This window comes from Butyrivibrio sp. NC2002 (genome assembly GCF_000702265.1).
Taxonomy (GTDB): Bacteria; Bacillota; Clostridia; order Lachnospirales; family Lachnospiraceae; genus Butyrivibrio.
In genome coordinates, this window is sequence record NZ_KL370882.1 from 57,672 (window position 1) to 115,342 (window position 57,671).

General features: G+C 39.8%; 59 protein-coding genes (2 of these 59 cut by a window edge). 22 read left to right on the forward strand and 37 right to left on the reverse strand.

Going from position 1 to position 57,671, the window contains the following annotated elements; translation table 11 throughout:
* Positions 1-1,265, forward strand: partial view of an EAL domain-containing protein gene (locus T543_RS14220; protein WP_035769745.1) — the 3' portion only. Its footprint begins 511 nt before the window's first position; the window shows 1,265 of its 1,776 coding nt (coding positions 512-1,776); the start codon falls outside the window, past its left edge; the stop codon is at positions 1,263-1,265.
* Between the two features lie 60 nt (positions 1,266-1,325).
* Here the strand turns inward: T543_RS14220 and T543_RS14225 are convergent, their stop codons facing one another.
* The gene (locus tag T543_RS14225; RefSeq protein WP_155843306.1) at positions 1,326-2,204 is read right to left on the reverse strand and encodes a tetratricopeptide repeat protein; all 879 of its coding nucleotides are present in this window, start codon (positions 2,202-2,204) and stop codon (positions 1,326-1,328) included.
* Between the two features lie 144 nt (positions 2,205-2,348).
* Between T543_RS14225 and T543_RS14230 the strand changes: the two genes are divergently transcribed.
* The 14 genes from T543_RS14230 to T543_RS16685 all read left to right on the forward strand — a co-directional run bounded on the left by T543_RS14230 (position 2,349) and on the right by T543_RS16685 (position 15,267).
* The gene (locus T543_RS14230; RefSeq protein ID WP_035769748.1) at positions 2,349-2,912 is read left to right on the forward strand and encodes a hypothetical protein; all 564 of its coding nucleotides are present in this window, start codon (positions 2,349-2,351) and stop codon (positions 2,910-2,912) included.
* Between the two features lie 9 nt (positions 2,913-2,921).
* A complete protein-coding gene (locus T543_RS14235; protein WP_035769749.1) occupies positions 2,922-4,556 on the forward strand; it encodes an L-aspartate oxidase in 1,635 nt (544 codons plus the stop codon).
* A complete protein-coding gene (locus T543_RS14240) occupies positions 4,546-5,220 on the forward strand; it encodes a 2Fe-2S iron-sulfur cluster-binding protein (protein ID WP_051638806.1) in 675 nt (224 codons plus the stop codon). The genes T543_RS14235 and T543_RS14240 overlap by 11 nt, the downstream gene beginning before the upstream one ends.
* Before the next feature lie 153 nt (positions 5,221-5,373).
* Entirely contained in the window at positions 5,374-6,411 is a 1,038-nt protein-coding gene (locus tag T543_RS14245; RefSeq protein WP_051638807.1) for a DUF3089 domain-containing protein, read from the forward strand.
* Between the two features lie 117 nt (positions 6,412-6,528).
* Entirely contained in the window at positions 6,529-7,035 is a 507-nt protein-coding gene (locus T543_RS14250; protein WP_330370011.1) for a TetR/AcrR family transcriptional regulator C-terminal domain-containing protein, read from the forward strand.
* A gap of 204 nt (positions 7,036-7,239) precedes the next feature.
* On the forward strand, positions 7,240-8,388 hold the full coding sequence (gene fucO / locus T543_RS14255) for a lactaldehyde reductase (protein ID WP_035769750.1): 1,149 nt from the start codon (positions 7,240-7,242) through the stop codon (positions 8,386-8,388).
* A gap of 641 nt (positions 8,389-9,029) precedes the next feature.
* A complete protein-coding gene (locus T543_RS14260) occupies positions 9,030-9,515 on the forward strand; it encodes an NUDIX hydrolase (protein ID WP_035769959.1) in 486 nt (161 codons plus the stop codon).
* Positions 9,516-9,620: 105 nt separating this feature from the next.
* On the forward strand, positions 9,621-10,358 hold the full coding sequence (locus tag T543_RS14265; protein ID WP_051638808.1) for a sensor histidine kinase: 738 nt from the start codon (positions 9,621-9,623) through the stop codon (positions 10,356-10,358).
* A complete protein-coding gene (locus T543_RS14270; protein WP_081830098.1) occupies positions 10,358-10,843 on the forward strand; it encodes an NfeD family protein in 486 nt (161 codons plus the stop codon). Before T543_RS14265 ends, T543_RS14270 begins: the two co-directional genes overlap by 1 nt.
* 1 nt (position 10,844) lies before the next feature.
* On the forward strand, positions 10,845-11,810 hold the full coding sequence (gene floA / locus T543_RS14275; protein ID WP_035769752.1) for a flotillin-like protein FloA: 966 nt from the start codon (positions 10,845-10,847) through the stop codon (positions 11,808-11,810).
* A 23-nt stretch (positions 11,811-11,833) separates the two neighbouring features.
* Positions 11,834-12,568 carry a LytR/AlgR family response regulator transcription factor gene (locus tag T543_RS14280; RefSeq protein WP_035769753.1) on the forward strand — a complete coding sequence of 245 codons (735 nt, stop codon included), beginning with the start codon at positions 11,834-11,836 and terminating at the stop codon, positions 12,566-12,568.
* Positions 12,569-12,830: 262 nt separating this feature from the next.
* The gene (locus T543_RS14285; protein WP_197023978.1) at positions 12,831-13,082 is read left to right on the forward strand and encodes a DUF6110 family protein; all 252 of its coding nucleotides are present in this window, start codon (positions 12,831-12,833) and stop codon (positions 13,080-13,082) included.
* Between the two features lie 6 nt (positions 13,083-13,088).
* A complete protein-coding gene (locus T543_RS14290) occupies positions 13,089-15,185 on the forward strand; it encodes a heavy metal translocating P-type ATPase (RefSeq protein ID WP_035769754.1) in 2,097 nt (698 codons plus the stop codon).
* A 1-nt stretch (position 15,186) separates the two neighbouring features.
* Positions 15,187-15,267, forward strand: a complete 81-nt coding sequence (locus tag T543_RS16685; RefSeq protein ID WP_442856100.1) for a hypothetical protein — start codon at positions 15,187-15,189, stop codon at positions 15,265-15,267.
* A gap of 64 nt (positions 15,268-15,331) precedes the next feature.
* Here the strand turns inward: T543_RS16685 and T543_RS14295 are convergent, their stop codons facing one another.
* On the reverse strand, positions 15,332-16,408 hold the full coding sequence (locus tag T543_RS14295) for a tyrosine-type recombinase/integrase (RefSeq protein WP_035769755.1): 1,077 nt from the start codon (positions 16,406-16,408) through the stop codon (positions 15,332-15,334).
* 447 nt (positions 16,409-16,855) lie between these two features.
* The gene (locus T543_RS14300; RefSeq protein ID WP_051638809.1) at positions 16,856-17,056 is read right to left on the reverse strand and encodes a hypothetical protein; all 201 of its coding nucleotides are present in this window, start codon (positions 17,054-17,056) and stop codon (positions 16,856-16,858) included.
* Positions 17,057-17,187: 131 nt separating this feature from the next.
* On the opposite strand from T543_RS14300, the gene T543_RS14305 reads away from it, so the two are divergent.
* Positions 17,188-17,571: a hypothetical protein gene (locus T543_RS14305; protein ID WP_035769757.1), complete on the forward strand. Its 384-nt coding sequence runs from the start codon at positions 17,188-17,190 to the stop codon at positions 17,569-17,571.
* 38 nt (positions 17,572-17,609) lie between these two features.
* Here T543_RS14305 and T543_RS14310 read toward each other — a convergent pair whose 3' ends face one another.
* The 6 genes from T543_RS14310 to T543_RS14330 form a co-directional block, all read right to left on the reverse strand.
* Positions 17,610-18,323 carry a leucine-rich repeat protein gene (locus T543_RS14310; RefSeq protein ID WP_035769759.1) on the reverse strand — a complete coding sequence of 238 codons (714 nt, stop codon included), beginning with the start codon at positions 18,321-18,323 and terminating at the stop codon, positions 17,610-17,612.
* Entirely contained in the window at positions 18,320-19,018 is a 699-nt protein-coding gene (locus T543_RS14315) for a leucine-rich repeat protein (RefSeq protein ID WP_035769760.1), read from the reverse strand. The genes T543_RS14310 and T543_RS14315 overlap by 4 nt, the downstream gene beginning before the upstream one ends.
* The gene (locus T543_RS15455; RefSeq protein WP_051638810.1) at positions 19,015-19,617 is read right to left on the reverse strand and encodes a VanZ family protein; all 603 of its coding nucleotides are present in this window, start codon (positions 19,615-19,617) and stop codon (positions 19,015-19,017) included. The genes T543_RS14315 and T543_RS15455 overlap by 4 nt, the downstream gene beginning before the upstream one ends.
* Complete coding sequence (locus T543_RS15955) at positions 19,614-19,781, reverse strand: hypothetical protein (protein WP_155843308.1); 168 nt, start codon at positions 19,779-19,781, stop codon at positions 19,614-19,616. Before T543_RS15955 ends, T543_RS15455 begins: the two co-directional genes overlap by 4 nt.
* Positions 19,782-20,160: 379 nt before the next feature.
* A complete protein-coding gene (locus T543_RS14325) occupies positions 20,161-20,637 on the reverse strand; it encodes a GNAT family N-acetyltransferase (RefSeq protein WP_035769767.1) in 477 nt (158 codons plus the stop codon).
* A 13-nt stretch (positions 20,638-20,650) separates the two neighbouring features.
* A complete protein-coding gene (locus T543_RS14330; RefSeq protein ID WP_051638811.1) occupies positions 20,651-21,151 on the reverse strand; it encodes a GNAT family N-acetyltransferase in 501 nt (166 codons plus the stop codon).
* A 213-nt stretch (positions 21,152-21,364) separates the two neighbouring features.
* Here T543_RS14330 and T543_RS14335 point away from each other — a divergent pair, with 213 nt between their 5' ends.
* On the forward strand, positions 21,365-22,501 hold the full coding sequence (locus T543_RS14335; RefSeq protein ID WP_035769768.1) for an MATE family efflux transporter: 1,137 nt from the start codon (positions 21,365-21,367) through the stop codon (positions 22,499-22,501).
* A gap of 139 nt (positions 22,502-22,640) precedes the next feature.
* On the opposite strand, the gene T543_RS14340 is transcribed toward T543_RS14335, so the two are convergent.
* From T543_RS14340 to T543_RS14405, 17 genes are all read right to left on the reverse strand, one after another.
* The gene (locus T543_RS14340; protein ID WP_035769968.1) at positions 22,641-23,186 is read right to left on the reverse strand and encodes a type III toxin-antitoxin system ToxN/AbiQ family toxin; all 546 of its coding nucleotides are present in this window, start codon (positions 23,184-23,186) and stop codon (positions 22,641-22,643) included.
* A gap of 406 nt (positions 23,187-23,592) precedes the next feature.
* Positions 23,593-24,255, reverse strand: coding sequence for a hypothetical protein (locus tag T543_RS14345; protein WP_035769771.1), 663 nt, complete (start codon positions 24,253-24,255; stop codon positions 23,593-23,595).
* Between the two features lie 21 nt (positions 24,256-24,276).
* On the reverse strand, positions 24,277-24,945 hold the full coding sequence (locus tag T543_RS14350; protein ID WP_155843310.1) for a hypothetical protein: 669 nt from the start codon (positions 24,943-24,945) through the stop codon (positions 24,277-24,279).
* A 16-nt stretch (positions 24,946-24,961) separates the two neighbouring features.
* The gene (locus tag T543_RS14355) at positions 24,962-25,903 is read right to left on the reverse strand and encodes a C39 family peptidase (RefSeq protein WP_051638812.1); all 942 of its coding nucleotides are present in this window, start codon (positions 25,901-25,903) and stop codon (positions 24,962-24,964) included.
* Between the two features lie 339 nt (positions 25,904-26,242).
* Positions 26,243-26,710 carry a hypothetical protein gene (locus T543_RS14360; protein ID WP_051638813.1) on the reverse strand — a complete coding sequence of 156 codons (468 nt, stop codon included), beginning with the start codon at positions 26,708-26,710 and terminating at the stop codon, positions 26,243-26,245.
* The gene (locus T543_RS15460; RefSeq protein WP_051638814.1) at positions 26,697-27,218 is read right to left on the reverse strand and encodes a helix-turn-helix domain-containing protein; all 522 of its coding nucleotides are present in this window, start codon (positions 27,216-27,218) and stop codon (positions 26,697-26,699) included. Before T543_RS15460 ends, T543_RS14360 begins: the two co-directional genes overlap by 14 nt.
* 409 nt (positions 27,219-27,627) lie before the next feature.
* Positions 27,628-28,512 carry a helix-turn-helix domain-containing protein gene (locus T543_RS15465; protein ID WP_051638815.1) on the reverse strand — a complete coding sequence of 295 codons (885 nt, stop codon included), beginning with the start codon at positions 28,510-28,512 and terminating at the stop codon, positions 27,628-27,630.
* 109 nt (positions 28,513-28,621) lie between these two features.
* Positions 28,622-29,068, reverse strand: coding sequence for a hypothetical protein (locus T543_RS14375; RefSeq protein WP_035769777.1), 447 nt, complete (start codon positions 29,066-29,068; stop codon positions 28,622-28,624).
* Positions 29,069-29,277: 209 nt separating this feature from the next.
* A complete protein-coding gene (locus tag T543_RS16690) occupies positions 29,278-29,412 on the reverse strand; it encodes a hypothetical protein (protein ID WP_081830099.1) in 135 nt (44 codons plus the stop codon).
* Positions 29,413-29,422: 10 nt separating this feature from the next.
* Positions 29,423-29,596: a hypothetical protein gene (locus tag T543_RS15960; RefSeq protein ID WP_155843312.1), complete on the reverse strand. Its 174-nt coding sequence runs from the start codon at positions 29,594-29,596 to the stop codon at positions 29,423-29,425.
* A 292-nt stretch (positions 29,597-29,888) separates the two neighbouring features.
* Positions 29,889-31,313 (reverse strand): ATP-binding protein, encoded by a 1,425-nt coding sequence (locus T543_RS14380; RefSeq protein ID WP_035769780.1) that lies wholly within the window; start codon positions 31,311-31,313, stop codon positions 29,889-29,891.
* Between the two features lie 91 nt (positions 31,314-31,404).
* Entirely contained in the window at positions 31,405-31,638 is a 234-nt protein-coding gene (locus T543_RS14385; RefSeq protein ID WP_155843314.1) for a hypothetical protein, read from the reverse strand.
* Positions 31,638-32,180, reverse strand: coding sequence for a GNAT family N-acetyltransferase (locus T543_RS14390; RefSeq protein WP_035769786.1), 543 nt, complete (start codon positions 32,178-32,180; stop codon positions 31,638-31,640). Before T543_RS14390 ends, T543_RS14385 begins: the two co-directional genes overlap by 1 nt.
* Positions 32,181-32,724: 544 nt before the next feature.
* The gene (locus T543_RS15965; RefSeq protein WP_155843316.1) at positions 32,725-32,901 is read right to left on the reverse strand and encodes a hypothetical protein; all 177 of its coding nucleotides are present in this window, start codon (positions 32,899-32,901) and stop codon (positions 32,725-32,727) included.
* A gap of 27 nt (positions 32,902-32,928) precedes the next feature.
* Positions 32,929-33,354, reverse strand: coding sequence for a DUF1284 domain-containing protein (locus T543_RS14395; protein ID WP_051638816.1), 426 nt, complete (start codon positions 33,352-33,354; stop codon positions 32,929-32,931).
* Positions 33,355-33,418: 64 nt separating this feature from the next.
* Positions 33,419-33,925, reverse strand: a complete 507-nt coding sequence (locus tag T543_RS14400) for a pyridoxamine 5'-phosphate oxidase family protein (RefSeq protein WP_051638817.1) — start codon at positions 33,923-33,925, stop codon at positions 33,419-33,421.
* A gap of 12 nt (positions 33,926-33,937) precedes the next feature.
* Positions 33,938-34,489, reverse strand: a complete 552-nt coding sequence (locus T543_RS14405) for a hypothetical protein (RefSeq protein WP_035769789.1) — start codon at positions 34,487-34,489, stop codon at positions 33,938-33,940.
* A 347-nt stretch (positions 34,490-34,836) separates the two neighbouring features.
* On the opposite strand from T543_RS14405, the gene T543_RS14410 reads away from it, so the two are divergent.
* The 3 genes from T543_RS14410 (at position 34,837) to T543_RS14420 (ending at position 39,132) form a co-directional block, all read left to right on the forward strand.
* The gene (locus tag T543_RS14410) at positions 34,837-36,768 is read left to right on the forward strand and encodes an EAL domain-containing protein (RefSeq protein WP_035769792.1); all 1,932 of its coding nucleotides are present in this window, start codon (positions 34,837-34,839) and stop codon (positions 36,766-36,768) included.
* A 116-nt stretch (positions 36,769-36,884) separates the two neighbouring features.
* Complete coding sequence (locus tag T543_RS14415; RefSeq protein ID WP_197023979.1) at positions 36,885-38,189, forward strand: GGDEF domain-containing protein; 1,305 nt, start codon at positions 36,885-36,887, stop codon at positions 38,187-38,189.
* Positions 38,190-38,262: 73 nt separating this feature from the next.
* Positions 38,263-39,132, forward strand: a complete 870-nt coding sequence (locus tag T543_RS14420) for a sensor domain-containing diguanylate cyclase (protein WP_035769796.1) — start codon at positions 38,263-38,265, stop codon at positions 39,130-39,132.
* Positions 39,133-39,360: 228 nt separating this feature from the next.
* Here T543_RS14420 and T543_RS14425 read toward each other — a convergent pair whose 3' ends face one another.
* From T543_RS14425 to T543_RS14440, 4 genes are read right to left on the reverse strand one after another with little or no spacing between them, the layout of a single operon-like run.
* The gene (locus tag T543_RS14425) at positions 39,361-40,245 is read right to left on the reverse strand and encodes a carbohydrate ABC transporter permease (RefSeq protein ID WP_035769798.1); all 885 of its coding nucleotides are present in this window, start codon (positions 40,243-40,245) and stop codon (positions 39,361-39,363) included.
* Positions 40,245-41,192 (reverse strand): ABC transporter permease, encoded by a 948-nt coding sequence (locus T543_RS14430; RefSeq protein ID WP_035769800.1) that lies wholly within the window; start codon positions 41,190-41,192, stop codon positions 40,245-40,247. Before T543_RS14430 ends, T543_RS14425 begins: the two co-directional genes overlap by 1 nt.
* A 14-nt stretch (positions 41,193-41,206) precedes the next feature.
* Complete coding sequence (locus T543_RS14435; RefSeq protein ID WP_035769802.1) at positions 41,207-42,790, reverse strand: ABC transporter substrate-binding protein; 1,584 nt, start codon at positions 42,788-42,790, stop codon at positions 41,207-41,209.
* A 40-nt stretch (positions 42,791-42,830) separates the two neighbouring features.
* Entirely contained in the window at positions 42,831-44,546 is a 1,716-nt protein-coding gene (locus tag T543_RS14440; RefSeq protein WP_035769804.1) for an MATE family efflux transporter, read from the reverse strand.
* A gap of 155 nt (positions 44,547-44,701) precedes the next feature.
* Between T543_RS14440 and T543_RS14445 the strand changes: the two genes are divergently transcribed.
* Positions 44,702-46,105 carry a carbon starvation CstA family protein gene (locus tag T543_RS14445; RefSeq protein ID WP_035769806.1) on the forward strand — a complete coding sequence of 468 codons (1,404 nt, stop codon included), beginning with the start codon at positions 44,702-44,704 and terminating at the stop codon, positions 46,103-46,105.
* A gap of 111 nt (positions 46,106-46,216) precedes the next feature.
* On the opposite strand, the gene T543_RS14450 is transcribed toward T543_RS14445, so the two are convergent.
* The 4 genes from T543_RS14450 to T543_RS14465 form a co-directional block, all read right to left on the reverse strand.
* A complete protein-coding gene (locus T543_RS14450; RefSeq protein ID WP_035769809.1) occupies positions 46,217-48,466 on the reverse strand; it encodes an alpha-galactosidase in 2,250 nt (749 codons plus the stop codon).
* Between the two features lies 1 nt (position 48,467).
* Positions 48,468-49,310, reverse strand: a complete 843-nt coding sequence (locus tag T543_RS14455) for a carbohydrate ABC transporter permease (protein WP_035769811.1) — start codon at positions 49,308-49,310, stop codon at positions 48,468-48,470.
* A gap of 14 nt (positions 49,311-49,324) precedes the next feature.
* The gene (locus T543_RS14460; protein WP_035769813.1) at positions 49,325-50,215 is read right to left on the reverse strand and encodes a carbohydrate ABC transporter permease; all 891 of its coding nucleotides are present in this window, start codon (positions 50,213-50,215) and stop codon (positions 49,325-49,327) included.
* Positions 50,216-50,315: 100 nt separating this feature from the next.
* Positions 50,316-51,713 (reverse strand): ABC transporter substrate-binding protein, encoded by a 1,398-nt coding sequence (locus tag T543_RS14465; protein ID WP_035769815.1) that lies wholly within the window; start codon positions 51,711-51,713, stop codon positions 50,316-50,318.
* Between the two features lie 133 nt (positions 51,714-51,846).
* Here T543_RS14465 and T543_RS14470 point away from each other — a divergent pair, with 133 nt between their 5' ends.
* Positions 51,847-52,695 carry an AraC family transcriptional regulator gene (locus T543_RS14470; RefSeq protein ID WP_035769818.1) on the forward strand — a complete coding sequence of 283 codons (849 nt, stop codon included), beginning with the start codon at positions 51,847-51,849 and terminating at the stop codon, positions 52,693-52,695.
* A 75-nt stretch (positions 52,696-52,770) separates the two neighbouring features.
* On the opposite strand, the gene T543_RS14475 is transcribed toward T543_RS14470, so the two are convergent.
* The 3 genes from T543_RS14475 to T543_RS14485 all read right to left on the reverse strand — a co-directional run.
* Entirely contained in the window at positions 52,771-54,915 is a 2,145-nt protein-coding gene (locus T543_RS14475) for an ATP-dependent helicase (protein ID WP_035769820.1), read from the reverse strand.
* 32 nt (positions 54,916-54,947) lie between these two features.
* Positions 54,948-56,321, reverse strand: coding sequence for a Na+/H+ antiporter NhaC family protein (locus T543_RS14480; RefSeq protein ID WP_081830101.1), 1,374 nt, complete (start codon positions 56,319-56,321; stop codon positions 54,948-54,950).
* A 263-nt stretch (positions 56,322-56,584) separates the two neighbouring features.
* Positions 56,585-57,671: the 3' portion of a hypothetical protein gene (locus T543_RS14485; protein WP_035769822.1), read on the reverse strand. The gene runs 1,160 nt beyond the window's last position; 1,087 of the gene's 2,247 nt are visible here — the last part of the coding sequence; the start codon falls outside the window, past its right edge; its stop codon occupies positions 56,585-56,587.

The following is a 57,671-nucleotide window of genomic DNA, read 5'->3' on the forward strand; positions in this document are numbered from 1 at the left end:
AGGAAATCATCGCAAGAGGCCATAAGCCTGTAGTCCTATATATCGATATTGATTCCATACAGTCTTATAACAGAAAATATGGACTGGAAAAAGGCGATGAACTACTGATACTACTTGCCAATATTCTTGCACGGGAGTTTACTAAGGGGACAGTTGCGCGCATAGTCTCTGATCATTTTGTTGTTATTGATGAATATCATGGCGAAGAAGAAATGATCAGCAGAATTGAAATGGTCAATTCAGAAATCAAGGTAAGAGCCTATGGCACGACAACAGGCTTGAACGTAGGAATATATGTGGGCAACAAAAATGTTACATATACGGAATCCATTGATCATGCTATCAGAGCCAATAAACTTGTTGGTGCTGACCTGAAAAAATTCTATAGATTTTACTCCGAGGAAGACGATACTTTATACAATCATCAAAGGTACATAATTGAAAACTTTGATAAAGCAATGGAAAACGGCTGGATAAAGGTATTTTACCAATGCTTTTTACGTATTGAAACCGGCAACGGAATGGGATTTGAAGCCCTGGCCAGATGGATGGATCCTAAGCATGGACAGGTAAATCCGGATGATTTCATGCCCGCTCTTGAAAAGTATCATCTTATGCATGAATTGGATCTATATTTATTTGAAGAGGTATGTAAAGAAATAAAAATCCGCTATGACGAGGGGCTTCCGCTCTTACCTGTTTCCATCAATTTTTCAAGGCAGGATTTTGACTATATTGATGTTATAGGCGAACTAAACAGAATCTATGATAAATACGATATCAGTCAATATGGTATCGATAAGAGTTATTTCATCATAGAGATCACAGAACAGGGGCTGGTGACAGCTACAGATAAATTCTATGAGCAGCTTGCGAAGATACGCGAAAATGGCTACAAACTATGGGTTGATGATTTCGGATGCGGATACTCATCTCTTAGTGTTTTCAGCAATTTTGATATAGATCTTATAAAATTTGACATGGATCTTTTGCTAAATCTTGACTCACATAACGGAGCTAACAGGATTGTGATAAAAGCATTGATCGATGTTGCGCACCAACTGGGCATTCACACCCTTTGCGAGGGAATGGAAACAGAAGAGCAGCGGCAGTTCCTACTTAGCGTCGGCTGTGAACTCGGTCAGGGTTACTGTTACCATAGACCGGAGAGCCTTGAAACTATTTTGGACAGGTTTCATAAAAATATTCCTATTCCCAAATGGGAGTCTGAAGACGAAAGGAATGAGCGCGAAAAGAACTATTGATGGCCCTAGGGGACGGGGTTTGTGGACCATTTTCTGAAAATGGTCCACAAACCCCGTCCCCTAGGCAAGCTTCTTTTCAAGCTCTGCAAGCTTTTCTGTAGCATCTTCGATAAAGGAGAGTTTGCCTCCGATATTTACAGCTACTTTGAATCTGTAAACGGCCTCGACGTAGTTGCCTGTTTCGTACGCAATTAGTCCGAGATTATAGTTGTTTACGGCTTTCATTACTCCTGTAAGAGTGGGAACATCAATATACTTATCTATGAGTGCTTTTGCTTCATCGTAGTTTTTTTCATCGATCGCTATTACGCTTTTTATGTGGTCAATTGTCATGTTAAGCCTTGAACCGCGCTTTTTTCCTGATTCTTTTATAGCTTCCAGACGTGATAAATATCTTACTGACTCCTCATTATTTTTTACATTATGATAATAACTTACTAGTCCGCCCAGGATAACTACATCATTGCAATTATCGATATTATCCGGAACCAGTTCACGGTAGATGTTCCATGCGCCTTCATAATCACCAAATGCTGCATAAGCTCCTGCAATATGGCACTTTTGGCGCTTGTTTCTGCGACCGAAACGTATTTTTTTGCAAACTATGTTTTCAGCTTCGATATATTTTTCCGGATCACATTGATTAAGGTATATTCCTGCGAACGAGCCACGCTGTACGATCAACGCAGTGATAGCGATAATAACGCACAGGATAAATAAAATAGCAGTTGTAATGACCTGCCCCCTTGAAAGACCCTCATAAATCCTGACACTATCCTCATCACCAAAATAGAGCGGCAATATATAGAGATATGCAGATATATGAACCGCACCGATTGCTATGAGCGCAAGTATGTACACGAGAAACAGCTTTCTCCTTGACCTGATGAAGTGTTTAGCACACTCATTAGCTGTCATGTCGCAACATTGTTTTTTCATTATATAGTCCCCTTTTCCCTTTTTTCATACGTATAACGAAAGATAGTATATCACATAAATGGCCATCGGTAGTAAAATGGTAGTATAACTGAAGATAAATAAGAGGAAAGTATTGGCAGTACACAAATTGATGGAGGGCCAAAAATGATACTGAAAAAGACTAATGCAGTTCTGGGGATATTGTCGTCAATCGCCGTGGTGGTGCATATGGTATACAATTGCTTTTCCTATCTTACGTTCTATTACAATCCAACGTTAAAGCTTGCCACTTCTCTGCCGCTTATGGTGCTGGTGTGCGCCCATGCAATCTGTGGCATGTGCTCCGTCTTTCTGCTTGGTGACGGTACAAGGCTTGACCTGTATCCACAAAAAAACAGAAAGACCATAATTCAGCGCATTTCAGCGGCTCTGATTTTTCCTCTTCTAATCGTTCATCTAAAGACATTTGAAGCCTTGAAAAGCTGCGCAGAAAACAGCATTTGGATTGGCTTTGCCATGCTGCTGGTACTGCAGCTTCTTTTTTACGTGGTCATCACGGTTCACACGTCCATCTCTTTTTCCAAAGCATTAATAACACTTGGACTTCTTGTTGATGAAAAGAAGGTCAAACTCACGGACAAAATAGTATGGTGCATGATGACTATTTTGCTGCTAATTACTTCCTTTGCGGTTGTAAAAGGGCAGTTGTCAATGTTTGTACATATTTGAGGTCGGCACATGAAGGAAATATTGATAATTGGAAATGGTATATCTGGAATGATGTGCGCCATTCGCTGCGCAGAATCGGGCATGAAGGTTAAGCTGATTGCCCCCGGTCCCTCGGAGCAGTCCCAGTCTGTCATGGCTGCAGGCGGGATAAATGCAGTTACCGAAAGGCATGAAGAGGGTGACAGCGTGCAGTGCCATATTGAAGATACCCTTAAGGGCGGCGCTTACCTTGCAGGCAGCAATGCTGTCAGCGGGCTTTGCTCAGATGCAAAAGAGGTCATTCATTATCTGGAGCGGATCGGAACGGTGTTCTCTGTGGATGAACATGACCATCCGTTGCTTAGGGCTTTTGGCGGGCAGACCTACAAGAGAACCCATTACTGCGGATCTTCTACAGGTAAGCACATCGTCTCGGCTCTGGTCATGGAAGTCCGTAGGTTCGAGGCTGCAGGCCTTATAACCCGAATATTGAGACATCATTTTTACTCGGCACTGATAAATGACAGCCGCTGTTACGGCGCCCTTCTTTATGACGAAGATGCAAGAGTGCTAGTGCCTGTATATTCAGATGCCCTTGTGATGGCATCCGGCGGGCAGAACAGCCTTTTTGGCAAGACCACCGGGTCAAGCCGCTGTGACGGATATGCAGCGGGACGCCTTTTCATGCAGGGAGCAGCTCTGAAGAATCTCGAATTTATTCAGTTCCATCCGACTACGCTGGAAACGCCACAAAAGAGAATGCTGATTTCAGAGGCAGTCCGTGGCGAGGGCGGAAGGCTTTTTTACTTAGATGGTGACCAAAAGGTCTTTTTCATGGAGGATAAGTACGGACCCAAGGGGAATCTGATGACTAGAGATCTCATCTCGAGGGAGATCATGGCTACCGGCAAAGATGTGTTCCTGGATATCTCATTTATGGACAAGAAGCTGATCGATTCAAGGCTTCCGGAGGTTCGTGATATCTGTGCCAAGTACAGCGGAATCGATATATCAAAAAAGCCGATTCCTGTGGCACCTTCTGTTCATTATTTCATGGGCGGACTGGCTGTGCACAAGGATCACGCAACGAATATCCCGGGGCTGTATGCTGTGGGCGAATGCGCATCCATCTATCATGGTGCAAACAGACTTGGAGGCAATTCGCTACTGTCGGCCATGTACAGCGGCAAGGTTGCGGCAGAGAGTATTTCCGGAGAAAATGCCGGGCGGGAGAGTGCTGATTTTGAGAGCTATATTCTCTCAGAGCAGAAAAAATTCAAAAAGATGCTTGAAGCCGATAGCCCATTTGCTGCAATGCACATCCGTGACTTGCTTGCCGGCACTATGCGTGAACACATGAGCATTGTCCGTTCTGCAGATTCTCTTTCCAAAGGCATGGAGGACGTACGCTACTATCTGTCAGTTGCTGACCGCATACATTATGATTCGAGTGTTTCTGCATACACCAATTACAGCCTGAATGGAATCCTGACCTTGGCTCTTGCTTCGCTAACCTGTGCCGAGGCGCGCAGGGAAAGCCGCGGCGCGCACTACCGAAGCGACTATCCTACATCTCTTGAAGAGTTCAGGGCTGCTACGATCATTACTTATAATGAAGGAAACATGAAAGTAACCTTTGACAGGGAGAATGCCTATGAAGATTAGAATATTGCGCCAAAAATTCCCTGATTCCGAGCCCTATTGGGAGTCCTTTAACTACGATGGAACTAGGGAAATATCCGTTGCCGGAATGATGGATGAGCTCAATTTCGGCGACGACATCATAAATGATCTTGGGGAAAAAACAGATCGTATCGGGTGGGAGAATTCCTGCTTACAGGGTATGTGCGGTGCTTGCGCCATGGTGATAAATGAGATTCCTGCACTTGCCTGCGAGACATTCCTCAAAAATCTCAAAGGGGATGAAGTGATACTCCGCCCCTTAAGGAAGTTCCCCGTAATCCACGACCTGATAGTGGACAGAAGCGTGATCCACGAAACACTAAAGAGTACCAACGTGTATATCGGTGAATACAATCCCAAAGAAAAAGAAGACCACGAGCACCAATACACTGTGGCGAACTGCTTAAAGTGCGGTCTCTGTCTGGAAGTATGCCCTAACTATACAAATGGGAAGTCTTTTTACGGCGCTGTCTATGCCAATGACTGTTATCTTGTAAAAGCTCGGAACAAGGAAAAATCCAAGGATATCCGCAGCTCTTACGCTGAGCATTTTGGAAACACCTGCTCAAAGGCACTTTCCTGCATGGATGTATGCCCCATGCACATTCCGACGCTCTCGTCCATGGGAAAGATGAACCGGAGATGAAGTTAGCTGGTCCCCAGGGACGGGGTTAGTGGACCATTTTTCAGAAAATGGTCCACTAACCCCGTCCCTGGGGACCACCACCCTCTAGTATATGGTAAAATGTATTATGTTGATATCGCAAATGCGACTTTGAAAAATGAGGAGGGCTTCTAAATGAAGAGATGGATTTCGTTTTTTCTAATGACAGTGATGTTGATGGTATTTTCATTTTCCGCGGGGATAAAGGTACATGCGGAAAGGGTGATTCCATTTACAAGTTCTTTGGATTATTCATTGCCGGGAAACTGGCTCTATGACGGAGCATATCCGGAAAATGATGTCGACGTATTCATTGTTGCGCCGACTGTAGATGTAAAAAGTGACAGCAATTCTGCTATAACAGAGGATTATAAAATGAGGTTCAGATATGCAATGAACCAGCAGCAGGCTATCTATGCTCAAACAGCCAGGATATTTGCCCCTTATTACAGGCAGGCATCGATAAAGGTTTATGAAATGGAGGATCCTGTAGCAAAAGAACAGGCCATGAGTAACGCTTACATGGATGTTTCCGCAGCATTTAAGTATTATATTGAGCACAAAAATAACGGAAGACCTCTTATACTGGCAGGTTTTTCACAGGGAGCTGATATGTGCTACAGACTCATGGAAGAATATTACGGAGGAGACAGCGACAGGGCGGTAGCATTAAGAGAAAATCTGATAGCTGTTTATGCGATCGGATGGAGTATGACAGAGGATATGCTCGCAAAATATCCTCAGATCGTTCCTGCAACAGGTGAGACCGACACAGGTGTTGTAATAAGTTTTGACTGTGAAGATGGAACTGTAACAGATTCGATCATTACGCCTGCCGGAGTAAAGGCTATTTCCATAAATCCTCTTAACTGGAGAACAGATAGCGTGGTCGCTTCCAAATCCTTAAATAAAGGAACAGTAACTCAGGACAGCAAGACAGGTGCAATCACATCTGTAACCGCAGGAAAATACGGCGCTTATATCGATCCTGAAAGAGGAAGCCTCATTGTTACAGGTATTGATACAGATGAATATCCTCCGATTCTCGATGTATTTCCGGTTGGAAGCTTCCACATCTACGACAATTTCCTGTACTTTGTAAACCTTCAAGAAAATGTTCAGAAACGAACAGATGCCTTCTTGCAGAAAAAAGCTGCAAAAGATGCAGCATGAACAGCATAAGACTTTTTTACCAGACCATACAGCGCAAAAAACCAGGAGCAACTAAATAGTGAAGAATTCAGAAACGGCAAATCACAGTAAATACAAACTTGCAGAAGCTATAAAAGAATGCATGAAACTACTTCAGTTGAAAATATAACAGTTAAGCAGATCGTTACTGAGTGTGGTTTTTCAAGGCAGACTTTTTATCGGAACTTCATAGACAAATATGACCTGATAAACTGGTACTTTGACAGACTTCTTGAGGAGTCTTTTCGGGAGATGGGAACCGGGAAGACTCTTTGTGAAGGCCTTGTCAAAAAGTTTCAATATATTAAACAGGAGCGGTTATTCTTCACTGCGGCATTTAGAGTTGATGAGCAAAATAACCTTAAAGACCATGATTTTTACATGATCTATGAATTTTATTGTGGCTTGATACGTGAAAAAACCGGAGAGCTTCCGGAGAGAAATATAAGAAAACTTCTGGAAATGTATTGTCAGGCTTCAATATATATGACTGTAAAATGGGTCCTCGGGGGCATGAAAGAACCCGAAGAAGAACTGATGACTCTCATGATAGATGCGATGCCATCGCACCTTGAAAAACTTTTTAAGGAAATATGCATACTATGAAATCTTTCCGGCAAAAATATGCCGTAAAGATTTTTTTGCCGATACAGCATAATGGAACATTTTAGATAATGTGTAACTTATTTTTATTCTGCTAAAATGCTAAGCTTATTAAGGATTTAGATTATCCGTGTAACAACTAATTAGTTCTTGAGTACGGGAAACGTTACTCGGAATATAAAAAGTTTTTTGGGAGGTTTAAGCATTATGGCAAACAGAATTTCTCTTAATGGCACATCATATCATGGTGCCGGTGCGATCAAGGAAGTTGTAAATGAGATCAACGCTCGCGGTTTCAAGAAAGCATTTGTTGCTTCTGATCCGGATCTTATTAAATTTGGAGTTACAGCTAAGGTAACAGATCTTCTTGATGAAGCAAAATTTCCTTATGAAATATATTCAGATATTAAGCCCAATCCGACTATAGAAAATGTTAAAAATGGTGTTGAAGCCTTCAAGAAGTCAGGTGCAGACTGCATTGTGGCTATTGGTGGAGGATCTTCAATGGACACATCAAAAGCAATCGGCATCATTATCACAAACCCTGAATTTGAGGATGTTCGTTCACTTGAAGGTGTTGCTCCTACCAAGAATCCGTGTGTTCCAATCATTGCAGTTCCCACAACAGCAGGTACTGCAGCTGAGGTAACAATTAACTACGTAATTACTGATGTGGAAAAAGAGAGAAAGTTTGTATGCGTAGATACAAACGATATGCCTATTGTTGCAGTAGTTGATCCGGAGATGATGTCATCTATGCCTAAGGGTCTTACAGCTGCTACAGGTATGGATGCTCTTACACATGCTATCGAAGGTTATACAACCAGAGCTGCATGGGAGATGACAGATATGTTCCACCTTGAAGCTATTAAGCTCATCTCAAAGCATCTTCGCGGAGCAGTAGAGAACACCAAGGAAGGCCGCGAAGGAATGGCACTTGGTCAGTATATCGCCGGAATGGGATTCTCCAATGTTGGCCTTGGTATCGACCATGCTATGGCACATACACTTTCTGCTCACTATGATACTCCTCATGGTGTTGCCTGCGCTATGTTCCTTCCTATTTCCATGGAATTCAACCGTGAATACACAGGTGAGCGCTTAAGAGAAGTAGCAAGAGCAATGGGTGTTGAAGGTGTAGATAACATGACTCAGGACGAATACAGAGATGCTGCAATTAATGCAGTTAAAAAGCTTTCCGAGGATGTTGGTATTCCGAAGACACTCGACAAGATCAAGGAAGAGGATCTTGATGTATTAGCTACAGATGCTCTTAATGATGCATGCTATCCCGGCAATCCGAGAGAAGCAACAAAAGAGCAGGTTATTGAAATGTTCAGAATGCTGATGGCTTAAAACAGTTTTCTTTGGTACCTGAGGGGGAGAATTAGTGTACCATTTTACTTTGGCACCTGTGGGTCGGAGTTAGTGTACCATTATGTGATACATGTCGCAAAATGGTCCACAAACCCCGTCCCCCAGGTGCCATTCTTTTCAAAGTTCATTTTGAAATGGCTGTTCTTTCTGGGACAGCTTGATAATTCCTAAAAATATAGGTGAGAAGACGGCTTACGTGACCATTGGCTTTTTTTAGCTGATACTCGCGTAGTGACAAGTATGATAATAATGGCGTCTACGTGAGAGATTACTCTAAACTATTGTGTGTCACGTAGAAACAGGCATTTTTTTGGAAAAAATACCTGAGGAGAGCTCTGATAACAGGGGTGTATCACGTAGAGTGCCAGAATATCATTGCGATACTACGTGATTACAGTCAAAAGATAAAGCAGGGTCACGTAGAACTGAAAAAGGAGTTTGGTGATGCAGGATTACAAGGAAAAAACTCGTTACACCGATTATTGAACCTCTGGAAATGTATGTTGATAATTTAGTCTTCTCAACATGCCATCAGTTCTAATATAATAAAGGCTATGATTGAAGAATATCTAGTTTAGCAGGTCGAAGTAGTTTATAAAACAAAAAAGTAGGTGATGATTGTGGAACATAATTGTGGGTTTACAGAGGAAAACCACTGGTTTAGATATCGTGCAGCGGCAATAATAGTTGAAGATGGCTATGTATTATTTGCTGGTAATGAGAAGGATGATTACTATTATTCAATCGGCGGTGCCGTTCATATGGGAGAAACCGCTGAGGATGCAGTAAAAAGAGAGGTGTTTGAAGAAACAGGCATTCGTTATGAAATAGATCATCTTGCAGTTATTCATGAAAATTTTTTTAATGAAAATATGGGAGCATTAAAGGGCATGGATTGTCATGAGATAGCATTCTATTATGTGATGAAGCCCAGAGGGACAAGGCAGCTAAACAGTGACAGTTATACCCAGGGTGTTAGGGAGAGCATGCATTGGCTTCCTATATCTGAACTGGATAAATACAAAGCATTTCCGACTTTTATGAAAGAGTATTTGCAATCAAATCATGATGGGATAGAACATATCGTGTCAGACGAGAGAATATAAATTGATGAATGTCATTTCAGTCTGTTTTTTGTATATTTGAGAAGATATGGATTGATGGAAAATCTGGTGATGCTAACATGAGTGTATAGAAAAACGGAGGCGGTTGTGAGAGATACACATTTATATCTTATCTTAAGTGTCACATTGGCAATAATACTCATAGGCTGCATTGGCGTTCTGATAAGGAACTATATGAAGCTGATAGCCAGGAACGATGCTCTTCACGAAAGCATCGACAACCTGTGCAAGCTGAATGACAAACTCAGAATGGACAGACATGACTACCTTAACCATCTTCAGATTGTGTATGGTCTGATGGAGCTTGAGGAATATGATGAGATGAACGCATACCTCAGGAAGTTTTACAAGGAGCTGCTAAAGACAGGAAAAGCTGTAAAGACGTCTAAGCCTGCGATAAATGCGCTCTTGGCGGCCAAGTTGGCGGAAGCAGAAGCAAAGGAAATTGAGTTTTTGATTGAAGTTAAATCCGATCTCAAAAAGCTTGGCATAGAAGATTGGGAGCTGTGTAAGGTTCTTTCCAATCTGATAGACAATGCGGTTAAGGCACTTGAAGACTATGACGGTGAGGAAAAGAAACTAAGAGTGAACATTACAGAGACTCCCGAGAGGTACATCTTCAGTGTGGAGGATAATGGTCCAAAGATTCCTGAGAGCATAAGAGAGAATATTTTTAAAAGGGGTTTCTCCACTAGGAAGGAAGAGGGCCATGGAATGGGGCTCGCAATCGTATCCGAAATTTTGAATAAGAGCGGTGGAGACATTGAGCTATCGTCAGATGACGAAGAGACGGTCTTTACAGTAAGCTTTGGAAAAGGAGAATAATGATGGGAGCAGTTCAGATATTGGGAGTGATAGTCCTGATAATAGGAATACTTCTGATAGGCGTCGAGTTCTATATGCCCGGCTTCGGATTTCCCGGGATAGCCGGTATCATTTTTACCGCTGCTGGTATATTCCTAACCGGAAGAAATGTTCAGGAACGAGTGATCGTGGGCGTTATCGCTATTGTTATCATTGCGGTTATGTTGGTGATAAGCATCGTGATATTCAGTTCAAAAAAGATAAAATCGCCCATCAAGCTTGATGAGGATCTGCAGGGCAAGAACCTGTTTATTGATGCGAGGGACATGGAATACCTTATCGGGAAAAGAGGTATCGCCATAACAGATTTAAAGCCTGCCGGAAAGGGAGAATTTGACGGTGTTAAGTTTGATATCCTTTCTAAAAATTATTATATAAAAAAGGATTCACCCCTTGTAATTACAGAAGTAAAAAACAACAGAATAATGGTTGAGGAGGAGAAATAAAATGATGACACCTATAATAATTGCGGCAATTGTAATCATATTAGTAGTTGCATTCTTTGCGATAATCCCGGTAGGAATGTGGATATCGGCAGTAGCCAGCGGAGTAAAGATAAGTATCTTTTCTCTTGTCGGTATGAAGCTTCGAAGGGTTAGACCTGCCAAGATAGTAAGCCCTCTTATCAAAGCAACAAAGGCTGGCATCGATGTGACAACCAATCAGCTGGAAGCGCATTATCTTGCAGGCGGAAATGTAGACAGTGTAGTAAATGCACTTATAGCGGCAGAGAGGGCCAGCATGAATCTTTCCTTTGAGCAGGCATCGGCAATCGATCTTGCAGGACGTGATGTGTTTGAAGCTGTTACTATGAGCGTAACTCCCAAGGTTATTGAGACGCCTCAGATCTCAGCAGTTGCCAAAGACGGCATAGAGCTTCTTGTTAAGGCACGCGTTACTGTCAGAACCAACATCGACCAGCTTATCGGAGGCGCCGGAGAGGCAACGGTTCTTGCAAGAGTCGGCGAAGGTATCGTAACTACTGTTGGCTCGGCTACAACGCACAGTAGTGTTCTTGAAAATCCCGATGACATCTCAAAGGTTGTTCTTGAAAAGGGGCTTGATTCAGGAACAGCATATGAGATCATGTCAATTGATATAGCAGATATCGACATTGGCAGAAATATCGGTGCTAACCTGCAGAGCCTTCAGGCAGAGGCCAACACCAAGATTGCTCAGGCCAAGGCAGAGGAGAGAAGAGCAATGGCAGTAGCCCTTGAGCAGGAGATGAAGGCAGAGGTTGTTAAGGCAGAAGCAGATATTCCAAGAGCCATGGCAGAAGCTTTAAGATCAGGAAACCTTGGAGTGCTTGATTATTACAATCTTAAGAACGTTCAGGCAGATACCAAGATGAAAAACGACATCGGCAACAGTATTGCTGAATATGTTGACACCAGGAAGGACAAGAATTAAACGCATATTGAAGGGGAGAAGAAATGATAAGAGTAATGATAGTTGAGGATGAACAGAAGATCAGGGACATCTTGAAAAAGATGATTGAGAAGACTTCCGACTGTGAAGTTGTGTCCTCTTGCGGGAATTTTGCTGCGGCTATCAGCGACTTTATCAAATTTCGCCCCGATGTTGTTTTTATGGATATTGATCTTTCCGGCGAAAGCGGTCTTGACTGTGCCAAGGCCATTACCGAGGTGGACCCTAAGGTTAAGATTGTTTTTGCAACAGCCCACAGCGAGTATATGGCTAATGCCTTTGAAATCTACGCTTTTGACTATCTTGTCAAACCCTTCGATCTCGAGAGGATAGGTAAGACCCTTAGCAGGATGAAGAGTATGATGCCAGCAAAAGAAATTGATCCTGCCGGGGCAAAAAATGAAGCGGGCTATGAAAAGCTGGTTATTCGTGGCAAGGAAGAGATAAACCTCATAGATACTAAGGATATCATAATGATAGAGCGTACCGATGGCATCTGCAGAATAGTGACTAGGGACGAGATCTTCCTTACATCTGCGTCTCTATCCTCTATCCAAGATAAGCTTGACCCTGACAAATTTATGAGGTGTCACAAGTCATATATCATAAGAGTAGAAGCGGTCAAAAAGCTTGAAGTATATGGCAGGTGGACATATACAGTAACTCTTAAAGGCACCGATGAAACCGCGCTTATGACATGGGAAAAATATAATGAAATGAAGCAAAGGCTTGTGTTTTAGGGATATCTTTTCAAGGGATGAGAGATAGTGATCGGAGGAAATGAATGTCAGAAGGCAGAGATATCAAAGAGTGCTTTGACTATCTGAAGGAACAACGGATAACGGTAATGCTGAGAATAGCTTTTTGAGAAAATTTATCAATTACACTATATTCTGGTATTTATCAGATTGTGATAAACTAAAGAAGCAAACAAATGTGGGAGGATTCTGCATTTGTTTGTTTTGCATTAAGACAAAAAATATTGAACAGGAGATGATTATTATGAAGAATTGGCATCATTGTGTTTGGTTTTTGGGTGGAGTCCTTTTTGGAACAGCCGGTGTAAAGGTGCTTTCAAGTAAAGATGCAAAGAAATGTTATACACATACTACTGCTGCTGTACTCAGGGCAAAAGACTGTGTGATGGACACTGCAAACAAGGTCCATGAGAACTGTGACGACATCCTTGCAGAAGCAAAAGAAATCAATGCTGAGCGTAAGTCAAAGGAAGACGAGGCTGTAGTTGGAGAATAATTGAATATGAAAATTGTCATTAAACATGAGATAAGAGGTCGTATTCGCTTTTCCATGCCCCAAAGACGTTTTTCTTTTGAAGAAGCAGATAGATTACAGTACTATCTGCTTTCTCTTAATGGCGTGGAAAAAGCAACCGTCTACGAGAGAAGTGCCGATGCAGTGGTAGTTTACAGGGGTAACCGGGATGAGTTGCTTTCCGGGATCTGTAGTTTTGATGCCGATGCGGAAGGTGTTAAGGCTCTTGTACCGGAGAATACCGGAAGAGAACTCATGGCTTCTTATAAGGAGAAGCTTATCAGCAATGTGATTCTTCATTATGGATGCAGGCTCTTTTTGCCATCACCTATCAGAAGGATAAAAGCCTGGATCATGGCTACCAAATTCATATACAGAGGTCTTGTCAGTCTTTTTAAGCATAAAAAGCTTGAGGTTTCTGTACTTGATGCTACAGCTATAACGGTATCTCTTTTAACGGGGGATTATCAGACAGCTTCATCAGTTATGTTCCTGCTTGGTGTTGGAGATCTGCTGGAAGAGTGGACACATAAAAAGTCAGTAGATGATCTTGCCAGGAGCATGGCACTTAAGTCAGATAAGGTCTGGCTAAAAAAAGACAGGGGTGAGGTACAGGTTCCCATTAGTCAGATAGTTCCCGGAGATGAAATCTCTGTGAGAGTAGGCAGCGTTATTCCACTGGACGGAACTGTAGTGTCAGGAGAAGCATTGGTCAATCAGGCAACATTGACGGGTGAAGGCATCCCTGTTGAGAAGAAAGAAGGCGCCTATGTGTATGCCGGAACAGTCATAGAGGAGGGCGATATTGTCCTTAAGGTTGAGAAGGCATCCGGGGCAACAAGATACGAGAAAATCATTAAGATGATTGAAGAGTCTGAGAGTCTGAAGTCCGGGGTGGAATCAAGGGCTGAGCACCTGGCAGACAGACTGGTACCATATACTCTGGGCGGAACCATTCTTGCGTATCTGATAACAAGAAACGTGACTAAGGCGTTATCTGTACTTATGGTTGATTTTTCCTGCGCGTTAAAGCTTTCAATGCCTGTAACTGTATTGTCCGCGATGCGTGAGTGTCAGGACAACCATCTTACTGTTAAGGGTGGAAAATTTCTGGAAGCTATTGCAGATGCTGACACCATAGTCTTTGACAAGACAGGAACTCTTACTATGGCTACGCCAAAGGTTGTGGATGTAGTAACTTTTTCCGGAAACGACAAGGATGAGATGCTTCGCATAGCGGCCTGTCTCGAGGAGCATTATCCCCATTCCATTGCTAATGCAGTTGTTGCTGAAGCGGCACACAGAGGGCTTGAGCATAACGAAATGCACAGCAAGTTGGAATACGTAGTTGCACATGGAATTGCTTCAGATATAGATGGTCAGAAGGTCGTCATAGGTAGCTGGCACTTTGTAATGGAAGACGAGAAATGCGTGGTTCCGGATGGTGAGCAGGATAAGTTGGATGGAATTTCCAAACGCTACTCAAGATTGTTCCTTGCCATGGGCGGCAAGCTGTCTGCTGTAATATGCCTGGAAGATCCGCTGCGGCCAGAAGCAGTTGATGTTATTAAAAAACTCCATGAAGTTGGATTTAAAAACATTGTCATGATGACCGGAGATTCAAAGCATATCGCTAAAAGAGTAGCGGAAAATGTTGGCGTTGACTCATATTATGCAGAGGTACTTCCGGAAGAAAAAGCCGGATTTATCCAGCAGGAAAAAGCTAAGGGACATACAGTTGTAATGATTGGTGATGGAATAAATGATTCTCCGGCATTATCAGAAGCAGACTGCGGAATCGCCATAAGCGAAGGAGCGCAGCTCGCGCGCCAGATTGCAGATGTAATGATATCAGAGGATGACCTGTATAAGCTTATTACGCTGAAAGAACTTAGCGGTCTTCTGATGAGTAGAATTCATTTTAACTATCGGTTCGTTGTTGGATTTAATCTGGGCCTGATCGGACTTGGACTTTTGGGAACCATAACACCTGCAACAAGTGCAATGCTCCATAATGGCTCAACAATAGCGTTAGGGCTTCATAGTATGACAAATCTGAAGAGAGATGCAGAAAGAGAGAGATAAAATGAAGTGTCATAAGTTTTTTGCATGGGCAACAGTAATATGTTTTTTGTTAACGATGTATACGGGGTATAAGAAGCAATAACAAGGATGGGCAAATGCTACCATTGTTTGGAATAGGTCCATATATGATCTTTGGGATGGGTAGTTCACCTTAATCCCTGAAGTAAATTGCGGGTATCAGCTTTTTTTCCGGGAGCGGCTTTTGCATAGATATTTGTAGTATTTATACTGCTGTGATGGAGTTTTTCCTTAAGCAGCAGTATATCCTTATCACTTGCAGCATAAAAACTCATCGCAAAGCTGGATCTAAGCTTGTGCGGTGTTATTGTCTGCCCTAAGGTACTTCCAAGCCCTGCAACAGCATATTTCTTGACAAGAATCTCCACAGCTCTTACTCCCAGGCGTTCTCCTTTTAGGGTTGTAAATGCCGGAATATGGTCACTGTCCATATCATATTTGGCAAGCTGAGCTGAAAAATATTCCTGCAAACATGCGGCACACTCATCAGAATAGTAGACTATGTCCTGATCCCCGCCTTTTCTTATGACAAGTACGCTGCAATCATCGAAATTATAATCTCCAATATCCGTAGAAAGCATCTCCGATACTCTAAGCCCTGTGTCGAGCAGCAGCAGGATCATTGCAAGGTCCCTTACGACAAAACGCTCGTGATGCGCAGCTGCTTTTCCTGCCAGATTAGCTCCGGATCTTACTTCATCAAGCAGCATTGCCTGTTGCTCATTTGTCAGGTAAATAAGCTTTTTCTCTGCAAGTTTCTTCTGCCTTGTGGCAGCTGCCGGATTCGCTGCAAGTTTTCCGCTTGTTATAAAATAACTGAACATGGATGAGAGCGTTGCTCTAAGACGTTTTACTGTAGAATCATTATGTTTCTGCGGCACCTCATTTTTTTCCTTAATATCAGTTCTGACCTTTTTATATCGGCGATCTCTGGTGCTGCGGATCCTTGTAAGGTATCTGTTTATATCCAGGGCTTTTAGTTTTGAAAGGTCTTCAAGAGTAATTTCTTTTATGGCTAATCCATCGAAATCTGCATGATTATAGACCAAAAAACTGAGAAAATCATAGATATCCCTTGAATACTGAAGCATGGTCGACGGATTATCAGAATCTCTGAAATTAAAAATATAATCCGTGACAAAATCCGGCATTTTATCAAGTAATTCATTTATCCTATCTGAGTAATTAACAATATTGTTTGCCATATACAGCCTCTTTTCATGGGAAAATCGATGTCATATATAGTATATCATAAAATTTGCACTTTGCTTGCGCAAAACTAAAATATTACGCATAGAAATAACAGATATAATATCATGCTTTTCCTAAATTGAAGAATTAATCGCGACTTTCGGGCTATTAATATGTAAAATAAGCCGCGTTAGGTTAGAATCGACCATCGTGGCTATCGTTCAACTAAATCCTTTTTTATTAGTTATCCCAATCGTTGTACGATTTTTCGCATTGTTTATCCTTCCATTCATTAAAATTCTTTACTGCATTATATTCTTCCCTAGTCATTTTTTCACCCTTTTGGTACTTTTCATATCCGCTTTCTAAATTATCTCTATAATGATCTTCGTTTTTTACATCTGAACATGCGCTCGAAAAGGATGATAGACAGGTCTTTCTTTTCTGCTTTGCGAATATATTTAAATCTGCCTCGCTTCACTATTTTTTATGGTAATGATTCCTGAACAATAAGATTTTTGCTCAAACTGAGCTTGTGGAAATGACTTTTTAATTTCATCTAACACAAAATATATTTCATCCTCATCCCACTCATCTCCCGCTTCTGACTTACAGTTTTCAAGTTCAACTCTAGTCTTGAAGGCAACATCACCGATAAGCAATTTTCCATCTTCATTTAATTGAGACAGTAACCCTGTAAAAAAGGAAACCTTCTGCTCATCTGTTAGATGATGCAGAGAATATGTACCAATGATGTAAGAATAATCAAAGGGAATAGTAGATTTCTGGAGCTGTGACTGAGCTTCCGCTTCAAGCTGCCTATAATATTGCGTACTGTGAGATGACAGCTGACGAAGACGAAAATCTGTATCTGGTAAAGACAGTTTACACCGATGATTGGCTGGAAGCTTATGAAAATGAGGAAGAGATTGCCTACTCGGAAAAATTTCGTGCTGACAACACTACTTCTACTATTGTAAAACTTTCAGCAGAAGGGAATATTATATGGGAAAAACCGCTTACAGAGACAGACTCTAAGAAGACAGTAGGGAGCATGGCCTATGTTAGGGGGAGGGGAATCCTGACCTATAGTAGTGGAGCAGCTTCATTTTATGACGAAAACACCGATGAAGGAGAAGAAATCATAGGGGGAAATGATGATTCTTCTGATGATTAAAATGTATTTGCCGTTGTCCTAAGCTACACCTCAATCCATTACTTGAGGCATCGTGCAGGTTTAAAGTGTCTACCTATAACGTTCTTGCCACCAGCCTTCTTGAATAATGACTTCAACTTTTTCATATGCTTCGAGTTCATATCAAAACCAACAATTTTCATCATAACAGATCTTGTATCTCTGAAGGCATCATTACCTACTCGTTTTAATTTATTTCCTTTTAACTCAAATTTATACATGGATTTGCAGCCATAAAAAGCTCTTTCCTTGATCATTTTAAGGCTATCAGTATCGCTGATAGAAAAGTACCTGAGATTTGTACATCCTTCAAATGCACTTTTTCCTATATATTTTAAAGGAGCAGAATAGACTATAAACTTTTTTATCATCTGGTTGTCCCTAAAGGCATTATCAGCTATTCCGACAATCTCATAGTCTTCTAAGTAATAATCTTCACAAGCTACATTTTCATAATTCTTTTTTGCATATTTTGTTTTTGGAGAAGGATTAAATCCTGTTATTTCAACTTGTATGTACTTATTTTTAGATTCACTTGCGGTTTTTACAACCCTGAATTTGAATAGATCATATTTTTCACATATAAATTCGTCTCCCTTCATGAGGTGATCAGCACTGACCTCTTCACCTGTTGAGACATATGTCTCGGCACATGCATTTATTGAATATATATTAAATGAAAAAACCATAGCTAAAACTGCCATCAAATACCAATATATTTTTTTCATACTCATTTTTTGTCACTCCAATACTTTTTTCTTTTCTTGAAACATACCTTTTTAGCACCTGCTTTTGTAAGCAACTTCTTAGTCTTTTCAAGCTGCTTCGGACTGATGTCATAGGCTCTTAACTTGAGTTTAGGCTTCGTTTTTGCAAATGCCTTTTTGCCTACGCGTTCCAACTCACTTTTATCAAACATAACTTCACTCAGTTCGCTACAGCCATAAAAAGCTCTTGCTTTAATCTTAGTAAGTCCTGACGCAAAATAATAGTTAAAACTTCTAAGCTGAGTACATCCTTCAAATGCACTTTTTCCTATATATCTGAACTTATCGACATTTGTAATATTGACCTGTTTAATATACTGATTGTTCTTAAAGGCATTATCCGCTATCCCAACTACATGAAAATCCCAAAAATCATCTATATCCCCTATAACATCAACCGTTTCAAACGGATATGGATATGTGTCGGTTAGCTCCTCATCCGGAGTAGGATTAAATCCGGTAATTTCCACTTCTCCATATGAGTGTATCGTTGCAGGCTTTAGTACTCTATAAGTACAAAACTCATACGCAAATTCTGCCCCTTCCGGCAGGTTGTCCCCATAATAATCGTAGTAGTCGGCCGCAGTAGACTTTATAGGATGCACAATAAAAATGGCAATCATAGCCAGTACTGCCCCCATAGCAAATAAACTTTTCTTCATTCCAACATCTCCTTTATATTTTTAAAATATGCGTTACATATTAATAACGTTTCACCTTCTGATTTCGGGACATCTTTTTTTATTACTGTTAAATCCCACACTTCCAGACTCAGATATCCCATAATTCCGCCTAAAACATTCATGATGATATCATCCACATCAAAGTAGCGTCCGCCACTCATCTGTATAATTTCAATAATCAGCGTTGCCATGAAAGAAAGTATAAAAATTGAAACCAAACTCCATCTTTTCCTGGTAAATACTATTGGTACTAACAATCCCAAAGGAACGAAAAGTATAATATTTGCCACCGCTTGCGACAAGCAAATGTTTTCAAATGGGACAAGATTTCTCATATATCCGCCAATACGTAATGTATATAGGCTTAACTTCATTTCAGCCAATCCGGTAATTCTTAGTAAAACAACAATGTATGAAATGAAAATGGCATTCTTGGCCATCTGCCATTTATTGGAAATTCTTTTTCTAAAAAAGATAATTTCTACGCGGAAAAATAATACAGAAACAAAAACCATAAATGTGAAGACGAACAATCCAGCATAAAATATTCTCTCCCAACTTCTGCTAGTAATACTCATAAAACTGTAAACCACCCCACTTCCGGCAAGGTAATCTCCTCCACGTTTTCCAGACTTGTTCCTGGATCTGAAGTTGTCTCGCTTTCACTACTACATGCTCCGCAAAAAGGCATCAATAAAATAAGTAGCGTTGTTACGATTATTATCCCCAATACTTTCTTCATGACCCATATATCCTCCTTAGATTATAGTAGTTATTTTTAAAAATGCTAGCAAAAAGTCTGCATCAGATACTGTCAAAGACAAAAAATAATGCTGACTTCAAAAATGTCAGCTTATGTTCAAAAATAATCAACTATCACTTATAATGAAAGACTCTTTATACTTTTCATTAATGACAAGGATCCCTCTTTACCTTTTTGTAATAATCCATTTCTCCTATGCACTATGTCCATATACATCTCTTGCATATACGCTTGAAAATGGTAATTGTAATAATTAACGCCCAGATTGTAATAATTTACATCTGCACTATGAAATAAGATTTCGCATGTGAAAGAAAAATAAGATACCGCTAAAACACCGGTACCCATCATCATATAACTATTTAACCATTCTTATTTCTGTAGCACCAAGACTCTTAATCTCTTTTTGTGTCCCATCCTCTTTAAAACCATATCTCTTATAAAAGCTGATAGCTCGAGGATTGTCCTTAAGTACCCACAGCTCTTTTGTATGATAGTCTTTCAGGTGTTCAAGACCTACATCCATGAGTTTCTTAGAAACTCCGGTGCCATAATAATCTGATAAAACATAGATAGCGTTAATTTCTCCAACTCCCGGAGCATCTTTGCCTTTTCCAAAGTAGCAGACAAATCCAACAACCTTATCCCCATCCAAAGCAACATATGTATTCTCAGGCCACTGAAAAGCCCATTCCTCACACTTCTCCAGCGTGAGCTTGTTCAAATAGTCTTTGCTTACAATATTTTCATAGGCCTCGTGCCAGGATTTCCAATGCACATATGCTTTACCCTTTTTCTCACTGTCTGTTTCCATCGCTTTTATTATGATTCCCATGCCATAATCTCCCTTACACAATTCTTAATTTCTTAACTTGTTGTGATATTTTGACAGTACCTCCACGGATAAGCTGCTCTCCTACTTCAGTAAATCCCATCTTTGCGTGAAAAGCCAGACTCTCTTTGTTATAAGGAACAGTAGTAATCGCAGCAGCCACTATCTCTATGTCATTTTCTTTAACATAATCAAATGCATATTGATATAACTTACGTCCTATACCCTTTTTCCAGTATTCTTTATCTACAACAATTCTGTCTATATAAAGGAATTTGGAATACCGCTCTTTAAACCATCTATAACTCTTGAAATCATAGTCCTCAAGACCTTCTCGTAAGGCAATGATAAAACCGGCAGGATTCTCATCTACATAGATAACATGAAAGAGCACTGCTCTTTCTGCAAGGTATTCCAGTTCTCCTCTGTCCGTAGGTATCAGGACATCGACATTTTCTTCATTTAGTTTAAGAACATAGTCATAATCCTTAGGTTCTATGCGTGTAATATTTTCCATATATCAGGTTTCAACCCCTCCCTACAATCTTTATATGCCTTTTACCGAAATGGTAAAGACATACATCTAATATATCAGAAAAAGCCCTCAGAAATAATCCTGCAGCTTGTGTACAGATCAAATGAAAAATCTTGTATTTTAACAATTTCATGATAAAATTCAAATCGTGCTTTTGCACGATTGAAAAATGATACACAAAGAAATGAGTTATAAATGAACGAACCAAAACTTGCCATACTAAAAAAGATAAACAAACTGGCTATTCCCGGAATACTTTCCATGATCCTGTCAACTATCTTTACCATTGCTGACGAAGCAATCGTAGGACGTATTGATGTAGATGGGTATACCGCTGTTTCCATATCTGCAAATATCATATATCAGGTGATAGGAAATCTTGGCGCTATTTCAGTTGCTTTTACCATTCTTTTTGCCAAAAGCATAGGCCAGAAGGATAAAAAAACATCCGCTCAGATTTTTAATACAATACTTACCATATCAATTCTGATCGGAGTTGTAGCAGAGGTACTGGCAATTTTCTTTGGAAAAGGCCTCATACATGCAATCTATGGAGTGTCTGATGGGATCCTTAATGAGGCATACAGTTACCTGGTGATTGCAGGATTAAGCATCGGCATCAACCTGATATGCTTTGTTATGTCAGGCTTCTTTAAGAACATTATGGAACCTAAGATTGCTTTAATAGCAACCAGTGCATCATTACCTGTAAACTTTGTCCTGGATTATGTTTTGGTATTTGGAAAATTTGGATTGCCTAAGCTCCGAGGATCCGGAGCTGCTATTGGAACCATTTGTGGACTTGTAGTAGAAATAATAATATATGCTTTCTATTTTATTAAGAAAAGCGACTTCCAGTACAGCTTTAAAATCAATGGGGATATCCTTAAGAAAACTATGGGATTATTTATTCCTCTGTTAGGGCAGGATTTTGTTGAAAATACAATTTTCGTAATTGTAATAGGTGCCATAATATCAAGATACAACACCGTACTATATGCCACCTATTCAGTGATTAATGCGATCATTATTGCCCTGACAACCATTATGTATGCTTATGCAGGAGCAACCATGACTTTAGTAGGTCAGGCATATAGTTCTGATACAGATAGAAAAGCATGTAACCGTTACCCTAAGTATTCCGCAATGATAGCTGTTTTGATTTATGCGGTAATCTTAGTAATTACAGTCATTTTCCCAAGCCAGGTCTGCGGCATTATTACTGACCAGTTCGAAATTTTGGAAAAAGCCATACCAGTAGTTGTGTTCGCACTTTCAGTGCAGATACTGAACATACCATGTCAGGTCAATCCAATCATCTATATATTGTAGTCGATTGGTTCTTTTGATGGAATATTTGGTATAAATATTCCAATTATTCCACTCATTCCACGGCTTTTTAGAAGTTTTTGTTGACATTTTGTTGATATTATCCGGTAGCAACCACTTGTTATGAATGTGGTTACATAAGTCATTTTTTCAAAAACTTATCTGCTATCTTCTCTAACTCTGCAAACTTAGAAGATCTCTTCACCAAATTTCTATTTTTATCTGGCTTGTTTGTCACTAGATCATACACTTTGTTTGCCCTATTCTCGATCGTATCAGCATGATCTCTGCACCATTTTAGCTGCTTTTGCATAAGTTCTTTATGATTTTTAATCTCGACAGCATCATTCGTGTGTATTGTTAAATCCACTTTCTGTATAACGCTATCTATAACAGGAATCATATTATTGATGTTAAGAACACCTATAAGTTTACTTGTTCCATCCTCATTTTTCTTACTATCATCAAAAATTTTGATAAAATCAACCTGACTTTTCTTGTTCTGGAATTTAGGTTTTGGCGAAGTAAGTGGTATACAGTAATGCCTGCCATTGAGAAGTACAACAACTCCAACAAATGGCCTGTTCTCCTTTCCTCTCTGCGGAGATATAGACATAACATTATCATCCGCATTGGACAAATCCCTGATATATTTTAAGTCTATGTAGTAAAAGTTCAGTTTCTTCAAGTAATCATGCTCCTTAATAACAAATAACGAGCTACGTCGCATGACGCAGCTCGTAAAAATCCTTTTCGCCGGTAGGGCTCCCGTCTTAATAAAGTTCCCATTTGTTTTATATGGTAGGGCTCCCATCTGATAAAGCTCCCGATTATTTTATATGGTGGGGCTCCCATCTGATAAAGTTCCCATTTCGCTTGGTAAGGAAACCAATACATCTCTTCGATGTAACTAAATACTAACATCTCCAAACATATGTTGCAATATCAAAAATACACAAATAATTTTCATTATAGTTAGACGTGATTACATTCCCCTATTGCCGTTAAACGGCTATGCGCTAACTTTGTGTATGCATCAATCCAGCCACGTTCTTCAGCAGTAGTATCAAGCAAACCTCTAATAATCGATTAGTTTACTCACCCAAGGACTCCAGATATTCAAAATATTCAATATCTCTAAGCTCCTCTTCTGCATATTCTCTGCCCATCCATCCGGCGCAGCACAGATATTCAACAACATTATCATACTCTGGGAACTTCCATTTTCCTTCTATTATTTCCAGCAGACTCCCATCTGCGCGAAAGTCCTCAATTTGACATTTATTATATACATTCAGATTATGCTCATCCGTTCCGCACCAGAAATCACCTGTCTCGGCATCAAACACCATAGTCTTATACTTTCCGGTTAGTCCAGGTAAGGCTTCATTTTCGCTGTAATTGGCGATGACATAATGTCCAGTTTTTTCTTCGATAAAATCATCTATCGACACATTGGCTGCCTGCTTTTTATACTGATCACTATTTTCAGATACAGTTCTGTATGCCCGAAAAGCTGCCTCATACATCCAGTTATACTTATAATAATCATTTAGCGTATTAACCATTTCGTGGCTATACATGGATTTAGAAACATTAGGATCCTCAAAAGAAAGGAACGTAACTTTTGATATTTTTGAAAAATCGATTGTCAGATTATTATCTACAACTATTTCTTCTGTCACCATGTTTCCGCATCCAGAAAGCGCCAATATCAGAGCCAATGCACATACCACCGGAAAACATTTATTCTTCATATATACCATCTCCACTCTGTCTTACATACTGAGTTCTAAAATCAGATCCTTATATCGCTGTGTCTTATTTTTGATATCCTCTTCTGAAACCCCATAGTATTTATAGACATCCTTATAGATTTTACGCCACTTTCTGATATAACCATTACTCCCCTGGGCATTGCCGCCAAAATAGGCGTAGTTGCGCTCAATTATGATATCCATTGAATCATTGATATCTTTTCCTGTCTTGATGTATCTATGGTAATCGATATCAAACACTTCCCTAGGTATACTCTCAGCTATTTCACGCTCTTTATCAGATTTCTCCTGGAGCTTTCTCATAATCACCGCAGAGTCCTCTGATGGATCAAGATCAAAATCAATTTCCTGCCCTTCTACCAGATCCGGCCTGTGCTCGAAAAGAAAACTCGTACGCATCTGCTCATATTCTTCAATAAAAAGCGAATCCGTCCTATCCGCTTCAACAAAACCATATCTGCTTTTCAGATACTCCTCGATCTCTTCAATAGTATGCGTTCCCGGTACTATTTTTTTCTCGATGAGATGCCTTTTTGTTCTGTTGATAAATCTCTGTATTCTCTGCTGAAACGTTGGCTTATGTGTTTTGTCTGCAAAAAATATGGTAGTTGGCCCATCAGCGCCACCTATGATTTCTGGATCTTCATATTCTTTCTGTTCTTCCATCATTTGCACCCTTTAAAAATTATAATCTGTACATCCATACACTCTTCATCTGTGAAACCAGCGTATCCACATCCCATTTCTTAGCACTGTTTTTAGGACTGTTAGGATCATTTACAGTCACTAGCCCATTCTCATCGATCCCTGTCAGAACAATGAAATGTCCGGTATATGTGAAATCCCCGGGCTTCATCGAGCATATCATAGGGGAATCATCCGAAAGATTGTCTCTTATATATTCTGCTGAAACACTTCCGTCAGATACAGTAAGCCCATAATGCTCAGCTCCTGTTGTCATGATATCCCAGGATGTTCCCTGACCATATGTGTATAGTCCCTGCTCCGCTGCATAGTTTCCAACAACATAGGGATTTATTGATGCATCTTGCTTTAATCCACAGGCAACCATTGCAACACATGTCGGTCCGCAGCCAGCCACGCCTATATAATTGCCGCCATAGTCACGGTAACCCCATCGCTTGTCCCACTGAATGAACAGCGGAATCCTCTTCTCGGACATATCTGCAGTAACATCCATGTCAAAATCTACGTCCTTAAGCTCCATGAAATCCTGTACATATTCCCTTGCTTCAGGATACTTTTCACCAAATTCCACTACATTCTCAGGAACAGTTTCTATCACCGGTTTTCTATGAAAACATGTAACGCCCACAAATAAAACAGCGCTTACAATAGCAAGTGTAAAAGCAGCTACTAATACCGTTTTACGCTTATTAGTTTTATGAACTCTCGGCTTAACCTCAGCATCACGCTGTACGTTTTCATTGTTTTGCCCCTTTGCTTTTGACCTGAAAACACCTGCAACTATAAAAAGAATAGACCCTATTCCAAGTAAAGCAAACGCGATTGTATCTGTAAGCCAAAGCGGCATAAATATCCAATCAACTAAGATAAGGCTGCCCATAATGGCAGCCTGAAAAATAATAAGTTTAATAATCCCCAATAAAATCTTCTTCAATACGAATCCCTAGCTCTTTCTACTTTTGCCATCACGAATTTTCACTCAGGTATATTGAAACCCTGCTCTGAATGATACCGGCTACTTCTTCAGCGCTCTTTTGGTCTGCAAAATATGCGCCGGCTTCTTCTGCAATGATAGAAGTGATGGCTCCATCATCCTGATATGCTTTGGTTGTGGTCCTTACCAGGTCAGCAATCTGTCTTTATACGCTTTATTATCCCCTTTTTCATACTTAAATGCCTTCCATACCATTGTTTTAACCAGTTATGTAATAACAAAGCCTTGTAGAAGCCGTAACTTACAACAAGGCTTATCTATTATTCATTTTTTAATAATGGAGTTTACACAATCAGCTGCACCACATCCAAAATGAATAACTTGCGATGATTCATATTCACCAGTTTCAGCAGCCGTTTCTTCTAGTTCACCTTTTTTTATGATATACTTTTTTACTCCAGTGTTATCTCCAGCCCATATAGCGTCCTCTGTAAAAGAGAGCGGATATGCTGTGCTCAGACTTTCTATAGTTCCTAAGTCTTTCACCTCATTGTTATAATAGTAATAGACTTTGCATTGAACAGCAGCTGAGCTTTCAATACCTGCATCATAAACATGTTCTGTTGTAACTAACACATTTTCAGGATATTTCATTTCAAGAAAGGCATAGGCACCATCATCACCCAAATTAGCAATTATTCCAGCTTCCTCATATGTACCATTATTCTTGTTTCCACAACCAGAAATTATAATCATCAGTAATATTACTGCTAAGAGTTTATATATTTTCATTCTTTTTCTCCTTCAAGATATTTATTAATTCAATAGTAAGCATAATTCCACCTATAGCAATCAATATAACTGCTGGAATAAAAAATGGTGTAGTTTCTAAAGAAACATTTGCATATTCGCCCGTAGATATAGCTCTATACAGAATGTATTCAATATTTAATGTTGTATACCTAATCGCAAATATGAATATCAATGCTAATAAACCTATCAGTAAGAAAAAGACACTACTCATGAACATAATTAGATTACGTTGATTCCGCTTATTAACCTGTATAATGTCTTCAAGTGATATAGTTTTACTTTTTTCCATTTTTCCCTCCTTAAATAAATCATCCAAGGAAATCTGAAAGACCTCGCAGAAACTAATTGCCATTTCTAAATCCGGGACAGATAATCCCTTTTCCCATTTTGAAATTGTCTGCCTTGATACATTGAGCTTATTGGCAAGTTCCTCTTGTGTCATTCCTGAAATCTTTCTGATTTCTTTTAGTTTTTCATATGTCTTCATTCGGAGCCTCCTTATGCTTCAATGTTATTGACTATCCTATAATAAAGCTAGCAATGCAGGTTAACATGCATGTAAAAACACGTTGCACCAGCTAAATTTCTGATATTTATGGACCTACGCTCTTAAGAAAAATATCATTCTTTCCAAAAACTTATAATAAAATAGGAAACAATCAACACAGTAATAAAAGCTGATTGCGTACATAAGTACATAATATTTAACATTTTCTATTCCTTAATCAAAACAAGACTGCCATAACAACATGGCAGCCTACGCTAATCATAATAAATGTAACCAGTATAATGTTTTCATCCCCCAATGCCTTCTCCAGTAAAAATATTCCCCTCAATAATCTTATCAGAAAATTAAAGTATTAAAAACTCACTTATTGCGGATTATTAAATGTAGCCTACAATCTTTTTCTTCCATTCACTTTATATCGAATAGCCAACACAAGCATAAGTGCACCGTAAACTATAGCTGTATATTTAGCAAAAACATAAATAAATACGTCCCCAGTAGTCAGCTCACTAAGCAGCGCCTCATATATCAGCTCCAGGTTAAGTACTACGAGTGAGGCATATGCAGTAACCGGAAAGCTCACGTCATCCTTTATGCTCCTGAAAATCTCAATTGAAATGATCAGAAGATTCAATAGAAAAACTACAAGAAACTGTTTTTCAATAAATGGCCCAACCTGCACAGGCTCCATACCAAAAGGCATCACACCATGCATGATCTTTAAGATGCACCAGCCAAACATAAGAGAGCTATATACTCCGCTTATTAGGGAAGCTGCAAATCTTGCAAGATCTGGCCTGGATAGAATCCTCATTGAGAGCTTCCCTCTCGAAGAAATCATCATAAATATGACCATAGCAGCCATGATAGCAAGGATTAATGGATAAAAATCTGCATAAAGTGGGAAAATCGACGGTCCATGGAATATGCCATAGCCAGCCATGATGATAATAATTCCATAAATGATAGAAACAAACGCCCTAAGAAGCATCCTTACTTTCTGCCTGCGCTGCATTTTTAATGTTTTAAGAAGTTCATTAAGAGCAGCTTCCGTGGTCATTTGATTTTTGCTGCCTACGACAATTTCTTCTATACTGATATCAAGAGCATTTGCAAGATTTTCAATTACACCAACATCAGGAAAACTGGCTCCTTTTTCCCACCTCGAAACAGCCTTGTTGGTTACTCCAAGGATATCCCCCAGTTCAGCCTGGGTGTATCCTTTCTTTATTCTTGCATCTTTGATTACCTGACCTGTTTTTTGCTTGTCCATGGTTGTCCCTCCAATTTCATTCTCATACGAGCAAGCAAAAACTTCAATCTACTGTAGCGAGAACAGGCTTAAATACTGTGATTTTCTCCATCCGCATTTCACAAGTACTTTATTCAGCCTCATATGTATTCTCAATATCAAGCAGCCACGGAAGTATAAAAATCATTCCTATCTGTACTATAGGATCTGGGAACCCATCTTCAACAAGATCAACTTCCCCTTCCACATATACATTAAAGTCCGGGGCCAGTTCTATTCCTTTCTGCTCCTTATCCCTCTCAATTATTTCCCCACATACATGGAAAAAGCCTCCACCAAAAATACCTTTTCCTCCATTCTTTTGGCAAAACCAATATGTTTCGCATACTTTCTTAGGAACTACCCCTATCTTCTCGAAAAATGCAGCGACTTCTTGTGGCATTACATCACAAAACTTTATAAAGTTTCTGCATCCATCACACATACAGTCTATCTCCACGGAATTGTCTGAATAGTAAAATTTCCTGGTTCTTTTTACATCAATATCTACAACTGTCCCATTGAAATCTATAATCATTTTTCTGTCTCTTTAATCTTTTCAAATTAAGCCAAACGAAATTTAATAGGAAGCAAAATCGCAGTAATAATAAATCCATAAAACGGTGGCAATAAAATACAAATTATTCTTCCATCATCAAGTAAGTCTGAGCCAATTCCATACACCAAGAAACAAAGTACATAAACTATTCCTCCTATCCCATATATGCTAGTTTTATTCTGTTTATGCTATTTATATGGATTATCTTTATCTTTACTTGTAACATACATTGCTAAAATAGCAATAGTATCATCATCTACAACTATAGCAGGTCTTCTCTTTTCAACATCCTTATCCCCATAAGGAAAGTGAATCCACCACACCTCACCAACGTTATACTTTCCCGTTTTTCAAAACCTCTTGCTTATATATTTCATCCCACTCATCGTCTAGAACCCAATCATCATCTGGAGGAAGGTCTTCAATTCTAACAGCATTTTTGTGCAATAAATCTCTATTCTCCTTAATATAATCCTTAAAGTCTTGAACAGATTTAATTTTAGCCATGTCATCCTCCTTTCTGAACGCCTTATAAAGAAAAGGTTCATCTCCAGCAATGCAAAATAGATGAGCAGTTAAGTATTTTCCTTAATTTTTTAATAACTTACGTAAATAACATACAAAAAAAGAAGCCTTTGCTTATAACAACCATTATTCTAAATACCAAAACCAGATCAATGAAACTTTTTCAGATGCTTTTGATATAGATGTGAGTGGTATTTTTTATAATTTAACTTACTATACATTAACTACTAAAGATAACATGACTTACTCCTCCTAAAAATGGCAGGTGCAGGTGTTACTTATACATATCATCAACTGTGATAAGAACAAGATTTGTCTTATCTATATCATTAAACCAGTCTGTAAATCCGCTAAGTGAAAAGAGCAGATATTTTGCAATGTTGTATTTTCCGGAAATAAGTCTTGCTCTTCTGATCAAGGTTTCATATATCCCCTTATCGATCTTTTCATTCTTAAACTTACATTCACCGATAACTGCTGTCTTGTCTATTGTAGAAATGCCAACAACGTCTATATCTGTTGCCTGCTGATACCACTTACCTTCCGCATCCTGAAGCTGCTCTACGCCCCACCAGGTTCCGGTCTCAGTTAGGAATGATCCAAATGCTCCCTGGATTCCCTGCTCTAAAGTATAGTATCTACACATTTCTTCAAATACACTTCCCATGAATTCATGAAGTTTTGGCTTTACTGCCTTTTCATAGTAGGGATCTCCCTGCCCCATCTCTATTACGCTTATGGCCTTGGGGATAAACTCATACCAGAACTTAAACATATGATCCTTTAGTACATACTGGGTCTTTTTCTTATTCTTTTCCTCGGTGATGCACTTTTTCTTCTCTACAAGACCTACATCTATCAGCTTTTCAAGTGAATAGAGAACTGTCGGATCCTTTTCCTTTACTTTGGATGCAATGATATTAAGGGCATTTTCTCCTGATGCTACCTGTTCTATAACGTTATTTACAAGAGTTACATCAGCAAATTCCTGGGTAAGAAGATTCTTTGTTTCATCAAAAAGATATCCGTTTGTATTAAAGAATAGACGCTTGATATTATCATCAAGGCTCTTTTTAGGATCAAAGAGTGACAGATACTTTGCAACTCCTCCTGTTACGCCGTAGCATATAGCCTTATCTTCCGGTGAGTAATCCGGAACAAATAGCGCTGAATCTCTGTAATTAAATGCTTCAAGCTTAATCTGAGCGTCTCTCCTTCCAAAGACAGGGCTTTTTTCACTAAGTACCTTTTTCTCCATAAAGCTAAGAGCCGATCCGCAAAGTATCAGCATAAGATTCTTATCAGGCCATTTTGTATCAATATACTTCTGAAGGATTGATAAGAGTGCTTCATCCTTCTCAGCCCAGTATGGAAGCTCATCTATCACAAGTATGATCTTTTCATCAGATTCACTTAGCTTTTTTGTAAGAATATCAAGTACGCTCTCAATTGATGGAAAGGTTGCATCACTATATTCAGGATCAAGAACGTCCAAAACCTGTTTTGAAAAAAGCTCTAAGTTCCTTTCTGCTCCAACCTTTGTTGCAGTGTAGAATATGGCTTTCTTATCTTTTATGAACTCTGTGATAAGGTATGATTTTCCTACTCTTCGTCTGCCATATATAATGGTCATTCCAAAGCCCGCTTTGGAATATACTTCATTTAGCGATTTTAATTCTCTCTCTCTTCCAATGAACATATGGCTCTCCTTAATTCAAATCATTTTTATTCAAATACTTTTTAATAAAATCTCTTTGAATTAATATAACATGCCGACACTTATATTTCAATCAGGCTTTTATAGTTTTTGCATAAGGAGAATTGTCAAAATATCCCATCATCAGCGGAAACCACATCTCGTTGCCTTTATCATCCGACCTTTCTTTCCTTATTATGTCGATATTAGATGAAATGTCGTCGCTCTGAGGATACATTATTCTGTACTCTTTTCCGGAAAGCGCATCTCTTACATCCTTATAAAAATCGACAATCTGTTGATCACTTGCTTTTAGGAACAAGATCATCAAAACCTGGAGATCAGATTCACTGAATCAGGCAGATCCTCCTCTATAAATCCGGAGTCGACAAACCCGCACTTTTCATAGACTCGAAGTGCAGGCGCATCTTCCTTGTCCACACACACCTCTACATGATCATAGTGATGCTCCTTCTTCAGCTCATCCAAAATAAGCATAAGTGCCCGGGTTCCGTAGCCTTTTCCCTGATATCTTTTATCAATCATGAACTGCTGCAAATCATACCCAAGAGGTTCATCCGTAAACTCCCGGACAAGAGCCACACCTATAACCTTGTCAGAATTCACTTTGTCATTCTCACTTCCAAGCGAATTATCACTTTCAAGACTATCCGACTCTCCAGACTTTTCTTCTAAAACAACAACATAAACCTTTGCATTGCAATCCCGGTAAACATACCCTCTCGCAAGAATACCGATAGGAGGCGCAAGAAATCTCTTCTGCTCATCATTGACAGTCAGGGATGCCACCTCTATCCAGTTCTCTTCAGTAACACTTGTAAGCCTTATCTTTGCTTCATTCATATTCATGTTTATTATCTCCATTCTTTATTCTTGTTTTTCTAAGCGCCTGGCAAAAATCTGTATTCACTTCATTTTCGCTGACACCTACCAATAATTGTATGGAGACCTGGGTTGTGGATAAAAAAGAAAAACCGTGACTAATAAGCCACGGTTAAAAGACTGCTTTTTAAAATCCAAAATCAGAAAGCACAAACCGAGGTCATCATACTGTATTCATTTGCATTTCTCTTTGTCATTATGAACATACTGATTACCTCGCTTTCTTTTAGATTTGTAAGACAAAATTAAAGTTATCAAATTTCCGATAATAAGTCAACTCTGAAAATTTTAATTATATCAAATTATATCAATAAAAGAAAAGATTTTATTTCTTTAGCGAATGAAATAACACGCCAGAGTAAGATACAGGTTTTGTCTTTATATGCTAGATTATTTAATCAGTCCGCCACCCTTTACAGAAACAAAAGGAAGCGCTCTGTTGCTGCCGACGGTGAAAAACTAAAGAACAATCTGGTGTCTTTCCTTCCCTTTAGGATATGACTTTTAAGGTTTAATCTTCATCTTTCAATTTGGTTTTATCAAGGATTTCGGTATCATCATCAGATGATAGGATGAGTGTCACGTATGACTTGTACCTTTCCTTGAACATGCGGATCTGGGTGGTGAGGATCTCCTTGTCTTTTTCTCCATATCTTACAAATATATTCTTATAGCTGTTATCGCTCATGTTTCCCCTCATGGATTTTTACTTCTCTTATTTTCTTAGCAGGTATTTGCCTGTAAGTATGTTTTTCTCACAGGCACTCATGTGATACCATTCGCAGATGCCGCAGATTTCTTTCATTTTTTCATGGGTCATCTTTTCATGAACTTTTGTTATGAGGTCCTGGTAGTCATAGATCTTCTCTTCAAGGTCAAGAAGGGATACTACACCTTTATCAAATATGAGGACTTTTTCATCATCAGCGCATATTCCTTCGCCTCTTTTTCTTGGACAGAATCTGCATATATCGTCCGTAGAAAATACTATCTGAACTTTGAGAGCTGGATCTTTCCTCATTCTGTCTGTTATCATTGTCATGTTGAGGACAAATTTTTCATCGTAGCCTTTTCCGCTGTAGCCCTGCGTACACAGAAGGTGGTGCGGGCGTAGTCTTATGATTTTATCGTCATTTGCCATTTATGATTCATCTTCTTTCTTGAGTTTTATTACTGAGTCATTTCTTTAAGGATTTCTTCCTTTTTCACTCCATATGCTGTCTACTGGAGAACCCCTCTTTCTTTAAATCAGAATCAAGATAATCAAAGCTCTCCGGGACAATCTTTATCAGGTTCATAGGCTGCGGAAGTTTTTTCATTGCTTCAAGCGGAATCTTCTTAAGCTCCATTATTTTAATGTACTCATCACTGAATGGCTCTACCATCGTAGCGGTTCCCATTGTCTGCAGGCTCTTTAACTGATGAAATCCTCCATATGGTTCATAGATAGCAAATGCTACACGCTTATTGTCTTTAAGTGCCTTGAATTTCAAGCCGCCCTCTGAAAAGAGGTAAAACCACTCATCAACATAGTTGTATTCTATTGGTGTACATCTGACAAAATCACCTGATGCCGTGGCTAGAGCACCTGTATTATGCGCCTTTATGAATTCATTTATCTTTGCCTTTAGATCGGCTTTTTCCATATGAACAGAATCCTTATCCTTATTTATCCATACGGCTGCCGCCTGATCATAGTCCATTTCCCACATTTTAAAGTCCTCCTACCTTACTAAAAATACAAATATACCCATTGTTATCGCTTCCGTAATAAGCGGTACCATGCCAAAGATGTATCCTGTCATTGGCTTAACCCTGTAATACTGCAAATAGAAAAACAGACTGGATATTGCTGCTATCAAAATAATTGTAAGAAAGATTACAGCCTTATCTATCGTAACAGTTTCCCAGGCAAATGCCCTGTTTATGGAAGCTACTTCAATCATCGACCATCCTATTATCAAAAAGAGTTCTGTCGTCACCTGTCTGTGAAGCAGCACTCTGGTCCCATAAAGCAGGATTATGTATGTCAAAATGCCAACGGCAATAATAATTATCCCTGATGTAAAGCCCTTTTCTGTTGGTATCTTAACAATCCCCAGCATATTTATGAACAGACCGGAAAGACCAAAGCCCGCTGTAATAAGCAGTAAAATCCCATCCAGTCCGGATGTATGGTTATTACCATGATCAGGATGAAATGCTACTCCCCACCAGATCAGATAAAAAATGCAGCATACAATCAAAAGTGCTTGTCCCAACTTAATCTGAGTCATATGAATCCCTCACCAATATACTCTCCTTACAGATTTTCATAAAAAGACACTGCCTCAGCTATTTCATCCTCAGTAGGATGTCCTTTCCTCCAATTATACAGAAAAAGGGCTCTGATTGCCTATATTAATCAATCAGAAGGTAACATTTAATATACAACATAATCTATAAACTTTCTGTAAACAAAAAGCACATGTTTTTTGTTTGTTTTTTGTTTATAAAGCTTTTTGTTGAGTCACAGCGCGATCCAAGTTACAATTAAAATAGAGCGGTATTTCAACAATAATGATTGCGGGTGTATTATCATCACAGATTCAGTCCCATTGCCCTGCACACAGGAGACAATGATATGTTCAATTGGATCAGCCCTTTTAACTACGACTTTGCCATAGCGTCAATACCTATACAGATAATACTTCTATTATTCTATGGCTTTAGAAGAAATCTTCCTATAAGGCAGAGCGTTTTTTTCTGGATTGCCATGAGTTCAAACCTCATCATGACAATTTCTGATATCATTTCCTGCGAAATGAATGAAGTGTGGATGATTTTCCCTCTGTGGGTAATGTATGCAATCAATCATGCATATTTCCTTGGTTTTATCATCAGAGGATGGTCTCTTTTTATGTATACAGCAGAGTCTACCCATCGTTATAGAAAATCCGATCATATCTTTAAGATTATCGCCAGCCTGCCTGCATTTATTTCCGTTATTCTTATCCTTTCAACTCCATGGACATCTGCTATTTACACCATTGCTGATGATGGATATCACAACTGCTCTCTTTATAAAACAATCTATTTCAGCACCTATTTTTATATCATCGCATCACTGTTTCTTGTTATCAAATTCTGGAAACAGCTTTCAAGGCGCATGAAAGCAGGACTTCTTTCTTTTAACCTGCTCCTGTTATTCGGAATAATCATAAGAAAGCAGTTCTATCACATGCTTGTCACAAGTTATTTCAGTATCCTTACTATATTGATCATCTTCCTTACATCTGAAAACCCCGATCTATATAGGGACAATCGTACATCATTATTAAATAAGAACGCACTTAACAGGATCGGTAAAGAATTATGGGAAAGAAAGATCCCGTTCAGTCTCATTACAATATCCATCAACAACTATGAGGCTTCCAAGGTTGTCTACGGAGTCAATCAAATTAATGATGAACTGAAGATCATTGCAGAGTGGCTCGTACAAAATTACCGTAATAATTACCTGTTTTATATAAGAAACGGCGTATTCATTGTCCTGATAAAAGGTCATCTGGAAAAAGACCCGTCTTTGGTAATAAACGAATGGATAGAAAAATACGAACTCCTTAGAAAAAACTGCGACGACATCGTTCCTATTCAGGCTTCAATGATGTTCCTATCTGAGTCTCTGATCAGCGAACATGCTCTGCTGGTGTCTGACCTGGCAAGATACGCCATAAATAGTTCATTTGAGGAAAACCGCAAAGGTAACTACTGCTTCTCGGACAAAATGGTAGAAGGCGTCAAAAAACACAAAACAATAGAAAAAGCAATCAAACTTGCCATGTCAGAGAAGAGGTTTGAAGTATATTTTCAGCCCATCTATTCTAATGCAGACGGAAAAGTCATGGGTGCAGAAGCTCTTGCGAGGCTTAATGATCCTGAAATCGGCTTCATTTCTCCTCTTGATTTCATTCAGATTGCTGAAAAAAATGGTGATATCATAGAAATAGGCAAACAGATCTTTGAAAAAGTCTGCATGTTTCTCGAAAACGTGGATGTCAAAAAACTTGGCATTGAGTTCATAAATGTCAACCTGTCTCCGATACAATGCATGAGCATCAACCTTCCTGGTGACTTGGCAGAAATAGCTAAAAAATATAACGTTCCAATGGATATGTTCGACTTTGAGATAACAGAGTCACTTATAGATGACTATGACATGATACAGGTTACAATTGCCGGATTAAGAGCCATGGGTGCAGAACTGTCTCTTGATGACTTCGGAACAGGTGCAGCTAATCTTACAAGCCTTATAAATCTGCCAATTCACGTGGTAAAAGTTGATATGTCCTTTGTAAGGTCATATTTCGCAGGAAAAGCAGGTTTCTTACCTGATCTGATAAGCCTTTTCAAACACTCAAAGATGGAGATTGTTGTAGAAGGAATAGAAACTTTGGAAATGAAAGACAAAATGGCAGAACTGGGCTGTGACTATGAGCAGGGATATTATTTCTCAAAACCAATACCACCTGCTGAATTTATCGCTTATATGGAGGCACAGGTAGGGCAGATATGATCAATAAAAAAATGAAAAATCCCTTACAAAAATCACTTATCCGCATCAGTGTAATCATTGTTATATTCATATCTATTTCCGTGGGCACTTTGTGCTTTGATATTTACAGGAGGGATATGATAAACAGATATCAGAACTACGCCGGTGATACCATCAACTTTCTGAGCAGCTGCATAGATGTTGATGACCTTGAACAGTGCATGCGCACCGGTGTCAAATCCGATAAGTACAATGAGCTTCAGACTCTGGCCAATGATCTCAAGGAAACCCATGACCTGTTTTTTATATATATTATTAAGCCGTTAAGGGCAGATCCTCCGGACAACATGATGGATGTCCTTGCTGCATATACTTTATATGAAAAGACATATGAAGCAGATGAACTTACCGATCTCGGAAACTATACCGGAGATGCTTATCCAAGGGATGTCGCCCTTGAGTACCTTAAGCGCATGGACACGGATACAACTGTCACTTACTTTAGAAATGATACTGACTTTGGGAAGATATATACCGCAATCCGTCCTCTGATAAATTCAAAAGGGGAGCCCATTGCTGTAATCTGTGGGGATATCCTTATTGATAACATTTATAAAGCAGCCTATACATATGCACTTGCGACATTCATAGTTGCACTTATAGCTGGTCTGCTTCTTGTTTTAGCTCTCAACAGATGGTATAACAAGCGGATAGTCATGCCTATACGGAACCTTGAAAATGCAACCGGCATAATTGAAGACAAGTGTCGAAGGCGTGCTCCTGTATCAGAACTAGTTATGGACGAAATTGACATACATACTCATGATGAGATCGAATCCCTGTCTGGCTCCATCATTTCTATGGTGGAGGACATCAGAACTTATGCCTCTGATCTGATCGACAAAGATAAAAAAATAAGCGACATGCAGGATAAGAACTCCCAGCTGGAAGCCCTTGCAAACCGTGATTCTCTGACCGGAATACGAAATAAGACCGCATACGACAATGAGATCAAGAGCCTTGAATGGAATCTTATGCTTGGAAAAACTGAATTTGGAATCGGAGTCGTTGATCTTAATTACCTAAAAATCATCAATGATACTTATGGTCACGAAAAAGGTAATGAAGCCATCAAGAACATTTGTCATATAGTCTGCGTTATATTTGCCCACTCTTCTGTCTTCAGAGTGGGAGGTGACGAATTTGCCATAATCCTAAAGGGTCAGGACCTTGAAAATATTGATTTTCTAATAGATAAGTTCAACCAAGAGCTCTCAGACCTGTCAAACAACAAAGATCTATCTCCCTGGGAAGCTGTGTCAGCTGCGATTGGTTATGCCACATATGACAGTGATAAAGACGCCGGTGCAATAAACGTCTTTAAGCGTGCAGATAGCAACATGTATGAAAACAAGAAGAAAATGCATGCTGAAAGAACGTAAGAAATATCGGTCAGGCTTTTTCATTCACTCTTTTTTTGTAGATTTTATCCCGTTTTAATGTTAAGCTAAACATATGAGTGCTATTACTGACAAAACCTTACTTGATAATTTTCTTAATCTGATTCCTGCCGGTGTTTTCTGGAAAGACAAAGACAGGCGTTTTCTTGGTGCAAATAAGATGTTCCTTGATTACTATGGACTCGAATCCGTCTCGGAGCTTATAGGCAATACTGATGAGGATATGGGCTGGCACATAGACCCGGAGCCTTTTAAAAGAGATGAACTTAGGGTAATAAACAACGGCGATTCCATTAAGAATGTCTTAGGCCAATGTATAGTACAGGGAAAGATCAGAAAAATCAGAGCTTCCAAGTCTCCTCTTTATGACAAAGGGGAAATTATCGGCCTTGTCGGATACTTTATGGATATAACCGATGAAGTTGAGGAAAGACAGCGGCTTTCATATCTTTCACAGACAGATGACCTTACCGGTATTTTTAACCGCAGAGCATACAATGATGTTGTTCTTCAATACGAGGAGCAGTACAAAATCAACAAGACAGATTTTGTTTTATATATGATCGATCTTGATGATTTTAAAAGAATAAACGATGAATATGGTCACGAATATGGTAACATGGCTATCATTGCCGTATCCAAAGCTCTTTCCATGGCTGCAGCGGAAAACTGTGTTCTGTTCAGATACGGTGGGGATGAGTTCATTGTTCTTCACCAGCTCCAGTCTGTCGATGAAGTTGAAGTGATTGAAAAGAGACTCTTAAAAGCTATAGACAGTGCCAGGAAAATCGATGATGCTAAAATTGTAACCAAAGCGTCCATTGGGCATGCGATGTACTCAAAAACAAACTCCTTATTGTCTTTGATAGAGCTTGCCGATAAACGAATGTATGAAATGAAAAAAGAACATAAAGCGAAAAGATAAAGCCGCTGCTTTTTCTTGAAAAATTAAATAACGTATCAGCATCCTAAACTTTTCTTTTAAAATTTAATTCCCCTCTAAGTATCGATATCTCAATGTTCTTCCTCATTTTAGACTATTGATATATCACATAACTTGATTATATAGAATTATCTCTGAAATGAGTGTAAATAAGCATAAAGAAACTATTAAGCAACGCTTTATCATTAAACAACTAGGTTTTAAGGGATACTAATCCTTGAGAGCGCCCATAGTCAGGCCGGATATCAGATATTTCTGGAAAAACGGAAATGCCATGGTTATCGGTATAACTATAACTACTACTATGGCCATTCTCACGGAATCCGTAGGCAGACTTGTAAGTGAGTCTACGCCAAGATATTGCTCATTTTTGGCAAGGGATGAGACCTGACGTTCTATGGATATCAGCATATATTGCAGAGTGTATAAATCTGTGTGGTTACTGTCTATATAAAGAAGTGCTTCATACCACGAATTCCAATAACCGAAAGTGAAAAACAAACCAATCGTTGCGATAAGCGGCTTAGCAAGAGGAAGTACCAGCCCGGAAAAAATCTGCAATTCCGTAGCGCCGTCTATTCTTCCTGCATCGATCAGCTCATGCGGAAGTGATGTAGAAAACCATGTTCTTGAGATAAAAATATAGAAACTGGAACAGGCTATAGGCAAAAGAAGGCTTAAATATGTATTGGCAAGATGGTAAATCTGAGTATTTACCATGTAAGAAGCAACAAGCCCTCCTGAGAAAAGCATGGGAATGATCGCAAAAACCGTGAAAAAATTCCTATGCCTGAACTCACGCAGGGACAGAGCGTATCCATAAGGTATAACTATAAACAGTCCCAGAATCGTTCCTGCTACAGTAATAAATAAGGAATTAAAAAAGGCTCTCCCTATAAAGCCGCTTACCTGCCACAGATAGCTATATGCCGAAAGAGAAAATTCAGCCGGTATAAAGGCATACCCGTTCAAGGCTATAGAACGTTCAGAAGATAACGATATTATGACAACAAAAAGCACCGGAATTACCATAATTATCGATATCAAAATAAAGAGCAAGGTATATATAAAGTTGGCAAATCTACTTATTTTCATCAAAACAATGCACTCTCCGGACTTATCTTTTTAATGATTCCATTAGCTATCACCAAAAACAGGCATCCAAAAATATTTTGGAAAAATCCTACTGCTGTTGAATAACCATATATGGCAGACTCTGTTAATGCCTTATATACATATACATCCAGCGTCTGCGTTACTGATAGTATCTGTCCTGAGTTTCTGGTAACCTGGTAAAACAGACCAAAATCTGAATTCAGAATATGCGCTGTATTTAGAAGAAGCAGCATCCCCACAACAGGTTTTAGCAGAGGCACTGTGATATACATCGTTTGCTTAAAAGGTGTTGCGCCGTCTACTCTCGCACTTTCATAAAGCGAAGCATCTATTCCATGGATTGCAGCCAGATAAATTACTGTCTGATATCCGACTATTTTCCAGGTGTGTACCAGCACAAGAATAAAGGGCCAGAATATTTCTCTTTGATACCACAACACCGGCTCACCACCATTTTGTGTGATGATCCTGTTAATTAATCCTTTGTCCGTAGACAGGAATGCAAACAGAAAATACGAAACAACTGTCCAAGATAAGAAATGCGGAAGAAACATTACAGTCTGAGCGGTTTTTGCCAGGATGCGACTATAGAGCCTTGTAAGCATTATGGCAAGGCATACAGGCAGGGTCGCACCCAGCACAATGAAAACCACATTGTATAAAAAAGTATTTCTAATAATGTTTAAAATATCAGGAGAACGGAATAGGAACCTGAAATTGGCCAGTCCCGCATTGCTACTGGTAAGAAGGCTATACACAAATCCTTTTCCCGGGCGATAACGATAGTTTTTAAATGCCATCAGTACACCAAACATAGGTATATATGAAAACATTAAAAACCATAACGCGCCAGGAATCACGAAGGTCATAATAGATGTCTTTTTCCATCTTCTATTAAGCTTTACACGATTCCTCTCCGTTCTCATGTAATAATCTCCCGTTAATTAGCTTTTTCCTTTGCAAGACTTTCAGCCAGCTGCTTCCTTGCTTCTTCAAGAACTGCCTCATATCCTGCAGCCTCGAGCTCTTTCTTTATGTCAGGAAGTATTTCATCCACGTTCTCTGTTCCGGTGATAAGAAGTGAATAATACTTGTCCATTACTGCATTACAAGCGGCATTTTCTGCTTCTACAGGCGTTATGTCAAAGTTGAAGTCCCCAAGAGTTGAGTATGTAGCATCTTTGTAAGCATCAAATACCATAGGCCAGGGATTTGGATCTGATCTCTCGGTTTCACTTATAGACTCTACTGATGCTGTTACTGTAGAACCTGTTATATATCCGTCCATTGACCAGTTCGACTTACCCTGTTCAGTTCTAAGTACTGTGCCGTCATCGAGATAATTGAAATGAACGCCTTCTATTCCATAACGCAGAATATCTCTGAAGGTACGATCCATATTTAGGAGCTCCAGATACTTAAGACATGCAACGGCACGTTCCTCGCTGCAGGCTGCATTGATCGCAAATAATGATCCTCTGGTAGTTGCCGGAGAGATAAACGGTCCATCATATAATGACATAAATACAGGGAAACCTGCCCATGCACTCCATCCTGTGTAACCGGGCTGAGCTGTACCTGCACGTACAGATGCCCTGATTTCCTTGCCTATGCTCTCGGTTATAGCTGCATCAGGATTGATATATCCCAGCTTATACCATTTATTTAGCAGGCGGAATCTATCCATGAGTACATCATTTTCCCAGAATGGAACGATCTGGTTCTCTCTGTCAGTTCCTGCAAAATAGTACGGAGAACATAAGTAATTTCCTGCTATCCACTGACAGAAATTAGTAAATCCTGTCAATCCGTTTTTTCCAAGCGGCATAGGATAAACATCATCATAGTTTTCCTTGTAAGCTGCAAGATAAGGCTCTAATTCTGCAAAATCCATCTTGTCCTTCAGTTCCATTCCGATGGCTTCATAGCGTTCCTGATCAAGCCTTAGATACATCATATATGCCATACTACCGTCAGTAGGTACACCATAATATCTTCCGTCGACACTTGCTCCGACCTTCCAGAAGTCCTCCGGTATTTTGTTATACATATCCGGTGTTTCTTCCTGGACCAGCTCCGTAATATCATAAAACATGCCTCTGTAAGCGTTTGATACGTAATCGTTGCACCAATCGCTGGTAAAAGTCATATCATACTCATCTCCTGCTGACATAGACAGGTCAAACTGATCTTCTTCCTTGAAGATCATATTGACAGTAACCCCAATCTTTTCAGCGGAGTACTTGTTGGCTGCTTCCTGCACAAGCGCTGCATCTATAGGAGCTGCACCTGCAGAAAACAGCCACCAGGTAAGCTCTATAGGCTCTTCTGAAGTAGATGTAGCTTCTGCGTTGTCATTTATGCTTTCCTCAGTGCTTTCAGCAGCACTTGTTTTTGCTGTTTCAGTTGAGCTATCAGACGTACTACCTGCATTATCTTTAGCATTGCCACAGGAAGCCAGTGCCATAGCAACCATACTTATTGCTGTAATTAGTGCCACTGAAGTTTGTTTGATTTTTTTCATTGATTTCTCCCCTCTTTAAAATATTAGTTGCGTATATATCTCATAGCTTTGCCGTTATATAGTTTAAATCATAAACTCTTGAACATTGCAGGTCTTTAGCAATAGAACGTACAAGAAATGCACTAAAGATTTCTTCCGGCTGCGAGTTTATATAACTTGTCAGTTCGGAAGGTGGGCCGTTATCCCACATCATCAGTACATTGTCTTCACCTGATACAACGCATATATCTATATCGGTATCATGACCTGCTTTCTTTTTTACTATGAAAATAAGTTCCTCTATCGTAAGTGCTATCTTGCCGGCAAGTTTTTTAGGTACATTTTTTGAAATGAGCTCATTCTCAACTTTTTCAGGAAGGATACTGCCTTTATTCTGCTTAAGGGATATAAAAAGGTATTCCTTTATGCCGGAACCAATTGCTTCGTCTTGCTTGTTTTTTTCGTTGAGATATATGAACACCGTCACGGCCAATATAATTACTATAGGAATTACGTAGCCCCACATAACTGATATACCACCTATCACATACAGCAGCCCAAAAGTAACAGCTATCCTGCCCAGTGTAACTGCTACATTCAAAACAAGGGATAGCTTGTTTTGCAGAGTCGAATCAATATATATTTTCATTGCATTGTATATCCATTGAAGGATCAGGTAAAAAGTATATATCCAAAGCATCTGCCTCTGTATTTCGCTGATATCACGAAAACCGAACATAATATAAATCAAATCTGTAAATATATATATTACGACTGCCAGGATTATGCTCATTATGGTCATTGCCTTGATGGCAATCAACATAACTCTGTCTACCACTTCATAATTGCCCGAACTGTAATACATGCCAACCAAAGGAGAAGAAGCTTTAGTAACTCCTGAGAAAATGGCCATAACAATATTGTTGCATAGTGCAAGTACACTCATTGAAGCTGCGCCTATTTCTCCAAGTGCCTGTGTTATGCAATAGATCATGACTACCCCTTGAAGCGCTCCAAGCATCTGCAGGGCCGACGCTGAAACACCGCTTTCAAGAAGAGCCCTTATCTCTTTTCTGCAGGGTAATTTTTTGAAGTTGCGCAGATTGGTCTTTTTCCTGATATAGATCTGAATTATTATAGATTCAGCAATTATGCAGATTCCTGTGCACAATCCTGCACCCATGATGCCAAGCCCAAATACAGCAACCAGTAGATAATCGAACACAAGGTTAAGGATCGCACTTATCATAGATATTGTTGTAAACACCTTAACTTTTCCGATACTTATAAGTTCATCGCAAGCAACATAGTAGTATAGTTCAAGAGGCCGGCTCACCATAACTCCGAGTGCGTATGCCCAGATCATTTTTTCAAGATCAGGGCTAAGGTCAAAAGCTTTAACCACAATATATGTGACCGGAAATTGGACTACTGTCAGGGAAATTGCCAATACTTTTTTCAAAAAACTAATTGCAGAATATGCCCTGTCCAGGCTTTCCGTATCATTTTTTCCTATTATCACGGGAATATATTTTGAAACACCGGCACATAAAAGTGTTGTAACAGAAGCAACCATGATATTTATGGGATAAAAAATATTCACAGCAGAAAGAGCATCACTACCGACATAATTGCCAAGTATGATGCCATCTATGTTTGTCAGAAGCATGTTAGCTAAATTAGCGATAACGTATGAGAAAAAATATGAACGTAATCTGCTTCTTATCAAATTGTTATTTTGTTCAAAGCCAGGAATATATTTTTCTCTAGATGCCATATATAATTCAAGACCCCATTAAATTATACTATATTGCACGTAATTTTTATCTAAAAAAAATATAAATCTTAATGCACATTTATTTTTTCGCACATCTTAATGTTATAATATTATTGTTATATCAAGGTTTTTAGATAAATACGGAGGAATGGCTTATGATTTCATTAATTACATCCTTTCTCGTTCTGATTATTGGCTATTTTACTTATGGAAAAATAGTAGAAAAAATATTTTCTCCGGATGATCGTGTGACACCGGCTTATGAACATACAGATGGAGTCGATTTTGTACCGCTAAAAACGGGCAAAGCATTTCTCATCCAGCTTCTTAATATAGCAGGCACCGGTCCTATATTCGGGGCTCTTATGGGAGCCTGTTTCGGACCTGTCGTTTTTTTGTGGATTATTTTTGGTTCTATACTTGGGGGAGCCGTGCATGACTACATGACCGGCATGATTTCTGAGCGAAACGAAGGCAAATCCATTGCGGAATTATCAGGAATTTACCTGGGACCGGTAGCCAAATGGTTCATGCGTATTTTTTCCACTTTACTGCTGATACTGACAGGTACTGTTTTTGTAAACAGTCCGGCAGCACTGATAGCCAAGCTTACTCCCGATTATTTGAATGACACATTTTGGGTTGTTGTAATACTGATCTACTATGTTTTGGCAACGCTTCTTCCCATTGACAAGATTATAGGCAAATTGTATCCGATTTTTGGTATTGTGCTTATAACCATGGCTGTCTGCATTCTTTACGGCATTGTTGCAGGCGGTTATTTGGTACCTGAAATCAGCTTTGAAAATCTTCATCCCGATGGGCTTCCTATATGGCCATATATGTTTATTACTGTGGCTTGCGGTGCAATTTCGGGTTTTCATGCAACTCAGTCACCCATGATCTCAAAATGTATGCGTTCAGAACGGGAAGGAAGAAAAATATTTTATGGCGCAATGCTCGCAGAGTCTGTGATCGCGCTCACCTGGGCTGCAGGTGGTGTTGCATTTTATGGAACAACAACAGAACTAAATAATGCACTTTCAGGCCTTGGCCAGTCAGGCGTTGTATATGACATTTCTACCGGAATGCTTGGCCCTATAGGCGAAATACTGGCTATAGTAGGAGTTATTGCCTGCCCTATCACATCGGGAGATACGGCATTTCGAAGTGCCAGACTTATCTTAAGCGAAATAACCGGTCTTGACCAAAAGCACATGCGTAATCGCCTGATCATCACACTTCCCCTTCTTGCTATAGGTGCTTTGCTTACACAGCTTGATTTTAATGTCTTGTGGAGATATTTTTCATGGAGTAACCAGACACTTGCCATGATAAGTCTCTGGGTTGCAACTGCATATCTGCTAAAGAACAACAAAAATAAAAAAGCCAGCCTGCTGACAGCGCTTCCTGCAACCTTTATGTCCGCTGTCAGCATGACTTATATTCTTATGGCAAAAGAGGGATTTAAGATCAGTTATTCAGTAGCTTATCCCATTAGTGCGTTATTTGCAGCAGGGCTATTTGGGGTATATTTGTACCACTTATCAATGAAATGATTTAACTTTTGTCAACTCCCGGTTGCAGTTATACTACCTGGCGGTTTACCCAGGCAATATAAGTACCCCGGGACAGGGTTTGTGAGATTCCTGTACCGGGGTAATAAAATCTTATACGCGTTTGAAATGAAGTTGTATTGCCGGATATACTCCGAACATTGGATCAAAGGCAAAGCCTCCATTTACGAGAGCAGCGCCTCCATACTTATTGCCAATCTTGTTTGAAGATTCAAAGAAAGCGTCATCGGGTGATGTTTCTATGGATGATAGGATTCCATCAAGTTCATATGTTGCGCTTTCATCCAATCCTCTCATTTTCACATATATTATCTCCGGATTGGCTCTGACATCTGTTACTACCAGAGTTACAAGTGCTTCGCTCTTATCTTCCGATACGAAGCCCCAGGATGTGAAGTAGCTTTCGGTAGCTTCGTCTGAAAGTCTGTAATAGCGACCTTTTTGGATCAATTCATAATATTTATTGAAAGTGTCAATCTGCTTACGGATCATGGATCTATCAGCATCGGATAACTTTCTGGGATCAAGCTCATAACCGAAGGTTCCGGACATAGCTACAAGTGCCCTTGTCATAAATGGAACTTCTCTTCCGCTCTGATGATTGGGCGATGCAGATACATGGCTTCCCATCGTGCTTACGGGATATCCATAACTTGTTCCCTTCTGGATGATCAGCCTGTTTATAGCCTCTGTATTATCTGAACACCATATCTGGGGCGAATAGAACATGATTCCTGCATCAAATCTTCCGCCGCCTCCGGAACAGCCCTCTATCATGATATGAGGGAAAGAGTCTCTAAGTCTCTGCATGAGATCGTAAGTGCCCAGCATAAAGCGGTGGAGCACCTCACCCTGCTTATCAGAAGGCAGATCATGCGAAAATACATTTGCACAGGATCTGTTAAAATCCCATTTTACGTAGGATATGTTTGCACTTCTTAAAACAGTGGAAATAGAATCATACAGATAATCAACTACATCTTTGCGTGACATATCAAGAACAAGCTGGTCTCTGCCCATAACAGGCTTTCTGTCCGGATCGGTCAGTGCCCAATCGGGATGAGCTCTGTAGAGATCGGAGTCCTCATTGACCATTTCGGGCTCAAACCACAGACCAAACTTCATTCCAAGGGAGTTTACATAATCTGCGATCTTAGACATGCCGCCCTCAAGCTTTTTTTCGTTAACTACCCAGTCTCCAAGTCCTGCGTGGTCATGGTTTCTTTCTCCAAACCATCCATCATCGAGAACAAACATTTCACATCCGGCATCTGCGGCGCTCTTTGCTATCTCCATGATTTTTTTATCATCAAAATCAAAATATGTGCCTTCCCAGTTGTTTATAAGAACCGGTCTCTTTATATCCCTGAACTCCTTAGGACACACATTTTCTCTGATGATCCTGTGATATAGATAGCTAAGCTCCGATAAACCTTTGTTTGTATATGCAAGAATAACTTCCGGTGTCTCAAAAACATCTCCCGGAGATAGTTTCCACGAAAAATGATCATCGGAAATACCACTTACTACGCGGATGCTTCCAGCCTGATCCTTTTCAATTTCCTCAGCGTGTTCCCCGGAATACATAAGCATGAATCCGTAGCTGTCACCGTGCCATTCATCGGTATTTTTATCACATAAAATAACAAATGGATTGTTTTGATGGCTGCTGGTTCCTCGCTTTGACGCGATCCTGTGGATATTATGCCCGACTGTTTCCCTCTCAGGTATCCTCTCCATGGCATGACGTCCGTGGAAATGGATAAGGTCCATATTCCTGCCGCAAAAATCCATGCTCATTGATGCGGCTTTATTAATGATGATCTCCGCATCGGAAGCATTTTTTATCTCGGTATATCTTGAAATTATGTCCTTATCAGCAAACACCTGATAGTGAAGAGTTACTAAAAGGCCCGAGATCGCATCTTCCATGACAAGCTTCAAAGTATCTACCTTGTCGTTTTCCTGCCTTACATAAGGAAGTCCTGTAGGATTCTCTCTGCCGCTTATGATATTGTGAGCCTTGTATCTAAGGTCAGTGGTTCTGCTTCCATTTGCCATAACTGCAGAAAGCGCACTAACCCTGTAATCACCTGCACCATCGCTGCTGTATTCCTGAGGAAGAGTATCTGCGGATATTCCTCTTTGATTTTTACATTCGTATGGGTTCCCGGAAAAACCCCTGTCGATTTCCTTGATCATATAGCTCATATCAGCCTGATCAACGGATGCTCCATAATAAGTATGAAGCACCATGCCTATATCATTTATTTTTATCTGATACTCAGTATTTTTTGTATTTAGGAAAAAGATCTTTCTTTTTTCATCAAATCGAATTGCCATATCACAGTTTTCCTCCTGATGTTGCAATTCCCTCTACAAACTGTTTCTGGAAAATTATGTAAATAACGATCATAGGTACAATTGCAAGTACTGCCGATGCCATCATTGCAGGATAATCACTGCCATATTGTCCCTGCATCTTGGCAAGGCCTGCACTAAGAGTTGTTGTGCTTGCGTTTGTGCAGACGATCATAGGCCACATAAGGTCTTTAAAAGCAAAAAGCGCTGTGAAAATACCCAGTGAAACCATAGATGATCTGGTAAGCGGAAGCATTATGAACAGGAAAGTCTGTCCTATGTTACAGCCGTCTATCGCCGCCGCCTCTTCTAGGTCCTTCGGGAGCGCCTGATATCCAGTTTTCAGCAAATATGTGCCAAATGCTGTGACAAGTCCGGGAAAAACAAGACCCGCTGTAGTATTCAATATATGAAGCTTTGAAACCATCAGATACTGAGGAATTACAAATATCTGTGAAGGTATCATCATCTGAATAAGAACCAGCGAAAACATGAGCTTTTTACCGGGGAATTCAAGTCTTCCAAAGGCATAGCCTGCCATGGTTGCCGTAAGGCATGCACATATTACACGGAAAACGATGAACAATATTGTGTTTTTGTAAAGAGTTACAAAATTATAGCTCTTCCATACCGTTGCAAAGTTCTCAAAATGCCATCCATTATGAGGAAGTATGAAAAACGGATCTACCGAGATTGCTTCCTGATTGGTTTTTAATGCTGTAAGGATCATCCATACAAAAGGAACCAGCATGATAACGGCAAAGATTATAAGAATAAGGTATGTTATGAATTTATTAACTTTATATCTGGTACTGATGCTATCCATTCCGGTCTCCTTTCTTAATTGTAATAGACAAACTTTTTCTCAAGCTTCTGCAGGAAAAATGTGACTATCATGATAAATACCACAAGCACCATAACTATAGCCGCACCATATCCCCTGTTTGAATTGGTAAATGCATATGTATAGAACAGATATACAATGGACTGTGTCTTATTAAGTGCCAGGTTTGTTTTGTCCATGACCATGAACATAAGGTCAAATACTGTGAGTGCGCCTATTATTCTGGTCTGTACTATAAAGAAGGTTGTAGGACTAAGAAGCGGAACTGTTATACTGAAAAACTGTCTGATTCCGGATGCTCCGTCAATTTCTGCAGCTTCGTAATAATCTTTTGGTATCTCCTGAAGACCTCCGATGAAAAGAACCATATTGTAACCGATGATCGACCAGACACCAATTATTCCAACGCTTATCCATGCAATGTTGGGATCTGAAATCCATGCAATTTTGGTGCCAAAAATATTATTGAGAAGACCAAACTGCTGGTTGTAGAGCCATTTCCATACCATGGCAACCGCAGCCGGGGCACAGACCATTGGCAGGAAGAATAATGTACGGAAAATTGTTTTTCCGGCTAGCTTCTTCTGCATAAGAACCGCCAGCAAAAGGGCTATTATTATCCCCAGCGGAACTTCGACAATTGCATATTTTATTGTGTTCCAAAGTGATTGCCACATTTCTGCCGATGAAAGTACTGCTTTGTAGTTGTTTAGTCCGACAAAAATATTGCCGCGTCCGAAATCTCCTGTTTTGCAGAGTGACTGATAAACCGTATTTATAGCCGGATAATAGTTTAGGACAATCAGCCCGATCATTGTTGGAGCAATAAATGCCCATCCCCACACCATCTGTCTTTTCTGCGACGGAGTCATTTTCCTCTTAGCCATAAAACCCTCCTCTATGACTGTTTTACCCATCATTTATACAGAGTAGTAATGCCGAGAGAGATCCCTCGGCATCCTACTTAATGATTTTTTATTATTTTAATTATTCTGCTGCAATAGCATCTTCGATGATCTTCTGAGCATTTTCACATGCTGTTGCCATTGCTGCTTCATCTTCGGGATTCTGCCATGCATCAAGGAATGCACCCTGCTGCTGAAGAGCATCTTCCCAAACAGTTGTGTTTCTTGTGTAAGGACGGAAGTACAGATCGCCTTCTTCTTCAGCTCTAACGAATGCTGATACATCCATTCCTTCGAATGCATTTGAGAAATCCTCAGAAACACCCTTCATACCACCCATTGTTACACCAAGCTGTGCCTGCTTTTTCTGACCTGCTTCTGAGCAGAAGTAAGCAATAAGATCATAGCAAGCCTGAGGATCAGCTACATTAGCATTTGCTGCCCAACCAAGTCCATTGTATGCAGAGAATCTCTCTCCCTTATCGCATGAACCGTTTCCGTTTGTGTCAGCATAAGGAAGCATAGCCCATGCATAATCTGCATGATTTTCTGCTGTATAGAATGAGTTGATCATCCATGAACCCTGTGTGATCATACCAACCTTGCCAGACTGGAAGAGTGAATCTGTACCTGTCTCAGCAACTACTGACTGAGGAGCACCTACTGTAAGGAGTTTTCTCATCATCTCCATACCTGCCTTACCTTCGTCAGAACCGATTGTTGTTCCCTTATGGTCATCTGTGATAACCTGAGCACCGTAATCATAAACGAGGTTGTACCAGCCATCCTGGTTGTTTGATGTGTTCATTGCCATGCCATAGATATCGCCATTTGAACCCTCTGTTATCTTCTTTGCAGCTTCGTACATGTCTTCCCATGTCCACTCGTCTGTAGGATAATCTACACCGTACTCATCAAAGATAGCCTTGTTATAAAGAAGTGCTATTGTGTCATGATCCTTGGGAAGTGCATACTGCTTACCGTTGCTGTTATAAAGATCCCAAACTCCTTCATAGTAATTTGCCTTATCTATTGAAGGATCATTAGCTATATAATCTGTCAGATCAAGAAGAATTTCATTCTCCATATACATCTGTGCTGTATTTGAATGCATCCAGAAAACATCGGGCATCTCTCCGCCTGAAGCACCTGCTTCGAGAAGTGTCCAATAGTTATCCCAGTCGATAACTTCTATATTGACTTTTACGCCTGATGTAGCTGTCCAATCGTCAGCAATCTCCTGAAGACCTGCCTGCTGGTTTGAATCCCAGATGTTAATTGTGATCGAATCTACTGAATAGCTTTTGTCAGAATTTGCTGTATCAGCTGCCTCAGCATCAGTACTCTCCGTACTCTCAGCACTCTCTGCCTGTGTCTGCTCAGAAGCAGGAGCTGCTGAATCACTTGCTGCGCCTCCGCATCCTACAAGACCTGCTGTCATCATGGTGCTAAGTACCAGTGAAACTAATCTCTTTTTCATTTTTTCCCTCCTATTTGAAACTTAACTGCTACTTTGTCTATGTCCTTTAGACAATCATAATTATAGATATTCAAAAACACGTTTTGTATGTTATTATGTTACTAGAATTTGTCATTTTGTGAGGTTGAGGTAGATGAATATTAAAGAAGGCGGCGTCGGCTTTGACTTTTGCGTTTTCGAAGATTACGATTCAAGCGCTGATGCAAGACTTTACGAGATTGGAAACTATAGTTGCGAGCCCGGTTATTCTTACGGGCCCATAATACGTCCCAGGGCAATTATTCATTATGTGATATCAGGAAAAGGCAAATTATATATTGGAAATAAGATATTTAAGGTACATGAAAACCAGATTTTTTATATACCGCAGGATGTTTCCGCCTACTATGAAGCGGATATGGAAGATCCATGGTCCTATAAATGGATGCACATAGGTGGGGATACTCTTCATGATGTCTTAAAAGAGATAGGACTTAGTAAATCGAATCCTGTACTGGATATAAAAGAGCCTTATGACAGCTCTTTCCTTTCATTTGACCAGATCGTCCAGAATATTTTTGACCATTATGAGCACGAACAGTACTGCATAGGCAAAATGTACGAACTAATTGATTATTTCAAGTCTGTATACGGAGCTCCGGATGATACAAGCGCTGAAAACCAGCAGCTAAACTACGTTCGCACAGTCATCAAATATATCCAGCTGAAATACTCAGAGCAGATCCACATGGACGACATAGCAAATACCTGCGGTCTTAACAGAAGCTACTTATCCAGGCTGTTTCATGACGCAACAGGGAAAACCATCAAAGGATACCTGCTATCATATCGCATGAAAACAGCACAAAACATGCTCAAAGCAACGCATCATCCTATAAGTTACATAAGCTCAGCCGTGGGATACAACGATATCTTTACCTTTTCCAAGGCATTTAAAAAATTTGCAGGTGTAACCCCAAGTGAATACCGTAGAGGCGACTAGCTTTTCCGGGTGGTCCACAGGGACGGGGTTTGTGGATCAATCCGGGTGGTCCACAAACCCCGTCCCTGTGGACCATCAATCCTTTAGTTTCATTCCCCTGACAAAAGCAAATGGATATGCAAAAAGTCTCTCCTCTCCGTCATCAAACAAAACGGAAAATTTATAGGGAATGTTGTCCTCATCATATATAACCTCTAAAATAGAGCCCTCGCCAAACTTTGGCTGCACGATCCTCTGCCCGATCGTAAGGTCGGTCGGATATTCAGGCTGCGAAAAAGCTCCGGTTTTCCCTGATCTAAGGCTCTTTTTTATGGAGGCTCTTGCCTTTTTGACCTCAGCTTTGATGCTGGTTTCCTCAGCTTTTGATATGGAGGTTATTTCCTTTACAAAAGTGGACGTTTCATCGTTATAGGTGAAAATGCTAAGCCTGTTTTTGGCCCTTGTCATTCCAACGTAGAAAATCCTGCGCTCTTCCTCAAATGCGCGCTTTTCCTCGGCGCTTATCCTAAGCCCCTTAGTCGGCACTTCATCAGGAAATATCCCATCGCACACATCCATCAGATATACATCATCATATTCGAGACCTTTGCTTGAATGGATCGTTGAAAGGATAAAATCCGAAGAATAATCCGGGACTTTATCCCTGATCATATCGCTCAGATCATCAAGCCTCTTCAAGAAACCGTCGATAGAGTCCTCATTTTCAGCGAGCATCCTTAAGATAAACATCTTATTTTCATCCAAATGGTTATTTTCCAGATACTCACCGTAGCCCATGTAGTTTTCAAGCCGCAAAAGTGCCTTATATGGCGTTTCGTGGCGCATATTTGATAGATGAGTGCGAAGAGATCTGCATTTTTGCTTTACTCTGGCGCCTAGCATCTCGGTTTCCTCCACCGCATCAAGGATGCTCATATTGCTGTTTGCAGCCATCCTGCACAACATCTCTGCCTCTGATTTTTTCAGATATGTTCCGCACTTAAAATAGATTTTCATAAACAGTTCACTATCATAAGGATCGATTAAAAATCTAAGAAAGCTTACCACATCCATGACAACCCTGTGCGTGAAAAATGCCATATCCGTGCTTTTTATCCTATAGGGAATCCCCTTTCTCTCAAGAATATCTATCAAAGGAAGTATGCTCTCATTATCCCTGTATAGAACTGCCGTCTGATCTACTACCGTTTCTGCCACCTTGCAAAGGTAATTATACTGATTTCTTCTGCTGTTTAACTGGATGTAATTGATATCCGAAGCCTTTTCCCTGCTCGCCTGCATGTGCTTGTCGTGCCTCATGGTATTATGGCGGATAAACCTGTCGGCAGCCGCAACTATATTCGCATTTGAACGATAATTTTTGTCCATGACAAGGACTTTCGCGTTGCTATGCTCCTTCTCAAAATTAAGCAGCGCCTCCGGATAAGCTGCCCTGAAGCCGTAGATACTCTGGTCTTCATCGCCTACCATGAACAAATTCCCGCTCTCTCCTGCAAGAAGCCCGATTATCATATGCTGTATCTTTGACGTATCCTGAGCTTCATCGACACAAATGTATTTATACTTATTTTTGTAAAAAGACAGAAGATCCGTTGAAGACCTTAGCATTCTGTATGCATACACCATCTGGTCATCGTAATCCATAAGATTTCTTCTTTTTAATTCGCTGTTATATGCCTCATATATTTTATATACGTCAAAATCGGCTTCATCAGAGAGCTTATCTATCTCGTCCTTTGTCAGCATCATGTTCTTGCAGTAAGTTATCAGTGTCCTTACGTTCTTGATGTCACTTTCTGTCGGATATTCCTGAAAAATCCTCACATAATTCTCAGTGAGGATCTTACCGATAAGCTTCTCATCAGTTACAAGTTCAAACGCATTTTTCCCAATGATGCGCCCGTAATGCGCGATTATCTTTGCACATATTCCGTTTATTGTCCTGAATTCAAGGGCATAGGAAAAATCTCTGCCAAATATCTTTTCAAATCTCGCGGACATATCCTTGGTAGCAGCAACCGTGTATGTAAGCGTGAGTATATCCCCCGGATCAATTCCCCTGCAATAAAGCATATACCCCAGCCTGTTTACCAACACTGTAGTCTTGCCGCTCCCCGGAACAGCAAGCAATAGTACCGGTCCATCAACAGTCTTTACAGCATCCAGCTGGCTGTCGCTTAAGTTCTTTAAATATTTTTCATAAAAATCATTATCAGTCATAACCTAACCCCAAGTGAATACCGTAAAGGCGACTAGCTTTTCCGAGTGGTCCACAGGGACGGGGTTTGTGGATCAATCCGGGTGGTCCACAAACCCCGTCCCTGTGGACCATCAAATAAAATGGCTAGGATAAGGAATATTGCCAAAATAAGCGGATATATGAGGTAGGGAGCGATCTTGATACTTGTTATCCCTGCTATACCCGATGCTATAAGGAGCTGTGCTCCATATGGTATCATTCCCTGAACTATGCAGGAGCTGATATCCAGTATTGAAGCGACTTTCTTTGGCTCGACACCGTATTCATCACTTATATCTTTTGCAATTGGCGCTGCAACTACGATCGCTACGGTATTATTAGCTGTAGCAATATCCATAAAGCCAGTAAGGAAAGCAATTCCTGCCATCGCTCCACTCTTTGAATTTGCATTTTTTCTGATCAGATCAAGGATAGCCTCAAATCCGCCATTTTCCTTTATAAGCGCTGTCATAGATGCTACAAGTATAGTAACTATCATTGTTTCGAACATTCCGGAGATGCCTTCGCCTACAGAAGAAAGCGCCGTAACATAATCAACAGCACCTGTCAGCATGCCTACCGGTATGAACAAAGCTATACCAACCAGTAATACTACAAAAACATTCAACCCGATCAAAGACATAAAGAGCACTACAAAATAAGGCAGCGCCTGCCATTCATTAAATTCAAAATCCCCCACGGGTGCACTCTCTCCCTGCAAGGAAACTATAAGCAGTATGATAAAGGTAATAATTGCCGCAGGTACCGCAAGCTTAACATTCGTCCTGAATTTATCCTTCATTGCAACTCCCTGCGTCTTGGTCGCTGCAATTGTCGTGTCTGATATAAACGACAAATTATCGCCAAACATCGAGCCGCCAACAACTGCCCCAATACATAGAGGCATAGAGATCCCGCTTTTTGAAGAAACCGCAACCGCTATAGGCACGATGACCGAAATCGTTCCAACGCTGGTTCCCATAGCCATCGAAATAAGACATGCTATCAGAAAAAGTCCCGGTACTTCAAGACCACTGGGTATAACGTCCAGCATCATATTTGCAGTACTTACCGCGCCACCCGCTCCTTGAGCTATTCCGCTGAATGCCCCGGCAAGTATAAATATAAACAGCATGGTGACAATGTTATCGTCTCCTATGCCCTCTGCACATATATGTATTTTTTCCTCAAAAGTCTTCGATCTGTTTTGGATAAGCGCAAAGATCAGAGAAATACTGAAAGCCATAACAACGGATACTACATAAAATCCCATCTGTCCTTCCAAAGGATTGATATATTCAAAATAAATTCCATTTCCCAGATACAACACCAGGAAAATCGCTATCGGTATAAGTGCTTTTGGATTAGATCTTTTATTAGTTGACATTTTAACTTCCACTTTCTATTTTATTGCATCTAATCATGATACCATATTTGCGCAATAAAAAGGAGTTGTGAAAAAATGAGAAATCATTTTTTCACAACTCTTGCGCGCTACTCCTACAGGATAGACATTTTTTATGAAGGAAATAATCATTTTTTTGAACCAGTTAGTTCATGTATAGTTTTACAGCATTACATAATTGCTACTTTTTAATTGTATTTCCGGTATTGCCATCTCTTTTATAGATATTGATCGATATCCGATTCTTATTTATGAAAGTTTTTATTAAGCTGTTCAATTGTATGTTTGTTTATTCTTGTAGGTTTATGTACAGGCCTTTTGCTGCTTGTATTTATTGTGTTCTTATTAGTATTTATAATGCTGTTTGCCTCATCAAATGAAAGTGACTTAACGAAACCTGAAGGCTTTGGATATCTGGGTGCAGTATATTTACTCATTTCAATTGCCCAGTCTTTTCTGTTCACTCCCATAGGACTTTTTGCATCTGCATGAGTTTTGGCATATTCTGCTGAAGCATTTCGAAGCTGCCTGTAAAGTGCGTCAAGATCAGCCGCATCTTCCTTTGACAAAGTACTTTTTTCCTTATATGTCTCATTTAACTGTTTTAGCTTCGCCATGGTTGCTTTAAGGGAATTATTCATCCACTTGAAGCCGCCCCTATTGATATGTCCCGTCTTCTTATTATTATGTAAATCTTCATGTATATTTTTTAGCTTATTGTATTGAGCTGCCAAATCCTTAACATAAATTGGCTCTTCATCATTTTGCACACCTATTTTAAGAGATGCACTTCCCCGATTATATTTCACAGTTTTTTTGTTTAAGTCAGGCTCAATACTGTCTAGCTTCTCAAGGTCTGCTATTCTTTCAAAATGATTCTCCCGTGATCCCATTGTTTCTGCATTTGATCTGAGAAAATCATAGTTGTTATTAAGTGCTTTAAATTCTTCATCTTCTATAACAGCTATTCGTTTATTATTAATGCAATTTTGCATTTCAACGGTTCTTTCCCAGCAGCTATTTATTACTTCTTCTGAAAAGTTTAAGTCCTTGAGTATAATCGAAAGCTGCTCTTTTGAAAGTTTTGATACAGATTCTGCAGTAGCTTTTCTGATAACCTTCATGTCATTAGGCAATGTGAAGTATCCTTTAGTTCTCTTTGACAGACTCTCTGTATTGGTAACTCCAAACGTCCTGTCATTATCAATACCTTTTATGCCTGCAAGCTTCCATTCCCCATCAATTTTCTTCATATCATATATGATATTGCCATCATGGCGGTCTGTGTTTCCGCAAATAAAATCAAGGACCTGCATATCGGATATCTGCATT

Excerpts from the sequence above, each read along its gene's own strand:
- T543_RS14225 (WP_155843306.1), bottom strand. The coding sequence starts at position 2,204 with ATGAAAAAACAATGTTGCGACATGACAGCTAATGAGTGTGCTAAACAC.
- T543_RS14230 (WP_035769748.1), top strand. The coding sequence starts at position 2,349 with ATGATACTGAAAAAGACTAATGCAGTTCTGGGGATATTGTCGTCAATC.
- T543_RS14235 (WP_035769749.1), top strand. The coding sequence starts at position 2,922 with ATGAAGGAAATATTGATAATTGGAAATGGTATATCTGGAATGATGTGC.
- T543_RS14240 (WP_051638806.1), top strand. The coding sequence starts at position 4,546 with ATGAAGATTAGAATATTGCGCCAAAAATTCCCTGATTCCGAGCCCTAT.
- T543_RS14245 (WP_051638807.1), top strand. The coding sequence starts at position 5,374 with ATGAAGAGATGGATTTCGTTTTTTCTAATGACAGTGATGTTGATGGTA.
- T543_RS14250 (WP_330370011.1), top strand. The coding sequence starts at position 6,529 with ATGCATGAAACTACTTCAGTTGAAAATATAACAGTTAAGCAGATCGTT.
- fucO (WP_035769750.1), top strand. The coding sequence starts at position 7,240 with ATGGCAAACAGAATTTCTCTTAATGGCACATCATATCATGGTGCCGGT.
- T543_RS14270 (WP_081830098.1), top strand. The coding sequence starts at position 10,358 with ATGATGGGAGCAGTTCAGATATTGGGAGTGATAGTCCTGATAATAGGA.
- floA (WP_035769752.1), top strand. The coding sequence starts at position 10,845 with ATGATGACACCTATAATAATTGCGGCAATTGTAATCATATTAGTAGTT.
- T543_RS14280 (WP_035769753.1), top strand. The coding sequence starts at position 11,834 with ATGATAAGAGTAATGATAGTTGAGGATGAACAGAAGATCAGGGACATC.
- T543_RS14285 (WP_197023978.1), top strand. The coding sequence starts at position 12,831 with ATGAAGAATTGGCATCATTGTGTTTGGTTTTTGGGTGGAGTCCTTTTT.
- T543_RS14290 (WP_035769754.1), top strand. The coding sequence starts at position 13,089 with ATGAAAATTGTCATTAAACATGAGATAAGAGGTCGTATTCGCTTTTCC.
- T543_RS16685 (WP_442856100.1), top strand. The coding sequence starts at position 15,187 with ATGAAGTGTCATAAGTTTTTTGCATGGGCAACAGTAATATGTTTTTTG.
- T543_RS14295 (WP_035769755.1), bottom strand. The coding sequence starts at position 16,408 with ATGGCAAACAATATTGTTAATTACTCAGATAGGATAAATGAATTACTT.
- T543_RS14310 (WP_035769759.1), bottom strand. The coding sequence starts at position 18,323 with ATGAGTATGAAAAAAATATATTGGTATTTGATGGCAGTTTTAGCTATG.
- T543_RS14315 (WP_035769760.1), bottom strand. The coding sequence starts at position 19,018 with ATGAAGAAAAGTTTATTTGCTATGGGGGCAGTACTGGCTATGATTGCC.
- T543_RS15455 (WP_051638810.1), bottom strand. The coding sequence starts at position 19,617 with ATGAGTATTACTAGCAGAAGTTGGGAGAGAATATTTTATGCTGGATTG.
- T543_RS15955 (WP_155843308.1), bottom strand. The coding sequence starts at position 19,781 with ATGAAGAAAGTATTGGGGATAATAATCGTAACAACGCTACTTATTTTA.
- T543_RS14325 (WP_035769767.1), bottom strand. The coding sequence starts at position 20,637 with ATGGGAATCATAATAAAAGCGATGGAAACAGACAGTGAGAAAAAGGGT.
- T543_RS14330 (WP_051638811.1), bottom strand. The coding sequence starts at position 21,151 with ATGGAAAATATTACACGCATAGAACCTAAGGATTATGACTATGTTCTT.
- T543_RS14335 (WP_035769768.1), top strand. The coding sequence starts at position 21,365 with ATGAACGAACCAAAACTTGCCATACTAAAAAAGATAAACAAACTGGCT.
- T543_RS14345 (WP_035769771.1), bottom strand. The coding sequence starts at position 24,255 with ATGAAGAATAAATGTTTTCCGGTGGTATGTGCATTGGCTCTGATATTG.
- T543_RS14350 (WP_155843310.1), bottom strand. The coding sequence starts at position 24,945 with ATGATGGAAGAACAGAAAGAATATGAAGATCCAGAAATCATAGGTGGC.
- T543_RS14360 (WP_051638813.1), bottom strand. The coding sequence starts at position 26,710 with ATGAAAATATATAAACTCTTAGCAGTAATATTACTGATGATTATAATT.
- T543_RS15460 (WP_051638814.1), bottom strand. The coding sequence starts at position 27,218 with ATGAAGACATATGAAAAACTAAAAGAAATCAGAAAGATTTCAGGAATG.
- T543_RS15465 (WP_051638815.1), bottom strand. The coding sequence starts at position 28,512 with ATGGACAAGCAAAAAACAGGTCAGGTAATCAAAGATGCAAGAATAAAG.
- T543_RS14375 (WP_035769777.1), bottom strand. The coding sequence starts at position 29,068 with ATGATTATAGATTTCAATGGGACAGTTGTAGATATTGATGTAAAAAGA.
- T543_RS15960 (WP_155843312.1), bottom strand. The coding sequence starts at position 29,596 with ATGGCTAAAATTAAATCTGTTCAAGACTTTAAGGATTATATTAAGGAG.
- T543_RS14380 (WP_035769780.1), bottom strand. The coding sequence starts at position 31,313 with ATGTTCATTGGAAGAGAGAGAGAATTAAAATCGCTAAATGAAGTATAT.
- T543_RS14385 (WP_155843314.1), bottom strand. The coding sequence starts at position 31,638 with ATGATCTTGTTCCTAAAAGCAAGTGATCAACAGATTGTCGATTTTTAT.
- T543_RS14390 (WP_035769786.1), bottom strand. The coding sequence starts at position 32,180 with ATGAATATGAATGAAGCAAAGATAAGGCTTACAAGTGTTACTGAAGAG.
- T543_RS15965 (WP_155843316.1), bottom strand. The coding sequence starts at position 32,901 with ATGAGCGATAACAGCTATAAGAATATATTTGTAAGATATGGAGAAAAA.
- T543_RS14395 (WP_051638816.1), bottom strand. The coding sequence starts at position 33,354 with ATGGCAAATGACGATAAAATCATAAGACTACGCCCGCACCACCTTCTG.
- T543_RS14400 (WP_051638817.1), bottom strand. The coding sequence starts at position 33,925 with ATGTGGGAAATGGACTATGATCAGGCGGCAGCCGTATGGATAAATAAG.
- T543_RS14405 (WP_035769789.1), bottom strand. The coding sequence starts at position 34,489 with ATGACTCAGATTAAGTTGGGACAAGCACTTTTGATTGTATGCTGCATT.
- T543_RS14410 (WP_035769792.1), top strand. The coding sequence starts at position 34,837 with ATGTTCAATTGGATCAGCCCTTTTAACTACGACTTTGCCATAGCGTCA.
- T543_RS14415 (WP_197023979.1), top strand. The coding sequence starts at position 36,885 with ATGATAAACAGATATCAGAACTACGCCGGTGATACCATCAACTTTCTG.
- T543_RS14420 (WP_035769796.1), top strand. The coding sequence starts at position 38,263 with ATGAGTGCTATTACTGACAAAACCTTACTTGATAATTTTCTTAATCTG.
- T543_RS14425 (WP_035769798.1), bottom strand. The coding sequence starts at position 40,245 with ATGAAAATAAGTAGATTTGCCAACTTTATATATACCTTGCTCTTTATT.
- T543_RS14430 (WP_035769800.1), bottom strand. The coding sequence starts at position 41,192 with ATGAGAACGGAGAGGAATCGTGTAAAGCTTAATAGAAGATGGAAAAAG.
- T543_RS14435 (WP_035769802.1), bottom strand. The coding sequence starts at position 42,790 with ATGAAAAAAATCAAACAAACTTCAGTGGCACTAATTACAGCAATAAGT.
- T543_RS14440 (WP_035769804.1), bottom strand. The coding sequence starts at position 44,546 with ATGGCATCTAGAGAAAAATATATTCCTGGCTTTGAACAAAATAACAAT.
- T543_RS14445 (WP_035769806.1), top strand. The coding sequence starts at position 44,702 with ATGATTTCATTAATTACATCCTTTCTCGTTCTGATTATTGGCTATTTT.
- T543_RS14450 (WP_035769809.1), bottom strand. The coding sequence starts at position 48,466 with ATGGCAATTCGATTTGATGAAAAAAGAAAGATCTTTTTCCTAAATACA.
- T543_RS14455 (WP_035769811.1), bottom strand. The coding sequence starts at position 49,310 with ATGGATAGCATCAGTACCAGATATAAAGTTAATAAATTCATAACATAC.
- T543_RS14460 (WP_035769813.1), bottom strand. The coding sequence starts at position 50,215 with ATGGCTAAGAGGAAAATGACTCCGTCGCAGAAAAGACAGATGGTGTGG.
- T543_RS14465 (WP_035769815.1), bottom strand. The coding sequence starts at position 51,713 with ATGAAAAAGAGATTAGTTTCACTGGTACTTAGCACCATGATGACAGCA.
- T543_RS14470 (WP_035769818.1), top strand. The coding sequence starts at position 51,847 with ATGAATATTAAAGAAGGCGGCGTCGGCTTTGACTTTTGCGTTTTCGAA.
- T543_RS14475 (WP_035769820.1), bottom strand. The coding sequence starts at position 54,915 with ATGACTGATAATGATTTTTATGAAAAATATTTAAAGAACTTAAGCGAC.
- T543_RS14480 (WP_081830101.1), bottom strand. The coding sequence starts at position 56,321 with ATGTCAACTAATAAAAGATCTAATCCAAAAGCACTTATACCGATAGCG.